The sequence below is a fragment of the Streptomyces sp. NPDC018019 genome (assembly GCF_044327805.1).
In the GTDB taxonomy this organism is placed as follows: domain Bacteria; phylum Actinomycetota; class Actinomycetes; order Streptomycetales; family Streptomycetaceae; genus Streptomyces.
On record NZ_JBIRGD010000003.1, the window covers coordinates 166880 to 222392 of the forward strand.

At 71.9% G+C, this 55513-nt stretch carries 54 protein-coding genes and 3 tRNA genes (2 of these 57 cut by a window edge); 35 read left to right on the forward strand and 22 right to left on the reverse strand.

Annotated elements, in window-relative coordinates:
* On the reverse strand, positions 1-837 hold the 5' portion of the coding sequence (locus ACH4FX_RS06620; RefSeq protein WP_398476398.1) for a monooxygenase. Its footprint begins 705 nt before the window's first position; the window shows 837 of its 1542 coding nt (coding positions 1-837); it begins with the start codon at positions 835-837; its stop codon lies off the left edge, out of view.
* A gap of 75 nt (positions 838-912) precedes the next feature.
* On the opposite strand from ACH4FX_RS06620, the gene ACH4FX_RS06625 reads away from it, so the two are divergent.
* The 5 genes from ACH4FX_RS06625 to ACH4FX_RS06645 all read left to right on the forward strand — a co-directional run bounded on the left by ACH4FX_RS06625 (position 913) and on the right by ACH4FX_RS06645 (position 6484).
* Positions 913-1599 (forward strand): TetR/AcrR family transcriptional regulator, encoded by a 687-nt coding sequence (locus ACH4FX_RS06625; RefSeq protein ID WP_398475819.1) that lies wholly within the window; start codon positions 913-915, stop codon positions 1597-1599.
* Positions 1600-1707: 108 nt separating this feature from the next.
* Positions 1708-2091, forward strand: a complete 384-nt coding sequence (locus tag ACH4FX_RS06630; RefSeq protein ID WP_398475820.1) for a VOC family protein — start codon at positions 1708-1710, stop codon at positions 2089-2091.
* Positions 2092-2357: 266 nt separating this feature from the next.
* Positions 2358-2828, forward strand: coding sequence for a MarR family winged helix-turn-helix transcriptional regulator (locus ACH4FX_RS06635; protein WP_398475822.1), 471 nt, complete (start codon positions 2358-2360; stop codon positions 2826-2828).
* 11 nt (positions 2829-2839) lie between these two features.
* Positions 2840-5413, forward strand: a complete 2574-nt coding sequence (locus tag ACH4FX_RS06640) for an MFS transporter (RefSeq protein ID WP_398475824.1) — start codon at positions 2840-2842, stop codon at positions 5411-5413.
* Between the two features lie 210 nt (positions 5414-5623).
* Positions 5624-6484: a YceI family protein gene (locus ACH4FX_RS06645; RefSeq protein ID WP_398475826.1), complete on the forward strand. Its 861-nt coding sequence runs from the start codon at positions 5624-5626 to the stop codon at positions 6482-6484.
* 96 nt (positions 6485-6580) lie between these two features.
* Here ACH4FX_RS06645 and ACH4FX_RS06650 read toward each other — a convergent pair whose 3' ends face one another.
* The 7 genes from ACH4FX_RS06650 to ACH4FX_RS06680 all read right to left on the reverse strand — a co-directional run bounded on the left by ACH4FX_RS06650 (position 6581) and on the right by ACH4FX_RS06680 (position 15863).
* On the reverse strand, positions 6581-6817 hold the full coding sequence (locus tag ACH4FX_RS06650; RefSeq protein WP_361152799.1) for a chaplin: 237 nt from the start codon (positions 6815-6817) through the stop codon (positions 6581-6583).
* 174 nt (positions 6818-6991) lie between these two features.
* Positions 6992-7801, reverse strand: coding sequence for a TetR/AcrR family transcriptional regulator (locus tag ACH4FX_RS06655; protein ID WP_398475828.1), 810 nt, complete (start codon positions 7799-7801; stop codon positions 6992-6994).
* 43 nt (positions 7802-7844) lie between these two features.
* On the reverse strand, positions 7845-9497 hold the full coding sequence (locus ACH4FX_RS06660) for an MFS transporter (protein WP_398475830.1): 1653 nt from the start codon (positions 9495-9497) through the stop codon (positions 7845-7847).
* Between the two features lie 128 nt (positions 9498-9625).
* A complete protein-coding gene (locus ACH4FX_RS06665) occupies positions 9626-11740 on the reverse strand; it encodes an ArnT family glycosyltransferase (RefSeq protein ID WP_398475832.1) in 2115 nt (704 codons plus the stop codon).
* Complete coding sequence (locus tag ACH4FX_RS06670) at positions 11737-13083, reverse strand: glycosyltransferase (protein ID WP_398475834.1); 1347 nt, start codon at positions 13081-13083, stop codon at positions 11737-11739. The genes ACH4FX_RS06665 and ACH4FX_RS06670 overlap by 4 nt, the downstream gene beginning before the upstream one ends.
* Before the next feature lie 26 nt (positions 13084-13109).
* Positions 13110-14897: an ATP-binding protein gene (locus ACH4FX_RS06675; protein ID WP_398476400.1), complete on the reverse strand. Its 1788-nt coding sequence runs from the start codon at positions 14895-14897 to the stop codon at positions 13110-13112.
* A 216-nt stretch (positions 14898-15113) separates the two neighbouring features.
* A complete protein-coding gene (locus tag ACH4FX_RS06680; protein ID WP_398475836.1) occupies positions 15114-15863 on the reverse strand; it encodes a response regulator transcription factor in 750 nt (249 codons plus the stop codon).
* 299 nt (positions 15864-16162) lie between these two features.
* Between ACH4FX_RS06680 and ACH4FX_RS06685 the strand changes: the two genes are divergently transcribed.
* A complete protein-coding gene (locus ACH4FX_RS06685) occupies positions 16163-16750 on the forward strand; it encodes an NADPH-dependent FMN reductase (protein WP_398475838.1) in 588 nt (195 codons plus the stop codon).
* Between the two features lie 436 nt (positions 16751-17186).
* Positions 17187-18926, forward strand: a complete 1740-nt coding sequence (locus tag ACH4FX_RS06690) for a mycolysin (protein WP_398475840.1) — start codon at positions 17187-17189, stop codon at positions 18924-18926.
* A gap of 106 nt (positions 18927-19032) precedes the next feature.
* On the opposite strand, the gene ACH4FX_RS06695 is transcribed toward ACH4FX_RS06690, so the two are convergent.
* Positions 19033-19962: a DUF2797 domain-containing protein gene (locus tag ACH4FX_RS06695; protein ID WP_398475842.1), complete on the reverse strand. Its 930-nt coding sequence runs from the start codon at positions 19960-19962 to the stop codon at positions 19033-19035.
* Positions 19959-21083: a GlxA family transcriptional regulator gene (locus tag ACH4FX_RS06700; protein WP_398475844.1), complete on the reverse strand. Its 1125-nt coding sequence runs from the start codon at positions 21081-21083 to the stop codon at positions 19959-19961. The genes ACH4FX_RS06695 and ACH4FX_RS06700 overlap by 4 nt, the downstream gene beginning before the upstream one ends.
* Positions 21084-21170: 87 nt before the next feature.
* Here ACH4FX_RS06700 and ACH4FX_RS06705 point away from each other — a divergent pair, with 87 nt between their 5' ends.
* A complete protein-coding gene (locus tag ACH4FX_RS06705) occupies positions 21171-21950 on the forward strand; it encodes an NAD(P)H-dependent oxidoreductase (RefSeq protein ID WP_398475846.1) in 780 nt (259 codons plus the stop codon).
* Positions 21951-22001: 51 nt separating this feature from the next.
* On the opposite strand, the gene ACH4FX_RS06710 is transcribed toward ACH4FX_RS06705, so the two are convergent.
* From ACH4FX_RS06710 to ACH4FX_RS06725, 4 genes are all read right to left on the reverse strand, one after another.
* Positions 22002-22075, reverse strand: a tRNA-Met gene (locus tag ACH4FX_RS06710).
* 125 nt (positions 22076-22200) lie between these two features.
* A tRNA-Arg gene (locus ACH4FX_RS06715) sits at positions 22201-22273 on the reverse strand.
* A 132-nt stretch (positions 22274-22405) separates the two neighbouring features.
* Positions 22406-23032, reverse strand: a complete 627-nt coding sequence (locus ACH4FX_RS06720) for an HD domain-containing protein (protein WP_398476402.1) — start codon at positions 23030-23032, stop codon at positions 22406-22408.
* Between the two features lie 371 nt (positions 23033-23403).
* Positions 23404-23494, reverse strand: a tRNA-Ser gene (locus ACH4FX_RS06725).
* Positions 23495-23789: 295 nt separating this feature from the next.
* Between ACH4FX_RS06725 and ACH4FX_RS06730 the strand changes: the two genes are divergently transcribed.
* Together ACH4FX_RS06730 and ACH4FX_RS06735 are read left to right on the forward strand one after the other, a co-directional pair.
* Positions 23790-24266 carry an SSI family serine proteinase inhibitor gene (locus ACH4FX_RS06730; protein WP_398476404.1) on the forward strand — a complete coding sequence of 159 codons (477 nt, stop codon included), beginning with the start codon at positions 23790-23792 and terminating at the stop codon, positions 24264-24266.
* 193 nt (positions 24267-24459) lie between these two features.
* Positions 24460-28809 carry a PAS domain-containing protein gene (locus ACH4FX_RS06735; RefSeq protein WP_398475848.1) on the forward strand — a complete coding sequence of 1450 codons (4350 nt, stop codon included), beginning with the start codon at positions 24460-24462 and terminating at the stop codon, positions 28807-28809.
* A gap of 63 nt (positions 28810-28872) precedes the next feature.
* Here ACH4FX_RS06735 and ACH4FX_RS06740 read toward each other — a convergent pair whose 3' ends face one another.
* Positions 28873-30525: a long-chain fatty acid--CoA ligase gene (locus tag ACH4FX_RS06740; protein ID WP_398475850.1), complete on the reverse strand. Its 1653-nt coding sequence runs from the start codon at positions 30523-30525 to the stop codon at positions 28873-28875.
* 80 nt (positions 30526-30605) lie between these two features.
* On the reverse strand, positions 30606-31679 hold the full coding sequence (locus ACH4FX_RS06745; RefSeq protein ID WP_398475852.1) for a recombinase zinc beta ribbon domain-containing protein: 1074 nt from the start codon (positions 31677-31679) through the stop codon (positions 30606-30608).
* 519 nt (positions 31680-32198) lie between these two features.
* Between ACH4FX_RS06745 and ACH4FX_RS06750 the strand changes: the two genes are divergently transcribed.
* From ACH4FX_RS06750 to ACH4FX_RS06770, 5 genes are all read left to right on the forward strand, one after another.
* Complete coding sequence (locus tag ACH4FX_RS06750; RefSeq protein WP_398475853.1) at positions 32199-32813, forward strand: hypothetical protein; 615 nt, start codon at positions 32199-32201, stop codon at positions 32811-32813.
* A 1131-nt stretch (positions 32814-33944) separates the two neighbouring features.
* Positions 33945-34433 carry a hypothetical protein gene (locus ACH4FX_RS06755; RefSeq protein WP_398475855.1) on the forward strand — a complete coding sequence of 163 codons (489 nt, stop codon included), beginning with the start codon at positions 33945-33947 and terminating at the stop codon, positions 34431-34433.
* Between the two features lie 61 nt (positions 34434-34494).
* Entirely contained in the window at positions 34495-35361 is an 867-nt protein-coding gene (locus ACH4FX_RS06760; RefSeq protein WP_398475857.1) for a helix-turn-helix domain-containing protein, read from the forward strand.
* Positions 35358-35552, forward strand: coding sequence for a DUF397 domain-containing protein (locus tag ACH4FX_RS06765; protein ID WP_398475858.1), 195 nt, complete (start codon positions 35358-35360; stop codon positions 35550-35552). Before ACH4FX_RS06760 ends, ACH4FX_RS06765 begins: the two co-directional genes overlap by 4 nt.
* A gap of 278 nt (positions 35553-35830) precedes the next feature.
* The gene (locus ACH4FX_RS06770) at positions 35831-36670 is read left to right on the forward strand and encodes an MOSC domain-containing protein (protein ID WP_398475860.1); all 840 of its coding nucleotides are present in this window, start codon (positions 35831-35833) and stop codon (positions 36668-36670) included.
* Between the two features lie 91 nt (positions 36671-36761).
* Here ACH4FX_RS06770 and ACH4FX_RS06775 read toward each other — a convergent pair whose 3' ends face one another.
* The 5 genes from ACH4FX_RS06775 to ACH4FX_RS06795 form a co-directional block, all read right to left on the reverse strand.
* Positions 36762-37295 carry a SigE family RNA polymerase sigma factor gene (locus ACH4FX_RS06775; RefSeq protein ID WP_398475862.1) on the reverse strand — a complete coding sequence of 178 codons (534 nt, stop codon included), beginning with the start codon at positions 37293-37295 and terminating at the stop codon, positions 36762-36764.
* 239 nt (positions 37296-37534) lie between these two features.
* Positions 37535-38410, reverse strand: a complete 876-nt coding sequence (locus tag ACH4FX_RS06780) for a DUF1906 domain-containing protein (protein WP_398475864.1) — start codon at positions 38408-38410, stop codon at positions 37535-37537.
* A gap of 120 nt (positions 38411-38530) precedes the next feature.
* Entirely contained in the window at positions 38531-39697 is a 1167-nt protein-coding gene (locus tag ACH4FX_RS06785; protein WP_398475866.1) for a lipid-transfer protein, read from the reverse strand.
* Complete coding sequence (locus ACH4FX_RS06790; protein ID WP_398475868.1) at positions 39694-40155, reverse strand: MaoC/PaaZ C-terminal domain-containing protein; 462 nt, start codon at positions 40153-40155, stop codon at positions 39694-39696. The genes ACH4FX_RS06785 and ACH4FX_RS06790 overlap by 4 nt, the downstream gene beginning before the upstream one ends.
* Positions 40156-40196: 41 nt before the next feature.
* On the reverse strand, positions 40197-41210 hold the full coding sequence (locus ACH4FX_RS06795) for a bifunctional MaoC family dehydratase N-terminal/OB-fold nucleic acid binding domain-containing protein (protein WP_398475870.1): 1014 nt from the start codon (positions 41208-41210) through the stop codon (positions 40197-40199).
* A gap of 198 nt (positions 41211-41408) precedes the next feature.
* On the opposite strand from ACH4FX_RS06795, the gene ACH4FX_RS06800 reads away from it, so the two are divergent.
* The 3 genes from ACH4FX_RS06800 (at position 41409) to ACH4FX_RS06810 (ending at position 44208) form a co-directional block, all read left to right on the forward strand.
* On the forward strand, positions 41409-42296 hold the full coding sequence (locus ACH4FX_RS06800; protein ID WP_398476406.1) for a bifunctional DNA primase/polymerase: 888 nt from the start codon (positions 41409-41411) through the stop codon (positions 42294-42296).
* 113 nt (positions 42297-42409) lie between these two features.
* Positions 42410-43042 (forward strand): GNAT family N-acetyltransferase, encoded by a 633-nt coding sequence (locus tag ACH4FX_RS06805; RefSeq protein ID WP_398475872.1) that lies wholly within the window; start codon positions 42410-42412, stop codon positions 43040-43042.
* A 398-nt stretch (positions 43043-43440) separates the two neighbouring features.
* Positions 43441-44208, forward strand: coding sequence for an NUDIX domain-containing protein (locus ACH4FX_RS06810; protein WP_398475874.1), 768 nt, complete (start codon positions 43441-43443; stop codon positions 44206-44208).
* A gap of 4 nt (positions 44209-44212) precedes the next feature.
* Here ACH4FX_RS06810 and ACH4FX_RS06815 read toward each other — a convergent pair whose 3' ends face one another.
* Positions 44213-45343, reverse strand: a complete 1131-nt coding sequence (locus ACH4FX_RS06815; RefSeq protein ID WP_398475876.1) for an XRE family transcriptional regulator — start codon at positions 45341-45343, stop codon at positions 44213-44215.
* Positions 45344-45988: 645 nt separating this feature from the next.
* Between ACH4FX_RS06815 and ACH4FX_RS06820 the strand changes: the two genes are divergently transcribed.
* From ACH4FX_RS06820 to ACH4FX_RS06900, 17 genes are all read left to right on the forward strand, one after another.
* The gene (locus ACH4FX_RS06820; protein ID WP_398475878.1) at positions 45989-46459 is read left to right on the forward strand and encodes a pRL2-23; all 471 of its coding nucleotides are present in this window, start codon (positions 45989-45991) and stop codon (positions 46457-46459) included.
* Between the two features lie 87 nt (positions 46460-46546).
* Complete coding sequence (locus ACH4FX_RS06825; protein ID WP_398475880.1) at positions 46547-46747, forward strand: hypothetical protein; 201 nt, start codon at positions 46547-46549, stop codon at positions 46745-46747.
* Between the two features lie 101 nt (positions 46748-46848).
* Complete coding sequence (locus ACH4FX_RS06830) at positions 46849-47106, forward strand: DUF6284 family protein (RefSeq protein ID WP_398475882.1); 258 nt, start codon at positions 46849-46851, stop codon at positions 47104-47106.
* The gene (locus ACH4FX_RS06835) at positions 47103-47261 is read left to right on the forward strand and encodes a hypothetical protein (protein ID WP_398475884.1); all 159 of its coding nucleotides are present in this window, start codon (positions 47103-47105) and stop codon (positions 47259-47261) included. Before ACH4FX_RS06830 ends, ACH4FX_RS06835 begins: the two co-directional genes overlap by 4 nt.
* Positions 47258-47962 (forward strand): GGDEF domain-containing protein, encoded by a 705-nt coding sequence (locus tag ACH4FX_RS06840; RefSeq protein WP_398475886.1) that lies wholly within the window; start codon positions 47258-47260, stop codon positions 47960-47962. The genes ACH4FX_RS06835 and ACH4FX_RS06840 overlap by 4 nt, the downstream gene beginning before the upstream one ends.
* Complete coding sequence (locus ACH4FX_RS06845; RefSeq protein WP_398475888.1) at positions 47959-48459, forward strand: hypothetical protein; 501 nt, start codon at positions 47959-47961, stop codon at positions 48457-48459. Before ACH4FX_RS06840 ends, ACH4FX_RS06845 begins: the two co-directional genes overlap by 4 nt.
* Positions 48456-50189 (forward strand): hypothetical protein, encoded by a 1734-nt coding sequence (locus tag ACH4FX_RS06850; RefSeq protein WP_398475889.1) that lies wholly within the window; start codon positions 48456-48458, stop codon positions 50187-50189. Before ACH4FX_RS06845 ends, ACH4FX_RS06850 begins: the two co-directional genes overlap by 4 nt.
* On the forward strand, positions 50186-50392 hold the full coding sequence (locus ACH4FX_RS06855) for a hypothetical protein (protein WP_398475891.1): 207 nt from the start codon (positions 50186-50188) through the stop codon (positions 50390-50392). The genes ACH4FX_RS06850 and ACH4FX_RS06855 overlap by 4 nt, the downstream gene beginning before the upstream one ends.
* Before the next feature lie 56 nt (positions 50393-50448).
* Positions 50449-50781 carry a hypothetical protein gene (locus ACH4FX_RS06860; RefSeq protein ID WP_398475893.1) on the forward strand — a complete coding sequence of 111 codons (333 nt, stop codon included), beginning with the start codon at positions 50449-50451 and terminating at the stop codon, positions 50779-50781.
* A gap of 89 nt (positions 50782-50870) precedes the next feature.
* On the forward strand, positions 50871-51248 hold the full coding sequence (locus tag ACH4FX_RS06865) for a DUF6251 family protein (protein ID WP_398475895.1): 378 nt from the start codon (positions 50871-50873) through the stop codon (positions 51246-51248).
* Positions 51249-51255: 7 nt separating this feature from the next.
* Positions 51256-51432: a pRL2-8 gene (locus tag ACH4FX_RS06870; RefSeq protein WP_398475896.1), complete on the forward strand. Its 177-nt coding sequence runs from the start codon at positions 51256-51258 to the stop codon at positions 51430-51432.
* An 89-nt stretch (positions 51433-51521) separates the two neighbouring features.
* Complete coding sequence (locus tag ACH4FX_RS06875) at positions 51522-51698, forward strand: hypothetical protein (RefSeq protein WP_398475898.1); 177 nt, start codon at positions 51522-51524, stop codon at positions 51696-51698.
* Between the two features lie 112 nt (positions 51699-51810).
* The gene (locus ACH4FX_RS06880) at positions 51811-52011 is read left to right on the forward strand and encodes a hypothetical protein (RefSeq protein WP_398475900.1); all 201 of its coding nucleotides are present in this window, start codon (positions 51811-51813) and stop codon (positions 52009-52011) included.
* Positions 52012-52062: 51 nt separating this feature from the next.
* Positions 52063-52395 (forward strand): hypothetical protein, encoded by a 333-nt coding sequence (locus ACH4FX_RS06885; RefSeq protein ID WP_398475902.1) that lies wholly within the window; start codon positions 52063-52065, stop codon positions 52393-52395.
* Between the two features lie 15 nt (positions 52396-52410).
* Positions 52411-52590 (forward strand): DUF6257 family protein, encoded by a 180-nt coding sequence (locus ACH4FX_RS06890; RefSeq protein WP_398475904.1) that lies wholly within the window; start codon positions 52411-52413, stop codon positions 52588-52590.
* 87 nt (positions 52591-52677) lie between these two features.
* Complete coding sequence (locus ACH4FX_RS06895; RefSeq protein WP_398475906.1) at positions 52678-54918, forward strand: FtsK/SpoIIIE domain-containing protein; 2241 nt, start codon at positions 52678-52680, stop codon at positions 54916-54918.
* Between the two features lie 202 nt (positions 54919-55120).
* Positions 55121-55513: the 5' portion of a hypothetical protein gene (locus ACH4FX_RS06900; protein ID WP_398475908.1), read on the forward strand. 330 nt of this gene lie beyond the right edge of the window; only the first 393 of its 723 coding nucleotides appear in the window; it begins with the start codon at positions 55121-55123; its stop codon lies off the right edge, out of view.

The window sequence follows — 55513 nt, forward strand, 5'->3', positions numbered from 1 at the left end:
GGCGTCGCCCGCGAGCAGGACACGGCCGGCGCGGTAGCTCTCGGCGAGCCGGGTGGCGTTGCCGAAGCGGGAGAGCCAACGGGGCTCCGCGACGCCGCAGTCGGTGCCGCAGAGGCGGACCAGGGACGCGCGGATCTCCTCCAGGGTGACGGGCTCGGCGGCCGGCACCCGCATCCGCTCCGGGTCGATGTAGACCAGCCGCTTCAGTCCGTCCTCCAGCGGCGCGACCAGTACGCCCCCCGCGCGGGCGGCGTCGAGGACCGCCGGGTCGTCGTCGATCACCGTGAAGTCGCCGAGCACACCGGTGAGCGTCTCGTCCGTACCCGGGAAGCCGATCCCGGCGTTCTGCCGTACGACGCTGCGTCCGCCGTCGCAGCCGACGACGTAGCCGGTGCGTACGGTCTCGACACCGCCGTCCCGGCCGCGCACCGTCACGTCGACTCCGTCGGCGTCCTGGCGCAGCCCGGTGACCTCGTACCCACGCTCGATCACGACGTCCAGCTCCCCGGCCCGCTCCGCCAGCAGCGCCTCCGTACGCGCCTGGGCGAGGAACAGCGAGTAGCCGTGCCGGGAGTCCAGCGCGGAGAAGTCCAGCTGGGTGGGGAGCATGGCGAAGTGCCAGCCGGGCACGGGCCGGCCGAGCGGCAGGAAGCGGTCGAGCAGCCCGCGCTGGTCCATCAGCTCGACGCTGCGCGGGTGCAGGCTGAGCGCCCGGGAGTCCCGCTGGGGTGCGGTACGGCGCTCCAGCACCCGGGCCCGTACGCCGGCCAGCGCCAGTTCGCAGGCGAGCATCAGCCCGGTCGGGCCCGCGCCCACCACGATCACATCGACGTTCATGGAGTGGTCCATGGAGTGGTCCTCCCAAATTAGTGAACAGCGTTCACGTGAACGCCGTTCACTATAGTGAGGTCCATGAGTTCCCCGTCAAGCCCGACCCGCGGCCGGCCCGCCCGGCTCGACCGCGCCCGCACCCTGAACACCGCGCTCGACCTGCTGGACCAGTCGGGCCTGGACGCGCTGACCATGCGGCGGCTCGCCGACGCGATGGGCGTGCAGGCCGGCGCTCTGTACCGCTATTTCGCGACGAAGCAGGACCTGCTCACCGCCATGGCGGAGCGGATGCTGGAAGGCGTCGCCGAGGCAGCCGCCGCATCGGACGGCGCGGCGGGCGGCGACTGGAGCGAGCGGCTGGCCGCCCTCGCCCGCGCCGAACGCACCGCCCTGCTCGCCCACCGCGACGGCGCGCGCGTCTTCGCCGGTACGCACGCGACCGGGGCGAGCGTGCTCGGCTTCGCCGACGCGTTCGTGGGCGTGCTGCGCGACGCGGGCTTCGGTGACGACGCCGCGGCCCGCGCGCTCTACACGGTGGTCAACTTCACGGTGGGCCACACCCTGGAGGAGCAGGCGGCCCTACAGGCGGAGGGCGGCCCCGAGAGCGTGGGACTCCTGCGCGACGCCGTGACGGCGGGGACGTACCCGCACCTCGGCGCCACCCTGCCCGCCCTCACCAGCACGGACTACACCCGTCTCTTCGAGTTCGGGCTCGATCTGATCATCGAGGGGCTGCGGGCGCGGCACGCGCCACCGGCGGCGGAATGACCCGGACCGTACCGTTCCGACCGCCGGAATGCGCAGGGCCCGCCACGGCCGTTCGCCAGTGGGGCGCGAGGGGGGACGGGGGCGGGCCGGCGCGCCTATGCTCACGCCATGGCATGCCGCATCAGCGAACTCGTCATCGACGCGGAAGACCCTGACCGGCTGGCCGCGTTCTGGTGCGATGTCCTCGGCTACGTCGAGCTGGAGCGGGAAGCGGACGGCAGCATCGCGATCGGCCCGCCCGGCGCCGGATTCGGCGGAGCACAGCCGGCCCTCGTCTTCAACGCGGGCCGCGAGCCCCGGCGCGGCAAGCTGCCGCTGCACATCGACGTCAGCGCCACCGACCGCGACCGGGACGCCGAGCTGGCCCGGCTGCTCGCACTGGGCGCCGTACCCGCCGACGTGGGCCAGTCCGGCGATGAGAGCTGGCGTGTCCTGGCCGATCCCGAGGGCAACGAGTTCTGTCTGCTGGACGGGCAGCTGAAGCCCGTCTGATCCGGCGTCCGCCGCCAGAGCGCCGTCGGGCCCGGTCCGCGCGTACGTCGGCGCCCGTTACGCGCGTACGTCACCCCAGAGTTCCCCGGGGCCCCGCCCCACCCCCGCCCACCAGGGCCTTTACGCCTTCTCCCCCACCCCTTGACCGTTGATCTTGCCAACCTTTTGGGTTCCTTTACTTTCCGTACCGCAGAATCGTTTGCCTTCAGCAACCAAGTGGTTCTACGGTTGCTCTAGGCAACAAAAGAAGAAGTGCGGAGGTGCCCATGGCCGCTCAGAGTCAGTACGAGGAGCTGGCCCGGCAGCTCAGTGCCATCGGTGCCGTCAAGCGGGAGATGGGGCGGATCCTGCCGCCCGACTGTCCGCCCGCCTCGGCCGGGGTGCTCACGCTGCTCGACCGGTACGGCGAGATGCGGATGAGCAAGCTGGCGGAGCTGCTCGCGATCGACATGTCGGTCACCAGCCGGCACGTGGCCCACGTCGCCGAACGCGGCTGGATCGAGCGGGAGCCCGATCCCCAGGACAAGCGGTCGCGGCTGGTGCGGCTGACACCGAGCGGCCGGCTGCTCCTCGCGGAGCTCTCCGAGCGCTACACCGCATCACTCGCCCGGTACCTGGACGACTGGTCCGACAGCGACGTCGGCCGTCTGAACGAGTTGCTCGCCCGGCTCCGCACGAGCTTCGGCGACTGCCGGACCCGGGCGCACCACGAAACGACCCGCACACCCGCGGAATGAAAAGGAACCACATGGCTACGACCACACCATCCGGTGTGCGGGGCGGCCACGCCAAGCACGGGGGCCACCCGGCTCCCGACGGGGCGCCCATGTCGCACCGTCAGATCATGGAGGCGATATCCGGGCTGCTGCTCGGCATGTTCGTCGCCATCCTGTCCTCGACGATCGTCTCGAACGCGCTGCCCGAGATCATCCATGACCTCAAGGGCGGCCAGAGCGCCTACACCTGGGTCGTGACCGCGTCGCTGCTGGCGATGACCGCGGCCACCCCGCTGTGGGGCAAGCTCTCCGACCTGTTCAGCAAGAAGCTGCTGGTGCAGGTCGCCCTGGTGATCTACGTGGCGGGCTCGGTGGTGGCCGGTCTGTCGCAGAACGCGGGCATGCTGATCGCCTGCCGCGTCGTCCAGGGCATCGGCGTGGGCGGGCTGTCCGCGCTGGCCCAGATCGTCATGGCCGCGATGATCTCGCCGCGGGAGCGCGGCCGGTACAGCGGCTACATCGGCGCCACCTTCGCGGTCGCCACCGTCGGCGGCCCGCTGCTGGGCGGCGTCATCACCGACACCAGCTGGATGGGCTGGCGCTGGTGCTTCTACGTGGGTGTGCCGTTCGCGGTGATCGCCCTGATCGTCCTCCAGAAGACCCTGAAGCTGCCCGTGGTCAAGCGGGACGTCAAGGTCGACTGGGCGGGTGCCTTCTTCATCAGCGCGGCGGTCTCGCTGCTGCTGGTGTGGGTGACGCTGGCCGGTGACAAGTACGACTGGATCTCCTGGCAGACCCTCGCCATGGTCGGCGGCTCGATCGTGCTCGGCGCGATCTTCGTGTTCGTCGAGTCGAGGGCGAGCGAGCCGATCGTCCCGCTGCGGCTGTTCCGCAACAAGACGATCACCCTCGCCTCGCTGGCCTCGCTGTTCGTCGGTATCGCGATGTTCTCCGGCACCGTCTTCTTCAGCCAGTACTTCCAGCTGGCGCGCGGCAAGTCGCCGACGATGTCCGGGATCATGACGATCCCGATGATCGGCGGTCTGTTCATCTCCTCGACCGTCTCCGGCCAGGTCATCACCAAGACCGGCAAGTGGAAGGCGTGGCTGGTCTCCGGTGGCGTGCTGGTGACCGCGGGCCTGGGCCTGCTGGGCACCATCCGCTACGACACCGAGTACTGGCACATCGCGATCTTCATGGCGCTGATGGGCCTCGGCATCGGCATGATGATGCAGAACCTGGTGCTGTGCACGCAGAACCAGGTCGCCCCGCAGGACCTCGGCTCCGCCTCGTCGGTCGTGACCTTCTTCCGCTCCCTCGGTGGTGCGGTGGGCGTCTCGGCGCTCGGCGCGGTGCTCGCCAACCGGGTCACGCACTACGTCAAGGACGGCGTGCAGGAGCTCGGCCCGCAGGCCGCGGCGAAGTTCGCCCAGGGCGGCGCCGGCTCCGGTGGTGGCATCCCGGACCTGGACGCCCTCCCGGCCCCGTTCCGGACGATCATGGAAAGCGCCTACGGGCACGGCGTCGGCGACGTCTTCCTGTACGCGGCTCCGTGCGCGCTGCTCGCCTTCCTGCTGACGCTGTTCATCAAGGAGGTCGCGCTGAAGACCCAGGGCGGCATGGCGCAGGCGGCCACCCCCGAGGCCGCGCCGGCCGGTGCGGCCAACCAGGCCGCCGCCGCGGCGCCGCAGCCGGAGCCCGCCCTGGTGGGCGCGGGTGCCCCGGCGGGCCGGGACGACGACGGCCGCTCGCCCGCCTGGGCGCAGCAGCCGGCGGCGTCGGCCACCACGCAGCCGCTGGCGGCGTACGCCTCGGCGGGCGGCGGTGACGAGATCCCGGCCGGTCCGGCGATCCACGGCTCAGTCCGCAACGCGGAGGGCCACCCGGTCGCGAACTCCGCGGTCACGCTGATCTCGCTCAGCGGGCGCCAGCTGGGCCGCTCGGTGGCCCAGGCCAACGGCTCGTACGTGCTGAACGCCCCCGGCGCCGGTTCGTACGTGCTGATCGCGGCGGCCGACGGCCACCAGCCGCAGGCGTCCACGGTCGTCGTCGGCGACGAGGGCCTCGGCTACGACATCCTGCTCAGCGGCACCAGCGGCCTGGGCGGCCAGGTCCGCAGCGCGGTCACCGGCGAGCCGGTGGCGGACGCGATGGTCGTGGTCACCGACGTGCGCGGCGAGGTGCTGGCCACCGGCAAGACCGGCGAGGAGGGCTTCTTCTCCTTCGACGAGCTGGCCCCCGGCACCTACACCATCGCCGTCAACGCGGCCGACTACCGCCCGACGGCGCTGCCGGCCGAGGTCGGCGGCCAGGGCACGACCCGTATGGAGATCGAGCTGCTGTCGGGCGCCCGGGTGCAGGGCGTCGTGCGGGCGGGTGCCGAGCGGCGTCCGCTGCCGGACGCGCGGGTCACCCTCGTGGACGCGGCGGGCAACGTCGTGGCCACCTCCACCACCGGTGAGGACGGCGCGTACGCCTTCACCGACCTGGACGCGGGCGACTACACGGTCATCGCGAGCGGCTACCCGCCGGTCGCCAACGGCCTGACGGTCGACGCGCGCGGGGTCGACGGCTACGACGTCGAGCTCGCCCACCCCGGCGAGTGATCCCGGGCCCGGGGGCCTGCCGTACGGCGGCGGCCCCCGGGGACCCCGGTACGAACCGGGGGACAAGACCCCGGTCCGCGGTGGCCTTCTGAGCGGAAAGGCCCGCGGACCGGACCCCAGGGCTCCGGCGGCGGTACGCGCACAGGCAGGGGACGGCCTGCGTGCCGCCGCCCGGAGCCCGACATGTGAGAGGCGAGAACGGGAGTGGGAATGAGTTCGACGGGTGCGGCAGCGGCGGGACCGGCCAAGGGCGCGGGCGTCCGTGCGCAGGTCCGTACACGGGACGGCTGGGCGGTGCAGCACGCGGTGCTGACCGTCACCGACATGACCGGCACCCAGGTGCTGCGTGCGCAGGCCGACGAGGACGGCGCCGTACGGGACGCGCAGCCGCTGGCCCCCGGCCCGTACACGGTGATCGTGACGGCGGTCGGCTACGCGCCGGTGGCCTCCAGCGCGATCGTGACGGCGAGCGGCCGGATGGACGTCGGCACCGTGGTGCTGGCGCGGCAGGGCGGGGCCGAGCTGCCGCCGCCCGGCACCTGGACCATCGACCCGATGCACTCGACGGTCGCGGCGACGGCCCAGCACCTGGGCATCACCAGCGTGCACGGCCGCTTCCTGGACTTCGCCGGGCGCATCGAGATCGCCGAGGACCTGGAGAAGTCGTCGGTCGAGGCGGTCATCAAGACGGCGTCGGTCGACACCGGCAACGGGATGCGCGACGGGCACCTGCGCACCGGGGACTTCCTGGACGTCGAGCAGTACCCGGAGATGACCTACCGCAGCACCGGCCTGGAGCCGGCCGGTCCCGACCGCTGGACCGTGCACGGCGACCTGTCGCTGCGCGGCGTGGTCCGTCCGGTGGACCTGAACCTGAGCTACCTCGGCACGGGCCCCGACCCGTGGGGCGGCGTGCGGGCGGCCTTCAACGCCACCGCGGAGCTGCGCCGCGAGGACTTCAAGATGAACTACAACCAGGTCGTCGCCGCCGGTATCGCGGCGATCGGCACGACCCTGAGGGTCGAGCTGGACATCCAGGCCGTCCAGGGCGAGACCCTGCCCACGGCCTGACGATCCGCGGCCCCACCCCCGACCCCGGGGCCGCATGCGACGGTGCCCCGCCCTTTGCACTGCAAGGGGCGGGGCACCGTCGTGCAGGGGCTTCCGTCAGTTGGTCTTGCACTTGTTGCCCGTGGCGGGGTTCAGCAGACCGATGACATCGATGGTGTTGCCACAGAGGTTCAGGCCGAGGTCGATCGGTACCTGGATGGCGTTGCCCGACAGGATGCCGGGCGAGTTGGCGACCTTGGCACCCGCCCCGGCGTCGGCGACGGCGGTACCGACGCTGCCGAGGACGGCGGCGACGGTCAGGACACCCGCGCTGATGGTGGTACGAACGCGCATATGGAGCTCCTTACGCTGCGCTGAGAAATGATCAGGAAAGAGGTACACGCGCCGGGGGCCCGAAAAACGGACGGTACGACCGATGCCCACGTTCGGCGGGGCGGCTTCACGCGTCCGGACGCGCTGGGGCCGCATGTTCCCGGCCGGGGTGATAGGGGCCGGTCCCGGGCCTCGTCAGGACCTGTCGTCCTGGTGCGGCAGCCCCTCCGCTTCCCTTTTCTGTACGCGCTCCCGCATCGCCTCGATGCCCGCGATCTGGAGGTCGAGGGCGAAGGCGAAGTCGTCGTCCAGCATCTGTTCGGCGGACAGTCCCTCGCGGGCGTACGTCGCGTTGACGGTCAGCTCCATCGTCTCGGCGAACTCCGGCCGGTCCTGCACGGTGCCCACGACCTTCTGGAAGTACTCGTCCAGGCTGCTGCCCTGGGCCTGGCAGCGGGCGCGGTGCAGGCCCTGGATGGTGGCGAAGCCGTAGACGAACTGGAAGACCGCCGCCAGCGCCCCCGACGTCGACTCCTTCGGCAGGCCGCTGCGCGCCATCACCCGCAGCGTCGCGTTGGAGAAGGCCATCGAGCGCGGCCCGAAGTTGAGGTACTGCCCCAGCAGCCTCGGCATCCAGGGGTGGGCGAGCAGCATCGCGCGGTACTCGGTGGCGAGGTGGCGCAGCTGGTCGCGCCAGTCGGCCCGTTCGTCGGACTCGTCGGGCAGCTCCATCTCGCCCGCCACCGCGTCCATGGCCAGTTCCAGCAGGTCGTCCTTGGTGTCCACGTACCAGTAGACGGACATGGCGGTGACGCCCAGCTCGGCGGCGAGGCGGCGCATGGAGAACTTCGCCAGGCCGTCGGCGTCCAGCAGCCGGACCGTGGCCGCGACGATCTTGTCGAGGTCCAGTCCGGCCGGCTGGTCCGCCTTCCGTCTCACCGGAGGGCGCTCGGCCAGCCATACGCTGCTCGGCCGTTTTCCGGCGCGGCCCGATGTCGCGGCCATCTCGCGCCCTCCCTTTCCGTCACGCAGTGGTACGCGGTCGATGCTATTCCGGCCGGGCGGCGGCCGGACCAGGGCCGGCCGGGCCGTCGGCCGGGGTGGTGGCCCCGGGGACGCGCGCCGGGTCGGCAGCCTTGTGAAGGCGTGCCGGGTCCGGGCCGTCCCCGGGAACATCCGCCGGCTGTGCGCCGTCGCCCGGTACCGGACGGGCGCGCTCCGCGCGGCGCAGCAGGAACGCCGCGAGCAGCCCGCCGAGGAAGACGGCCGCCGCGCCCACCAGTTGGCTGGTGCCGATACCGGCGGCGAACGCGTCGTGCACGGCCGTCCGGTCCGCGTCGGTACGGGTCATGGCCAGCGCGGCGGGCAGCGAGCCGGCGCCCACCGCGACCGCCGGGAGCAGCGCGGCGAAGCGGGAGTTGAGCACCGCGCCGAGGACCGCGACGCCCAGGCCCTGGCCGAACTCCATCAGCGTGCCGTTCACGCCCGCGCCGACCCCGGCCTTCTCCACCGGGATCGCGGACATGATCGCGTTGGCCATGGTGGGCATCGCGAACGCCACGCCGACGCCCATCAGCAGCAGGCCCAGCAGCATGCCGCCGTAGCTGTCGCTGCCCAGCGTGGCGATGGCGGCCAGACCGCCGGCCAGCAGGCTCATACCCGTCACGATCATGCCGGGGGTGCCCAGCTTGGGCAGCAGCCGGACACCGAGGCCGGTGAAGTTCAGCGCGACGACCATCAGCGCCAGCGGCGCCATCCGCAGACCGGCCTCCAACGGGCCGTAGCCGAGGACCAGTTGCAGGTGCTGGGTGAGCAGGAACATCGACCCGCCCAGGCCGAAGGCCACCAGGATGCCGCCGGAGACGGCGCCGATGAACCGGCTGTTGCGGAAGAAGTGCATGTCCAGCATCGGGTGCGGGACGTGCAGCTCCCACAGCGTGAAGACGGCCAGGCCCACGATGCCGACGGCGGCGGAGACCAGCACCCGGCCGGAGAGCCAGCCACTGCCCGGCCCGGAGATGATCGCGAAGACCACGCCCACCATGCCGATCATGGAGAGCACGGCACCGACCAGGTCGGGGCGGTCGCCACTGGGGTTCTTCGACTCGGGGACGAGCCGCAGTACGGCGACCAGCCCGATCAGGGCAACCGGGATGTTGATCAGGAACAGCGCGCCCCACCAGTAGTGGGCCAGCAGTGTGCCGCCGATCAGCGGCCCGGCGGCGAAGCCGAGCGAGTTGACCGAGCTCCAGATGCCGATGGCCTTGGGCCGCTCGGCGTCGTCGAATATCTGCATGACGACGGCGAGCGTGGTCGTCATCAGCAGGGCTCCGCCGACGCCCATGCCGGCGCGGGCCGCGATCAGCTGGCCGGGCGACTGGGCGAGGGAGGCGGCCAGCGAGGCGACGCCGAACAGCACCAGGCCGAGCGCGAGCATCTTCTTGCGGCCGTAGCGGTCGGCGGCGTTGCCGGCGGTGAGCAGCAGGCCGGACTGGACCAGCGAGTACGCGTTGAGCATCCACTGCACGTCGGCGGTGGTGGCGCCCATCTCCTCGGTGAGCGAGGGGACGGCGACGTTCAGGACGGTGTTGTCGAGCAGGACAGTCAGCTGCGCGAGGCAGATGACGGCGAGGATGAGCCAGCGGGCGGGATTGCGGGCCGGGGACAAGGGTGGTGTGGCGCCGGGGGCCACGGAGGACATACAGGCTCCCTGTACGGAGTGAAAGCGAGCGGAACACCGGGACACATACACCGTACAGGGAGCGTTATACGCCGTACAGTCAATTATTGGGTGGTGGGGAACGGCCCGGGGACCGCCGATGGACTACGTCATGAGACGGGATGGGTCAGGTCGTAGAGCGTCGTATTGCCGACGGTGACCTTCTTGAAGTTCTTCTCGACCCAGCTCGTGATGTCGGACGAGCTGGAGGTGCTGCGGCCGTTCGCGCCGAAGAAACCGCCGCCCATTCCACCGCCGACGAAATAGTGGATCTTTCCCTGGCGTACGTACTCCTTGAACTGGTCCAGCGTCGGTGACGGGTCGCTGCCGTTGAAACCGCCGACGGGCATGACCGGCAGCCCGGTGGCGAGCTGGTAACCGGCGGCGTTCTGGGAACCGATGGCGGCGGCTGCCCAGGTGTAGTCGGCCGCGTTGCGCTGGAGGGCGGCCTTGGCCTTGGCGCTGACCCGCCGGCCATCGAGGAGACCGCCGAGGCTGTTGTGGCGCGAGCCGCCGCGGTCGCCGGTGCCGGGGGAGCCCGGGGGCCCGCCTCGGCCCTGCGCCTGGCTCTGACCGCCTCCCTGGCCCTGGCCCGGCGGTGGCCCGCCGTTGCTGCCCTTGCCGTCCTTGCCGTTCCCCTTCCCGCCCGGCCCGGGACCGCCGATGACGATCATGCCGCCGTGCCGGCCCCCGGCGCCCTCGACCTTCGGCCCCGCCGTGACGATCGACCCGGTGTGCGGGATCCCGACCGTGTTCGCCGCGTACGCGACCGGGCCGCCCAGCCCGGCGGCGACCCCAAGACCGGCCGCCACCACGGCCAGCCGCCGGCCCATCCGTACGGACAACAGCAGCCCCAGCGCCGCCACGGCGCCGACCGCGACCACGGTCCAGCGCAGCCACGGCAGCCACTGCGGCGAGCGGGCCAGCAGGACGTACGCCCAGGCCGCCGTCACCGCGACGGTGCCCGCCAGCACCAGGACGGCGGCCGTACGGGACCGCCGCTGCCACAGCAGCGTCGTGCCCATCGCGACCAGCGCCGCGATGTACGGCGCCAGCGCCACGTTGTAGTACTGGTGGAAGATCCCGGACATGAAGCTGAACGTCGCGAACGTCATCAGCAGCGCCCCGCCCCACACCAGGAACGCGGCGCGCGCGGCATCGGTCCGGCGGACCCGCCGCAGCACCACCAGCCCCGCGGCCAGCAGCAGGAATGCCGCGGGCAGCAGCCAGGAGATCTGGCCGCCCATGTCGGAGGTGAAGAGCCGGGTGATGCCGGTGTCTCCCCAGCCACCACCACCGCTGCCGGCCTGGCCGCCGCCCACGCTGCCGGTCTCGTTGCCGTTGATGCGGCCGAGGCCGTTGTAGCCGAAGGTCAGCTCCAGAAAGCTGTTGTGCTGCGAGCCACCGATGTACGGGCGCGAGGCGGCCGGCCACAGTTCCACGAGCGCGACCCACCAGCCGCCGGACAGCACCATCGCCAGCCCGGCCAGCAGCAGCTGGCCGATCCGGTGGCGCAGCGTGGTGGGCGCGCAGACCGTGTACACGACCGCCAGCGGCGGCAGGATCAGCCACGCCTGGAGCGTCTTGGTCAGGAAGGCGAGGCCGAAGCAGACGCCCGCCAGCAGCAGCCACTTGGTACGGGCGTCCTCCAGGCCGCGCAGCACGCAGTGGACAGCGCAGACCATCAGCAGGCACAGCAGCGCGTCGGGGTTGTTGAAGCGGAACATCAGGGCGGCGACCGGCGTCAGCGCCAGCAGCGCGCCCGCGAAGAGCCCGGCGCCCACGCCGAAGCGGCGTCGTACGGCCGCGTACAGCACCCCGACCGTGGCGACGCCCATCAGCGCCTCCGGCACCAGGATCGCCCACGAGCTGAGACCGAAGAGCCGTACGGACAGGGCCATCGGCCACAGGGCGGCCGGCGGCTTGTCGACGGTGATGGAGTTGGCGGCGTCCGACGAACCGAAGAAGAACGCCTTCCAGCTCGCCGAACCGGCCTGGGCCGCCGCCGAGTAGAACTGGTTCGCGTAACCGGAGGCGCCCAAATCCCAGAGGTAGAGCACGGCGGTGGCCAGAAGCAGCGCGAGGAGGGCGGGGCGGGCCCAGCGGGGGGTGGCGGGGGGCGGGGTGGGTTCCGGGGGTGGGGCCTGGGCCGCGTCCGGGTCCGCGTCCGGGTCCGCGTCCGGGTCCTCCGCCGGTGCGGTGAGGCGGGGATGGTGCGTGGTCATCGCGCGCTCCTGTCGAGGCGGGCCGGTTCGGCCGTGTGCTGATCCGGGGCGGTGCCCCGGCTGTGACCGCCTGTTCGGGCGCCCCCGCCCTCCCGCTCCCGGTCCGTGAAGACCCACGCCCGGAAGAGCAGGAACCGCAGCAGCGTCGCCGCGAGGTTCGCGGCCACCAGGACGGCCATCTCGGTGCCGTGCGCGGGATCGCCTGCCGCGGCGTCCAGTGCGGCCAGCGAGCCGCTGGTCAGGGCCAGGCCGATGCCGAAGACGACGAGCCCCTGGGCCTGGTGGCGTACGACGCGGTCACGTCCCCGTACGCCGAAGGTCAGCCGCCGGTTCGCCGCCGTATTGCCGATCGCGGACAGCAGCAGCGCGGCGGCATTGGCCGCCTGCGGCCCGACGCCGAGCCGGAAGAGCGAGTAGAGACCGAGGTAGAGCAGCGTGCTGAGGGCGCCGACCACACAGAAGCCCATGACCTGGCGGGCCAGGCCGCGCGGTACGCCGGTCAGTTCGCGGTCGCGCGGGTCGTCGCCGAAGGGGCGCGCGAGCCGGTCGAGCGGCAGCGCGCCGGTCGCCAGCGCGCGCCCCACGCGCCAGACGCCCTTGAGGTCCTCGGTGGCCGTCCGCACGATGTGCACGGTGCTGTGCGGATCGTCCACCCAGTCCACCGGCACCTCGTGGATGCGCAGCCCGGCGCGCTCCGCGAGGACCAGCATCTCGGTGTCGAAGAACCAGCCGCTGTCCTCGACCATGGGCAGCAGCCGCTCGGCGACATCGCCCCGTACCGCCTTGAAACCGCACTGCGCGTCGGAGAAGCGGGCGGCCAGCGAGCCGCGCAGGATGAGGTTGTACGAGCGGGAGATGAACTCCCGCTTGGGTCCGCGCACCACCCGCGAACTGCGCGCCAGGCGCGAACCGATCGCCAGGTCGGAGTGGCCCGAGATCAGCGGTGCGACCAGCGGCAGCAGCGCGTTCAGATCGGTGGACAGATCGACGTCCATGTAGGCGAGCACCGGGGCGTCGGAGAGGGACCACACGGTGCGCAGCGCCCGGCCGCGGCCCTTCTCCTCCAGGCGCACGGCCGTCACCTCGTCGATCGCCTCGTCCAGCGACGCGGAGATCTCGGGTGTGCGGTCCGTGCTCGCGTTGTCCGCGACGGTGATCCGGAAGCCGTACGGAAAGGTGCGGGAGAGGTGGTCGTGGAGCCGCCGAACGCAGGGCTCCAGGTCGGACTCCTCGTTGTAGACGGGGATCACGACATCGAGCACCGTGTCGATCTGGCCGAGGCGCAGATGCTCACGGGGCGGCAGGGAGCCCAGTGGGGTCTGGGCCGGCTGTGTCGTCGTCATGACACCGACACTCGCCAAGCGCGCTGTCACCCCAGTGTGGTGCTGCTGTGACCCGGCTGTGAATGGGTGTGCCCCAGGGGCGCTTGGTGAAATCGGGGGGCGCGTGGGGCGTCGTGCGCCGGTCCGTCGGCGGGCAGCCGGACGCTGAAGACCGTACGTCCGGGCACGCTCTCCACGCCGGTCGTGCCGCCGTGCGCCGCGACCACGGCCTGCACGATGGCCAGGCCGAGGCCCGTACTGCCGCCGGCCCGGACGCCGTGGCCCCGGCCCGTGGTCGCGTCCGACCCCTCGTCCGCATTTCCTCCCGTCCTTCCGCCCAGCCGGGAACGGGACGCGTCGCCGCGGGCGAAGCGCTCGAAGACGTGCGGGAGCAGCGCGGGCGGCACGCCGGGGCCGTCGTCCCGCACCTCCAGCCGGACAGCGTCGCCCGCCCCGGACACCGGCGCCTCGCGCCGCAGGCGGGCGACGACCGTGGTGCCCTCGGGCGTGTGCGTACGGGCGTTGGCCAGCAGGTTGACCAGGACCTGGTGCAGCCGGTCCGCGTCGGCCCGTACGCACACCGGGTCGTCCGGCAGTTCCAGGCGCCACTTGTGACACGGCCCGGCGGCGCGGGCGTCGCTGACGGCGTCCACGACGAGGGGTGCGAGGTCGATGCTGTCGTACGACAGCGGGCGGCCGGCGTCCAGGCGGGCGAGCAGCAGCAGGTCCTCCACCAGGCCGGTCATCCGCTGCGCCTCGGACTCGATACGGCCCAGGGCGTGCCGGGTGGCGGGGCCGGGCTCCTCGCGGCCGCGCCGGGTCAGTTCGGCGTAGCCGCGTATCGAGGCCAGCGGCGTGCGCAGCTCATGGCTGGCGTCCGCGACGAATCTGCGGACCCGCGTCTCGCTCTCCTGCCGGGCGGCGAGCGCGGAACCAACGTGGCCCAGCATCCGGTTGAGCGCCGCGCCGACCTGGCCGACCTCCGTACGAGGGTCGGCCTCGGCGGCCGGGACGCGCTCGTGCAGCGCCACTTCCCCGTGGTGCAGCGGCAGTTCGGACACCCGGGTGGCGGTGGCGGCGACCCGGCGCAGCGGCCACAGCGCCATGCGGACCATCGCGGCGCCCGCGAGCCCGGCCGCCACGAGGCCGGCGGCCGTCACACAGACCTCCACGACGACCAGCCGGCCGACGACGTCCTGCACCTCGCCGGACGGCAGGCCGACCAGCGCGGAACCGTCCGGCGCGGACGCGACGCGGTAGGCGCCGAGGCCGGGCAGGGTGACGGTGTGCGGGCGCCCGTCCCGGCGCACGCCGGCCAGCGCGCGCACCTGCTCGTCGGTCAGGGCGACCAGGTTCTGCGCGGGCATCACGGCGCGTGCGTCGATGCTGCGGGCGGCGGCGGTGATGTCGCCCTCGGAGGAGACGCGCGCTCCGACCGTGCCGATCGGACGGCCGGGCCCGGCGATGAACCCGAGGTCCCGGTGATCGAAGATCTTCCCCTGCTGCTCGCCCGCATGCTGCGCCGACTCCAGCAGTTTCCCGTCCAGTTGGCCCTGGAGGTAGGAGTGCAGGGCGATGGTGGTGACCGTACCGATCACCGCACAGACGACCGCGATCAGCGCCACGGCCGAGACGACCAGCCGCGTACGCAAAGTCCACCACCGAGGCCGCAGCCGCAGCCGCCGGGGGCGGCGGTGACGGGGGGTGGTGGGGGGTGTGGGGGGTGTGGGGACCGCAGGGGCTGTGGGGATGCCCGGTGCCGTGCCGGTGGCGGGAGCCACGGGGACGACGGGCACCGTGTCGGTGGCGGGCGCCGTGGGCTCACCGGGCGCCATGTCGATGGCGGGCGCGCCGGGCTCGGCGGAGGTGGTGGGATCGGCGACCGCGGCAGGGTCGCCGGACGCGGCGGGACCGGTGGACGCGACGGGACCGGTGGACGCGACTGGAGCGATGGACGCGACGGAACCGGCGACCGCAACAGGACCAACCGGCGCGGCAGAACCTGCGTCCACGGCAGGCCCGGCCCGCGCCCCCGCCGCTTCGGCCATCCGCTACCCGCCCGGCTTGATCAGGTAGCCCACGCCGCGACGCGTGTGGATCATCGGGCTCCGGCCCGCGTCGATCTTCCGCCGCAGGTACGAGATGTACAGCTCGACGACGTTGGCCTGGCCGCCGAAGTCGTAGCTCCACACCCGGTCCAGGATCTGCGACTTGCTCAGCACCCGCCGCGGATTGCGCATCAGGTAACGCAGCAGCTCGAACTCGGTGGCCGTCAGGTGGATCTCCTGGCCGCCGCGCCACACCTCGTGGCTCTCCTCGTCGAGCAGCAGGTCACCCACCGAGAGCAGCGACTCGCCGCGCCCCGCCGCCGCACCCGCCCGGCGCAGCAGGCCACGCAGCCGGGCGACCACCTCCTCCAGGCTGAAGGGCTTGGTGACATAGTCGTCGGCCCCCGCCGTCAGCCCGGTGATCCGGTCCTCGACCGCGTCCTTCGCGGTCAGGAACAGCACCGGCACCTCCGGGAGTTCGTGACGCAGCCGCCCCAGGACGGTCAGCCCGTCCATGTCCGGCAGCATCACGTCCAGCAGCACCGCGTCCGGACGCCATTCCCGCGCGGCCCGCAGCGCGGCCGTACCGTCGCCCTCGGCACGGATGTCCCAGCCCTCGTAACGCAGTGCCAAGGAGAGCAGTTCGGCGAGCGACGCCTCGTCGTCGACGACCAGCACCCGCACCGGGCTCCCGTCGGGACGCCGCAGCTCGGCGGTCTTCTTGGCAGTGGTGGTGGACGCTGTCACGGTCATGTCGGCAAGGCTGACCACCCCCTCTGAGAGCCGTCTTGCGCGTATCTGTGAATATCCTGAGAAACACCCGTCACCGCAGCACGTCTTCAGCGGGACCGGTCTGGGCCGCCCCCCGCGCGGTCCAGCCGGTCACCACTGGAAACAGCATGGCACCCACCACTGACAATCGCCCTGACCTGCGGCTTTACCCCTCCTGCGCGGTCCGATGAGGCACCGCGCACCCCTCCGGCTCGATCCCGGGAGGCACCGCGCCCCCGCGCGCTTCCCTTGACGCCGACGTCAATCCGTACCGTCGCGGCATGAAGATCCTCGCCTTCAACGGCAGCCTGCGCGCCCGTTCCGCCAACGGCGCCGTCCTGCACTCCGCCCTCGCCCTCACCGACGCCGCGGTCACCGTCGCCGAGCTCGACGCGCTCCCCCACTTCAACCCCGGCCTGGACGGCGTGGGCGCCATCCCGCCCGCCCCGGTGGCCGCCCTGCGCCGCGCGGCGGCGGAAGCGGACGCCGTACTGGTCGTCAGCCCCGAGTACGCCCACGGTGTCCCCGGCGCCCTGAAGAACGCGCTCGACTGGCTGGTCAGCAGCGCCGAGTTCCTCGGCAAGCCGACCGCGGTCCTGACCGCCTCGCCCTCCCCCACCGGCGCCGCCCACGCGCACGAGCAGCTGCGCGAGACCCTGCGCATGATGTCCGCCGACGTGATCCCGGACGCCTGCCGCAACCTCGCGGCCATCGGCCCGAAGACCGACCCGGCCACCGGGACCGTGACCGACCCCGCCACCCTCCAGGAGCTGCGAACGGCCATGACATCCCTGACCACCGCGACCGCACCGGCTCCGGCTTCAACGCCGACGCCGGCTCCGACGCCAACTCCGGCTCCGGCGCCCTAGACCCTTCCGCAGACGATCGTCCGCCGACCGGCCGGCCCGGGGGTGGCCGCCTCGACGCCCGGCCGCGAAGGCGACGGGCTCACCGACGGAGCCACCGCCAGCCAATTACTCAGCGTAGCCGCACCGCTCGCCTTACGCCAAGCCCCCAGCGCACACACCGGCAAGCACCCAGCGCCCGACCTCAGTGCAACGCCGCTGGTCACCTCCGCAGTTGACCTTCAGCCATATTTCGCGCCGCACTCAATGTCATGTGCAGGCCATGGTGTTAGGGTTTCGGCCGCTGTCACCCAGGGTGTTGCTCTGGTCCACGCTCGGCCTGGTGGCTGAACACCGCAACACCCCGGAGTACAGCGCCGTACTCCCCACAGCGGTGTTCGCGGGCGCCGGACCCGGTCGGCCGGGTCCGGACCGTGCGTGCCGCAGAAAGGCCTGCTCCATGTCCCGAATACGGGTCCTGAGACCTGTCCCGCTGGCCGCACTGGCGGGCGTGACCGCTTGTCTGGCAGTCGTCGTCGTGCCGTCCGCGTTCGCCGGCAAACCGAGCCCGACCGGCACGGCCGCCCCGACCGGTACGTGCACGATCCGTCCTGCGGACAAGAACTCCGAGACACCACTGAGCTGCCTCGGCGTCACCGCTTCCCTCGACCGCCTGCCCGCCGTCGGCGAGCAGGCCACGCTCACCGTGGACGTCAAGGCGCAGGCCAACGTCAAGAACGCCGGTTTGTCCCTCCAACTGCCCCCCGCGCTCAAGGTGGTCGGCAAGGAGCCGGGCCTCACCGCGCCCACGACGGACACCTTCGGCCAGCGCACCAGCCGGAAGCTCGCCCTCACCCCCGGCACCCGCAGCGTCAAACTCAAGGTCAAGGCCGTCGCCGCCGGACCCGCGCAGATCCAGGCGGACATCAGCGACATCGACCACCCCGATCCGCACCGCGCCGGGCACGACTCGGTGGAACTCACCGTGGGCACGGCCAAGGACTCCTCCGACGAGGGCATCTCGGTCACCAAGGGCCACGCACCCCGGGTCCACGCCCCCGGCCCCGACGCGCGCACGCCGCGCAAGGCCACCCCCAAGGCCCCTGCTCCGGCCCCGGTCCGTGCCTCGGCCGCCTCGGCCGCGGCCTCCCCGCGCGCCGCCGCCCCGGCCGCGCCCGGCGCCCGGGCCTGCGTCAGCGGCACCTTCCGCAACCGCTTCCAGTCCGCCGAGGGCGGCAGCTGGAACGGCAAGGCCAACCGGGACGAACCGGTCAGCAACGCCAACATCACCCTGTGGGGCAAGCCGACCCCCAACAGCGGTACGCAGCGGCTCGCCACCGGAATGACCGGCAACGGCGACGGCAGGTTCAGCCTCTGCTACACCCCGACCGCCTCGGTCACCCCCGTTGCCTGGGTGGAGTTCCAGACGCAGGCCGGCCGGATGTGGTCGGTGGTCGACTACAACGGCAACACGTACGCCACCACCACGTACGCCCTGAACAACATCTCGGGCACCACCAACCTGGGCAACGTCTACGCCAACGACGGGCAGAGCCGCGCCTGGCACACCTTCGACACGCTCAACAAGCTCTGGTGGAACCGCGGCTCCGCCACGAACTGCTGGGCGACCAGCGAGCAGGACGGCCGCTGCACCCCGATCACCGTCCAGTGGTACCCCGGCTCCACCGACGGCACGTACTGGATGTCCGGCGAGGACAAGGTCCACCTCGCGGACAACGACCCCGACTCCGAGCACACCACCATCCACGAGGCCGGGCACGCCCTCATGGGCAAGCTCTACCGGGGCTGGTGGCCGCAGGTGAGCAACTGCTCGCCCCACTACGTCAACCGGGCCTCCTCCGTCAGCTGCGGCTGGACCGAGGGTTTCGCCGACGCGGTGTCGTTCCACACCTTCAACGACACCACGTACTACTGGGGCAACGGCAGCTCCATGAACCTCGCCAACGACCGCTCCACCTACGGCATCGACCCGGGTGACGCCTGCGAGGCCCGCGTCGCCACCGCGCTGGTCGACCTCTGGTCCCAGATCGACGGCGACTGGACGCGGAGCAACACCATGATGTCCCGGAACCCTCAGTCCAGCTTCCGCGAGTACTTCCTCGCCGACCGGCCCGCCTACGGCCTGGACAACGGCCAGAGGGCCCGCGGCATCCTCTACAACCACACCATCCAGTACTGAGCGGTGCTGCCGGTCAGCACCGCCCGCTGAAGCCGCTCGAAGCCACGGACCGGGCCGCCCACCGGCCCGGTCCGTGCATCCGGCCCGCCCCTCACGTCCGCCTCCGTCAGAACAAACTCCCCTGCTCCTCCTCAGTCCCGCCCTCACCCCTCTTCGGCGCCCGCACCACCGCCGTGGTCACCTCACCCGTCGCATGCCGCAACACCCACCCCGCCAGGCACCGCGTGTCCATCACGAACACCTCCGCCTCCCCCGCCCCGGACGCCACCACCCCCCGTACATACAGATCCGCCCCGACCCCCGCCACCACGTCCCCCACGATCTCGTCCCCGGCCACCGGAGCCGCCGCCTCACCGGCTCCCGCCGGAATGCGCGCCAGCCCGAACACCTCCGCATGGTCCGTCCACGCGAACTCGGCCGGCTCCAGCGCCTCCGGCCACCCGGCCAGCCCGCGCGCCGCCGCGTGCAGCGCGGCCAGGGCCGCCACGCGTTCCGGCACCGGCGGCAGCACGGCACGCGCCGCCCGCTTCGCCGCCTTCCCGAACCGGTCCCGTACGTCCAGGGCGCTCCCCAGCAGTGCCTCCGCCCGCCGCGCGGCCATCAGCGGCCCGTGCCCCAGCCACGCGTACGTAACGGCCCCCTGCTCCACCAGGCGCGCCGCCCCGCGTTCGGCCGCCGTGATCCCCACCTTCAGCAGCCCGGGTCCGAAGTACGCCAGGTACACGCCGTACGTACGCGGATCGTCGGCCATCGTGTCCGCCGCCACCGACCGCGAACGGTCCAGTCGCGCGCAGTCGGCGCACTGGTCCCGCGCGCCGCCGCTGTCGATCACCGCCGCGTACGGGCAGGGGGTCCACCGTGGGCCGCGCCGGACGCCGAGGCACCGCCGCTCGCCCGTCACCGCGAATGCGAGCGCCTTGCCCGCGGGCAGCGCGCTGCGCCGCCGCGCGCCGCGTCCGGGGCTGTACCACCCGAGCCCGGGCTCGGTCCCGGACCAACTCGGCCCCGTACACCACCAGGCACCCGGATCACTCACGTCCCGGCACCCGCTTCCACTGTGCCCGCATCTGTTTGCTCCCCACCGGAAGCCGCTCGCACCGCGTCGGCTTCCGCCGTGGCGGCCCCCGGCAGCCCGGGAGCATGACGCTCACCGGAGCCCCTGAAGGTGCTGCGGTACGCGCTAGGCGACACCCCCACCGCGGCCTGGAGGTGCTGCCGGAGCGAGGCCGCCGTACCGAAACCGGCATCGGCCGCCACCCGGTCCACCGTCAGCTCCGTCTCCTCCAGCAACTGCCGCGCCCGTTCGACACGTTGCCGTGTCAGCCACTGCAACGGCGACACACCGACCTCCTCCCGGAACCGCCGGGTGAAGGTCCGTACGCTCATCGACTCGCACGCCGCCAGCTTCCGCAGCGTCACCGGCCGGTCCAGGTGCTCCAGGGCCCAGGCCCGGGCCGCGGCCGTCGAGGAGTACTGCGGCTCGGGCACCGGCCGCCGGATGAACTGGGCCTGGCCGCCCTCCCGGTGCGGCTGCACGACCGTACGCCGTGCCACCTCATTGGCCACCGCCGCGCCGTGATCGCACCTGATCATGTGCAGACACAGATCGATCCCGGAGGCGACACCCGCGGCCGTCAGCACCCCCTTCTCGTCCGTATACAGCACATCCGCGTCCAGCTGGACCTCCGGGAACAGCCGCCGGAACTGCTCCGCCGACCGCCAGTGCGTGGTCGCCCGCCGCCCTTCCAGCAGCCCGGCCGCCGCCAGCACGAACGACCCCGTGCAGATCGACGCGACACGGGCGCCGGGCCGGATGGCCGCCATGACCCGCGCCATCTCCGTACTCAGGCAGCCGTCGTCCGCCCCGTAATCCTGCTCCGAAGCCGGCACCACAACCGTGTCGGCCTCCGCCAGCGCCTCGGGCCCGTGGCGCACGACGACCGTGAAATCCGCGTCGGTACGCAGCTCCCCCGGCTCCGGCGCACACGTCACCACCTCGTACAGCCGCCGCCCGTCGGCCGCCTCGGCGTACCCGAAGAGCCGGTGGACGATCCCCAGCTCCATCGGCAGCAGCCCGTCCCGTACCAGCACGGCGACCCGGTGCCGCCCGTCCTCCGCGAAGACACCCATGGCCCGATCCTGACACATGCTGACCATCCGGCCACTCGTCCGCCCCCGGCCCCCCGATCAAAGATCGGAACACGAACCCGTCACCCACCCACACCCCACCCCGGAAGGTTCTCCATGAAGGTCCTGTGGATCGCGGCCCACCCCGAGCAGCGCTCCCTGAACGGAGCCCTCAAGGACGAGGGGCTGCGCGCCCTGCGCGCCCACGGCCACGAAGTACAGCTCTCCGACCTCTACGCCATGAAGTGGAACCCGGTCGTCGACGCCGACGACTTCGACCACTCCCCCGAGGAGCGCCTGTACGTCGGCAATGCCGCCGAACGCGCCTACGCCGACGGCAGCTTGAGCCCCGACATCCGCGCCGAGCAGGAGAAGGTCACCTGGGCCGACACCCTGGTCGTGCAGTTCCCCCTCTGGTGGTACGGCATGCCCGCCATCCTCAAGGGCTGGTTCGACCGCGTCTTCGTCAAGGGCTTCGCGTACGGCATCGAAGACCCCGGCACCGGGCGCACGCTCCGCTACGGCGACGGCCCGCTGACCGGCAAGCGCGCCATGGCCGTGGTCACCGCGGGTGCCCGCCCCGGCACCCTCGGCCCGCGCGGCATCAACGGCGACCTCAACGACCTGCTCTTCCCCCTCCACCACGGCACCTTCTGGTACACGGGCATGAGCGCGATCCCACCGCTCCTCGTCCCCTCGGCGAACCGGGTGACCCCCACCGCCTTCGAGGCCGCCGCCGAGCAGCTGCGCACCCGCCTCCTGGAGCTGCCCACGACCCCGCCGCTGCCGTTCCGCCGCCAGAACTCCCCCGACTACGACCCGGAGACCCTCACCCTCCGCCCCGACCTCGCCCCGCACACCACGGGCCCGGCCATCCACTACACGGACGCCCCGTAACCAAAAAAGACCGGTCCGGCACGATTCCTCGTGCCGGACCGGTCTTCGCAGTAGCGGGGACAGGATTTGAACCTGCGACCTCTGGGTTATGAGCCCAGCGAGCTACCGAGCTGCTCCACCCCGCGTCGGTTCCCCAGACTCTACGCCACACGTCCCCCCAAGGGAAATCGTTAATCCATCCCCCGCCCACACCCCCACCAACCACGACAAAGCCCCCGCCCGGATGACCCGGCGGGGGCTTTGCTTGCTGTGCGCTCGGCAGGATTCGAACCTGCAACCTTCTGATCCGTAGTCAGATGCTCTATCCGTTAAGCTACGAGCGCTTGGCTTTCCGGCGGTTTTTCTTGCCGGTCGGCGTTGCGGGAACAACATTACATGAACCACGCCGGGACGCGAAATCCACTTCCCGCACCCCCTCTGACCTGTGCAAACGCTGTCGCGGTGGCGGGTGGGGGCTACTCGGGCCAGGCGGAGTCCTCGATGATCCGTACGAAGTCCGGACGGATGTAGTCCGGATCGAAGCGGGCCAGGACGTCGGCCTTGACGTTGCCGAAGGTGGTTTCCGGGCGGTGGGTGATGCCCTGGTGGAAGGCGCGGAGGATGCGGCGCTTGAAGGCGGGGCGGGGGTGGGCCGTGAGGATCTCGTCGCGGGTCTGCGGCGGGAGGCTGTCGTAGCCGATGCCGAGGACGTCGAGTTCGACGCCGGCCGTGACGAGGGCGATCTCCGGGGCCATGCGGTGGGGGATCTCCGGTGTGGTGTGCAGCGCGATGGCTTCCCAGGCGAGGCGGGCGCGGTCGGCCGGGACGCCGTGGGCGGTCAGGAAGCGGCGGGCCTCGTCGGCGCCGTCCAGTTCGAAGCGCTGCCGGGAGGTGCGGAAGCGTGCGGTCAGGCCGAGGTCGTGGAAGAGGGCACCGATGTAGAGCAGTTCCGCGTCGAAGGACAGGCCCCGCTCGCGGCCGTGCCGGGCGCCGAAGAGGTAGACCCGGCGGGAGTGGTGGTAGATCAGCTCGTCGGTGGTGTCCCGGATCAGCTCGGTGGCCTCCCGGGCCAGCTTGCTGTCGGGGAGGGGGATGCCGGCGATGTGGGTGTGGGTGGTGTGCGCGGTGTGGGTGGCGCGGCGGGTGGCGGTGGGGTCCGAAGGCCGGGGGTGATCCCGGTGCTGGGGCTGATACCGGCGCGGGGGCTGGTTCCGGTCCGGGGGCTGGTTCCGGTCCGGGGGCTGATCCCTGTGCGGGGGCTGCTCCCGGTCCGGGCCCGGGTTCTGGTCTCGGTTGTTCGTCATGGCATCAGGGTGGTGGGGATGCCGGTGCGCGCGCTCGGCCTGTTCCGGTCAGGTGCGGCGCGGGGGTGACGGCGGGCACGGGGCGGCGGCCGGCGATCCGTACGGGGAAAGGCCCTCCGCCCGGAAAACCTTCAGGCCCCGGTCGCGGTGACCGGGGCCTGAACGAAAAGCGGAGGCGGAGGGATTTGAACCCTCGATGGGCTTTAAGACCCAAACCGCATTAGCAGTGCGGCGCCATAGACCGGACTAGGCGACGCCTCCACACACCTCTTCGCGCGCAAGCGCGATGTGGCGTGACCAGATGATGGCACAGCTCGGCATGCTGTCACCAATCGACCCCTACGGTACTCGGCACACAGGCCACCCGGCAAAGGCCTTGTGAGGCGGTCGGGCCGCTGTGCCCGGGCGCCGTCGGGGATCGAACGGGGTTCAAACACCGGGGCCGCCGCGCAACGTCGGGCCCGGCGGCGCGTTAGACGCTGCGGGGACGGGACGGTTCCGGCGGGAACGCCCCGTGCCGCCCCCGGCCCTGTCCCCGTACCCCCTGGAGTCCGCGATGCCGCTCCGCCGGCTGTCCCGCTTCGCCACGGCTGCCACCACCGTCGCAGCCGCCCTCGCCCTGACGGCCCCGGCCGACGCTGCCGCCCCCGCCGACGTCGCCGTCGGGTCCGGCGCAGCGCCCCTGCCGCTGCTGTCCCGCTCCTCCGACCACCTCACGATCACCGTCAGCGGCACCGGCAAGGCGGCCAAGGACGGCCGGTACGAGCTGTACTGCCACCCGGCCCGCGGCACCCACCGCGACGCGCGCGGCGCCTGCGACAAGCTCGACCGGCTGACCCGGTGGGGCAAGGACGCGTTCGCGGCCGTGCCGAAGGACAGCAAGTGCACGATGCAGTACGGCGGGCCCGCCACCGCGCGGGTCACCGGCACCTGGGCGGGACGCCCTGTGAACGCCCAGTTCAAGCGCACCGACGGGTGTGAGATCGGCCGCTGGGACCGGTTCGTACCGGTGCTGCCCGCGGTCGCTTCGTGACGCAGAAGCGGATCAGTTCAGGACGCGGGGCACATGTCGGGCGTGCGACGAGTCGCACAATCCCGTGGCACTACCTCCTCGTCATCCGTCTCCGCGTCCTCATCCGCTGCCCGTAGACTCCTTTCCAGTGACCCGCCACAGACGTGACGGCGGGCTCGGCAAGGTGCGGTAACTGCAGGGAGGAAGCGTCGTCGTGAGCAGCAGGCCATCCCGAGGCGCTGCTCGCCTCGCAGCCATACTCGACGCATTGCCCGACGCGTTGCTGCTGGTCAACTGCAACGGCACGGTCGTCAACGCGAACGCCATCGCCCTGGAGACCTTCGAGGCCCCGGGCACCGCCCTGGTGGGCCGCGGTCTGCTCGACCTGCTGCCGTCCTTCGACTCCAAGCGCATCCCCGGTTCGATGCGGCGCCGGGACGAGGAGGACCAGGGGCCGCGTACGAAGCCCACCCGGATGGTGGCCCGGCGCACCGACGGCACCGAACTGCTGGTCGAGGTGACCAGCGCGAACCTGGAGGACGGCCGTACCCCGTACGAGTCCGCCTTCGAGGCCGCCTACGCCGACCACCGCAACGGCTACACCGGTGACGAGCTGCTGATGCTCGTCGTACGGGACCTGACCGGCACGCTGGACACCGAGACCGAGCTGGCCCGCCAGCAGCGGCAGACCGAGATGATCCTGCGCGCGGCGGCCGAGGGCGTGGTCGGCGTCGACTCCGAGGGCCGGGTCGTCCTCGTCAACCCGTCCGCCGCGCAGATCCTCGGCTACCGGGCGAGCGAACTGGGCGGCAAGGAACTGCACCCGCTCATCCACCACTCCCGGGCCGACGGCACGCCGCTGCCCTGGGAGGAGACGCCGCTCGCCGACTCCCTGCGCTCCGGGCGCAAGCACCGGGTCCGCGGGCAGGCGCTGTGGGCCAAGGACGGCCGGTCGGTGCCGGTGGACCTGACGACCGCGCCGGTGCGCGACGGCGATCAGCTGGTCGGCGCGGTGATGACGTTCACCGACCGGCGGCCCTACGACGCGCTGGCGGCGCGCCACACGCAGCTGCTGGCCGTGCTGGACCAGTCGCTGCGCGGCCCGCTGGAGGAGCTGAAGGCGGAGCTGGGCACGCTGGCGTCCGACCCGGCCGGCCAGCTGTGGCCGGAGGCGAACCAGATCCTGCACCACCTCGCCGCCGGGTACGCGCGGATGACGACGCTGGTGGACAACGTGCTGAGCTACCAGCGGCTGGACGCGGGCGGCGAGCGGCTCGACCGGGCCAAGGTGTCGCTGGACGGGGTCGTGGCGGCCGGTGTCGAGGGTGCGATCGAGCTGATCGGGCCGGGCCGCGCCCAGTTCGCGGTGCACGCGCCGCCGATCGAGGCCGAGGTGGACGCGGCCCGGCTCGCGCAGGCGCTGTCCCACCTGATCGCGGACGTCGCGGGCGTGGACGCCACGGGCAAGACCGGGGGCGCCGGGGCCGAGGCCGCTTCCGGGGACTCGACGATCGTGGTGGCCGCCGCGCAGCGCGGCGAGGTCGTACGGATCGAGGTGCGCGGCCCGTACGGCGGCGGCAACCCGGTCCACGCGCCGATCGTGCGCGGCATCGTGCGGCAGCACGGCGGAGTGCTCCAGACCCACCAGGTGCCGGGCGCGGGCGGCAGTGCGTACGTGCTCGAAGTGCCGGTGTCGGCCGGGGGCGCGCCGGTGTCCGGCGCGGCGAGCACCGACCGGCCGCGCGAGGCGACGGGCAACGAGACGACCGTGATGCCGGTGCCCGCGGAGCGCGCGCGGGGGACGCAGCAGGCGGCCCAGGGGACACAGCGGGCGTCGGGAGTGCAGGGAGCGCAGGGAATACCGGGAGCGTCCGGGCCAGGCGCGCAGGCGGGCGCGGCGGCACCGGGTGGAACGGGTGATTCCGGCGCCGCGGGGGCCGGTGGTCCTGGTGGGGCTGCCGGTGCCGGTGGGGCTGCCGCGGGGCTGCGTCCGGTGAGTGGTCCCGGGGGCGGTTCCGCTGCGCAGGGCGCCGGTGCGGACCGTGCGGACAACCAGGGCGAGGACACGCCGACCGGGCGCCGGCGCGCGCGGCGCGGCGATGTGCCGGAGCAGCCGCAGCCGGATGACGGCGCGGCGGCCGGGAACGGCAACGGCCAGGTGCCCCGGGCGCGCAGCGAAGCGGACGCGGCCGGGCCGCGGGGCCCGGTGCCCGGCGGGGACAGCACGGGGGCTTCCGGCGGGCGCGGTACGAGCGGCGACGGCCGTACGGGCGCGCAGCCGGGCGGGCCCGGGATGCAGCAGAACATGGCCGGGGCAGGGATGCCGCAGGGCATGGCCGGGGCCGAGGTCGTACCGCCGGGTGGCCGGCGTGGGCCCCAGGACGCCCCGGAGGGCGCCGCGCGAACCGCCCTCCCGGCGATCGCCGGCGGTCCGCAGGGGCCGGGCCAGGCACCCCAGGGCGGCCAGACCCAGCCGACCGGGCGCCGGGCGCGCCGCGCGCTGGCCGACACGGCCGAGCGGCCGATCCCGAACCAGTCGCAGCCCCCGGCCCGTCACCAGAACGCGGCGTTCGCGCTGCCGCCCGCCGCCGCCGACCAGCTTCCGCAGTCCCCCCTGCCCTCGCTGCCGGTCCTGCCCGGCCAGTCCGCCGGGCCGCAGGACACCGGCGGTACGGGTCCGGGCGCGACTACGGGTACGGACGCGGGCCCGGGCACGGGTCGCCGCCGCGCCCGTACGGGTACGCCGGGGGCCGTCGACGAGCCGGCGCCCGAATCCGGCGCGCCCGAGGGCGGTTGGGGCCCCGAACCGACCGGGCGGCGCCGTGCGCGGCGGGCCGCCGCCGAGGAGCGGGCGGCTGCCGCGATGGCCGATTCGGAGTCGACGGGCACGTTCGTCGCCGGTCCCGAGGGCCTGGTGGCGCACCCGCCGCAGGACGGGCCGGTGGCCGGTCCCGGCGGCGCTCCGGCGACCGGGGAGGCCCCGCCCGCACCGACCGGGCGGCGGCGCGGACGCCCCAGCCCGGTGGAGGCCGAGCAGGAAGGCCCGGGACAGGGACTCGGTCAGGGCCAGGGGTCGGAGCAGGGGCAGAGCCAGGCCCAGGGCCGGCAGGTTCCGGCGCAGCCCGGTCAGCCGGTGGCCGCTGGCCGGCCGGCCCAGGCCGGTCAGCCGGTCCAGCCTGGGCAGCCGGTACAGCCGCAGCCCCAGACCGGACGGCCCGCCGCCCCCGGCGTGCCGGGGAACGGTGCCGGTGGTGCCAGTGCTGCTGGTGGTGCCGCCGAGGCACCCGGCGCGCCCGGCGCGGCCCAGCAGCCCCTGCCGGACCCGGCCGCGCCCCGGCAGCCGATGCCCGCGCCCGCTGCCCCGGAGGCGGCCGAGGGCGAGGACGCGGCGGGCGGTCCCGCCGCGGGCCACTCCCACGGACGGGCGTTCAGCGTACGTACGCTCGGGCAGGGCGTGCCGTTCTCGCAGCAGCTCGCCGACCAGCAGCGTCCGGCCGCGCCCGGCGCCCCCGCGGCCGGCTCCGGACGCCGCCGCAAGCTGGCCCAGCCGCCGCAGGAGGCGGAGCGCACGGCCGCGGCCGACGCTGCCGAGGCCCGGCCGCACCCGCAGCCCGGCGCGCACGCCCCGGGCCAGGCCCAGCCGCACGCGGGCCCGCAGGCCCAGCCTCAGCAGCACCAGCCACACCAGCAGCATCAGCAGCACCTGCTGAACTCCTCCGAAGGCCGTGCCTTCGCCGTCTCCGCGCCCGACGAGGGCAGCGAGGGCCCCGAGCCGCTGGACGGCCCGAACGGTGCCGTCGAGGTGACCGAGCCGCAACCGCAGCCGATGGACGACGAGTTGCCGCCGGAACCGCTGGACAACCCGCGCCGGCTGCTGGTCTGGCCCGCGCCGGACGTCTCCACCCAGCAGGCGCTGTGCGACCGCGGCTACCGCCCGGTCATCGTCAACTCCCGCGAGGAGGTGGACGCGCAGATCGCCGCGTACCCGGCGGCGCTCTTCGTCGACCCGCTGACCGGGCCGATCACCCGTACCGCGCTCCAGTCGCTGCGTACGGCGGCGGTGGCGGCCGAGGTGCCGGTGCTGGTGACGGCCGGTCTCGGCCAGGCGACGCGGGAGGCCGCGTACGGTGCCGACCCGGCCGTACTCCTGAAGGCGCTCGCGCCGCGCGACAGCGAGCAGCACCCGCCGCGGGTCCTGCTGACCGAGGAGAACGACGCCGTCGCCGGAGCGCTGACCACCTCGCTGGAGCGGCGCGGCATGCAGGTCGCGCGGGCGGCGACGGACGCGGACGCGGTGTCCCTCGCGGCCCAGATGCGGCCGAACCTGGTGGTGATGGACCTGATGCAGGTACGCCGCCGCCGGGCCGGGATCGTCGACTGGCTGCGCTCGAACGGCCTGCTGAACCGCACCCCGCTGGTCGTCTACACCTCGGCGGACCTGGACCCGGCCCAGCTGCCGCGCCTCGCGGCGGGCGAGACCGTCCTCTTCCTGGCCGAACGCTCGACGAGCGCGGAGGTCCAGGCCCGGATCGTCGACCTGCTCGCCAAGATCGGTACGAACTGAGGGCAGGCACCACCGAGGGGCCGTCCGCATGGACGGCCCCCTCCGTTCCCGCGCCGCGGCGGCTCACCCCACCCGGGTGACCGTCAGCTCCCCGTCCGCGTACTGCTTGCGCAGCACCTTCTTGTCGAACTTGCCGACGCTCGTCTTCGGTACGGACGCCACCGCCGTCCACCGTTCCGGCAGCTGCCAGCGCGCCACCCGCTCGCCGAGGAAGGCCCGCAGCTCCTCGAAGGCCGCGCTGGCGCCCTCCCGCAGCACCACGGCGGCCAGCGGGCGCTCGCCCCACTTGTCGTCCGGTACGGCCACCACGGCGGCCTCCGCGACCTCCGGGTGGGCCATCAGGTGGTTCTCCAGCTCGACGGACGAGATCCACTCGCCACCGGACTTGATGACGTCCTTGGCCCGGTCGGTCAGCGTCAGATAGCCGTCCGGTGTGATCGTGCCGACGTCACCGGTGCGCAGCCAGCCGTCGGGGCTGAACTTGTCCTCGGGGCGCAGGTCGGCGCCGTCCGCGCCGCCGTAGTACGCGCCCGCGATCCACGGCCCGCGCACCTCCAGCTCGCCCGCCGACTCCCCGTCCCACGGCAGGTGAGCCCCGTCCGGGCCGACGAGCCGGGCTTCCACCGAGGCGGGGAAGCGGCCCTGCATCCCGCGGTACGCCCATTCCTGCTCGCCGCTCACACCGGCCGGCGGGTGCGAGACCGTGCCGAGCGGCGAGGTCTCGGTCATGCCCCAGGCGTGCACCACGCGCAGCCCGTGCCGCTCCTCGAAGGCGCGCATCAGGGCCGGGGGACACGCGGAGCCGCCGATGACGACGTTGCGCAGCGAGGTGACGTCCCGCTTCGTGGCGTCCAGCTCGCCGAGCAGGCCCTGCCAGATGGTGGGTACGGCGGCGGCGATGGTCGGCCGTACGGTCTCGATCATCTCGGCCAGCGGCGCCGGCTGGAGGAAGCGGTCCGGCATCAGCAGCGAGGCGCCCGCCATGAAGGAGGCGTGCGGCAGGCCCCAGGCGTTCACGTGGAACATCGGCACCACGGGCAGCGCGATGTCCTTGCCGCCCAGCGCGAACGCCTCGGCGTTGTTGACCTGCATGGAGTGCAGGTAGAGGGAACGGTGGCTGTAGGCCACGCCCTTCGGGTCGCCGGTCGTGCCGGAGGTGTAGCAGAGTGCGGCGGCCTGCCGCTCGTCGATCTCGGGCCACTCGTAGCGCTGCGGGCGGCCGTCGATCAGCTCCTCGTACTCGTGGACGGGGGGCCGCACGCCGTCCAGTACGGAACGGTCGCCGGGCCCCGCCACGACGACGTGCTCGACCGTGGGCAGGTGCGGCAGCAGCGGCGCCAGCAGCGGCAGCAGCGAGCCGTTGACGAGGACGACCCGGTCCGCCGCGTGGTTGACGATCCACACCAGCTGCTCGACCGGGAGCCGCAGGTTGAGGGTGTGGAGTACGGCGCCCATGGAGGGAATGGCGAGATATGCCTCCAAATGCTCCGAATTGTTCCACATCAACGTCGCCACCCGCTCGTCACCGTGGACGCCGAGCTCGTCGCGGAGCGCGTGGGCCAGCTGAGCGGCGCGGGCGCCGATCTCCGCGTAACTGCGGCGGTGCGGGTCGCCTTCACCGGTCCAGGTGATCACCTCGGCTCTTCCGTGGATCGTCGCGCCGTGCGTCAACATCCTCGAAACGAGCAGGGGTACGTCTTGCATCGTGCTCTGCACCGGGAGCCTCCCCATAGGGTGCGCCTGTTACGCGCGGGTAAGTTCCTGGCGATTGTGCTGGTGTTCCTCGCGGTATGTCACTACCCGGCCAACGCCAATTCGGCCGTTGTCGCGGTGGTCGCCAGCTCCGAGGCACCTTCGGCAGGCGGAACGGCGGGGGGTGTCCACGGGTCCGGTTCCCACACAGGGCGGATCTCGATCAGTCCATCTTCGCCAGGTTCACCGTTGCGTATGAGCATTACCCGGCGGACGAGTTGCCGAATGATCGCGTTGCGCTCGGTTGTGAGGAGGCTGCCCCACTCCTCTATGAGACCTACGGCCAGCGGCCGGAAGGTTTCGATCCTGGGCAGTTCCTCGGCCTCGGCGACCTTGTCCAGCTCGCGTTTGATCGTGTCTCGTTGCGCTACGAGCGTGCCCCTGGCCTCCTCGTATCTTCCTTCCGGGTACTTATCAGGGTCGAGGGCGTTGTCCACCGCAAGCCGCTTGAGCGCCTCGACGGACTTGGCGTGTTGGGCCTGCAACTCTGTTCGGTGCTTCACCACCCGTCGGCGCTCGGCTGCAAGGTCGCGTTGTTGTTGCTCGGCTGCTGGGGCCTGGTCGATGCCGGCGGCCTTCGTGCGCAGCCGGCGCAGGAACGCCGCTTCTACCTTCTCCCGTTGTATCCAGACACCGTCACAGGCGGTGCCCCCTGACGGAATCCGGCTGCTGCACCGGTAGGCGTGCCCGGGGGTGATCACCTTCTTCTTTTTCCGGGTCGACTGCTGGGGGTTCAGGCTCGTTCCGCCTCGGCACGTCTGATGGCGGACGAGCCCGGAAAGCATGTAATCGGCCTTGCGCGATCGTGGTGCAGTTTCCTTGATCTGGCGGCGCCGCTCTTGGTACTGCTGCCACAGGTCAAGGGCGATCACTTCCTCGTGCGCACCTCCGATGAGGAAGTGGTTGGGGCAGCCTCCGTTCGTCAGTCGGTTGCCGCAGGTGCATTTGAGGTCGTGGATGCGGAGCAGGCCGGCGGGGAAGCCGCTGTCCATGTAGCGTTCGAGCGTTTCGGATCTGCAGAGGGTGTTGCGGGTGGTTCGGTACCCCTGGTTGTTGAGCCATGCGCAGAGCTGGGGAGAGCCGTCTCCGGCTACATGGCGGCGGTACAACTCAGACACGGCAGGGCCGAGTTCGAGGTCGGTCTCCTACCACTCTTTTTGAGTGGCCCAGCTCCCGTTGGGGAGCAGTATTCGGCGAGGGTGCCAGATGTACCCGAAGCGGGCGCGGCCGGTGGCTGGCAGTTTGGCGTCGCGGCGGAGTTGATGTGTCTCCTTCCACGGCTCGCCTGCTCGGTCGCTTTCGTAGGCGGCGAACTCGACTTTGACGTCGCGCCCGGTCTGGTCGAGGTCGACGATCCATCGGACCCGCCGCGTGCCGCTCACTGAGCACCCCGAGACCGCGGCCCTCGCCGATTCTTTCGGCACGGAAGGCGGCACCATACGGAAGGCGACACCATAGAGACCGGTGTCGACCTGCTTACCGCCGTGTAGGTGCCGAACATCGGCCCCAACCGCCGGCACCGCAGCGCCCCGTGGGGCCGTAGTGATCTTCAGGGCGTGCATGACCTGCTCGACGCTCTCGACGAGACATGGACATCGTGACTGCGGGACATCCGGCTGGCCCGCGCCCGGCTGATCGTGCCCGACGGCTATCTGCGTGACCGCGGCCCCGGCCGCGGCGCGTCGTTCGACGCCGACCAGGAGGCATGGCAGACCCTCAACATCCCGCCGACGGAGCAGGGCGCCGGCATCACGTTGTCGCAGTTCGCCATCCGGGTCGAAGAGCACCGCGCGACCGCTGAGACCATCGTGCGGCAGGCCACGACCGCGGCCGGCTACTCCCCCGCCTCCGTCGGGCTCGACGGGGACGGGGCCGCTGTCACCGCCACCGAGATTGCCGCCCGCGACCACCGGTCGATGGTGACCCGCGACAAGAAAGCCAGGTATTGGCGCCGGGCAATCGCCGACATTCTGCACGTAATGCTCGCCGTCGACGCCGTCCAGTTCGGCAGCCGTGTCACACCGGAGCGGCCGACCGTGGATATCGGCGACGGTGTCGCCGAGGACCCCGGCAGCACCGCGCAAATACTTGCCCTGCTCACGCAGGCCCAGGCGCTGAGCACCGAGACGAAGGTGCGCATCCTGCGCCCGGACTGGGACGACCAGGCCGTTGCCGAGGAAGTAGCCTGCATCCATGCAGAGACCGGGCAGGCCGCCCCCGACCCTGTCGGCGACTTCCCACTTGCGGCGTAACAAGCTCCGTAGAGCAGCATGAGGGCGTAATTCATATCTTCAACAGCTTCTTTGGAGCGGTTTACGATTCCATGCGCCATGGCGTTCGAGGTCACGGACCTTACTTGCGGGAAGTCAGCACATAGGTGGGCCGCCTATCTGAACCTCAGCGAACCATGGAGGTACACATGTCCGTTCTCCATCGGGTACTCCGCAGCCTGCTCGTCCTCGCCTCGGCAACCGTCCTCGTCCTGGCCAATTCAGTGACCGCGCAGGCAGCAGACATCACCCGCGACATCCGGACTTGAAAGCAAAAACCTGGCTCGGCCACCGGGCGGAATCCAGCGAGGGGACAGTTACCTTCAAGCGGAAGTCCATCGAACTCAGCGCCAAAATCAAGGTAACTTGCGGAGGCGACCCCAAGGCATACCTTGAGCACTACACTCGCAACAGCGGCGATTCCAGCCGGCGGAGGAAGACGACCCCCGTCTACTGCGGAGACGGCGACAATGCCTCAAACATCGACTGGACCGTGGGAACGAACGACTTCAGTCCGACCCACGGCAAAAGCGCACGCATCCGACTGTGCTTGACGACGAATACTGGGTGGTCCTGTAGTGACTGGACCGAAGTATTCGAGCACCCAAACCGGACGCCTCGGTAAGAGGCGACCCGGGTTCAGCGACGTACGAGGCTGAACCCGGCGCCAGTGCCTCATCTGATCGGAGGTGCACATGCCCGTGTCCCCCGATCAGGTCGAGTACCTCGCCGCAGTGACCGCGGACCTGTACGCGGATGTCGAACGACGCCTGCTCGAACTGTGTGCGCGGCAGCTCGCCGCGGGACTGGACGCGCCGGGGTGGGCCGTCGCCATCCACAAGGCCGATACCGCAGGCGCCGGATTCAACAGCGAGATCGCGGCCGTCTTCGACACCGCCGAGGACGGCCGCATCTTCGTCAAAGCCCTGCACAACGATCACCCCCGCGTGTGGCCCCAAGAGCGCGAAGCCACCGTCAACCCCCACGTCGTCCCCGTCGCGCCCCGCCTGCTCTGGCACATCACCGCCGGCGGCTGGAATCTCCTTGCGTTCGAGTACATCACCGGCCGCGCCGCCGACTACGCCCCCGACTCCCCCCGACCTCCTCATCGTCGTGGACGCTCTTACCGCGCTCGGCCGCATTCCCTGCCCGGACCTGCCCGTCGAGCACGCCGAGCAGTGTTGGACCCGCTACCTCGACGACCCCGACGACGCCTCCCTGTTCGTCGGCGACACGCTGCTGCACACCGACTGGAACCCCAGCAACGTGATCACCGGCGGCGACACCGCGCACGTCGTCGACGGGGCATGGCGCACCCGCGGCGCCGCATGGATCGAACCCGCCTGCTGGGCCGTGTGGCTCACTGCGGCCGACCACACAACCCACGGCGCCGAGCAGTGGGCCGCCAAGGCCCCCACATGGGCCCAACGCGGTGATACGCGCTGCGCGCTGCCGTGTCCCTGGCCACTCCCCAGGAGCGCACGCCCGAAGGCGCATGCGAGCGGCTGCACTTCGGCGTTTCGGCGTGCGGCGCGATGCTGCCACAGACGACAGGGCACATGCATGAGACGGCACAAGGATGAGACACCTTCCTGCCGTTGACGGGCGGACCCGTGAGACTGTGGCCCGGCACACTGGGTAACGCCGACCGGGAGAGGGGCGGATGCCACCACGAAGCAGCCCGACCGCGCGACAGCAACGGTTGGGCGCCGAACTGCGGAAGCTGCGTGAGGCGTCGGGGATTCCCGCGCGCGAGGCCGGAGCCCTGCTTGGCGGGAATCAAGCCCAGATCAGCCACCTCGAATCGGGACGGTGGGGTATCAGCGCGGAGCGCGTACGGCGCTTGGCGGTTTTCTACTCAGCCAGCGATTCCGCCCTGATCGACGCACTGTGCGATATTGCCGAGGACAGGCACAAAGGCTGGTGGGATGAGTACCGCGGCATCCTCCCGCGAGGGTTCCTGGACATCGCGGAGATGGAGCACTACGCCAGCTTCATCATGTCGCTGCAAGCGCTGACCGTTCCCGGGACCTTGCAGACCCCCGACTACGCGCGAGCCATTTTCGGCGGCGCATTGCCGCCTCTCCCAGAGAGGGAGCTGGAAGCACGAGTCGAGCACCGGATGAAGCGGCGTTCCATCCTGGAACGAGGTACACCGACGCCGTTCGAGGCCGTGATCCATGAGGCTGCTCTGCGCATGAGGTACGGCGGCCGGGCCGTTGCGCGCGCTCAACTGGATTACCTGCTGGAAGCCGCCGAGATGCCGAGCGTAACCGTTCGCGTGATTCCGTTTTCGACGGAGAAGTACAACGGCTGGGGGCAGTCGGTTCTCTACGCCGACGGACCGGTTCCCCAGCTCGACACCGTCCAGCTCGACAGTGCCTACGGCCCCGCTTTTCTGGACGCCGGAGCCCAGCTCGCCAGCTACCGCGCGGTGTTCGAAGCCACTCGACACGTCTCCCTGAGCCCCCTGCAAAGCCAGAGATCACATTCGCAGCATCGCGAAGGAAATGTGAGAGCGACAGCATGACCGACCCGACCATATGGCAGAAGTCTTCTTACTCGGAGCCGGAAGGGAACTGCGTTGAGCTGAGAAGGCGCGGCAGCCATATCGAGATCCGCGAGAGCGATAATCCGGACGCGATAATATCGATGACCCGCGAGAAACTCGAAGCGCTCATCGCGGGCGTCAAGGACGACGGATTCGACCACTTGCGCTAATTCGGCAAACGCATTCGATTTCCCCATCGGCCCAGAACCTCCAGGCGTGGGCCCGTGGCCTACGCCGTCGCAACCATGTGTCGTCACATGGTTGCGACGGCGCTTCACTCAGCGCTACCCCCGCGACTGCGGTCTGACCGTACCCCCGAGTGGGCGCGGGCTTTCGTCCCCGTACCCCGCCACCGCCCCGGCAGCACTGTCCCCCTATCACGCGGTATGTGACCCCCGCACCAAGAAATCAGGAGTCTCGGACACTACGGTCGTGGCAGCCTGGGGGTATGGGGACGATGGTGGGAACGGTGACCACGCTGTGGCGTTATCCGGTCAAATCGCTGCTGGGCGAGGAGGTTCCGGACGCCGCAGCGGACGCCCGCGGGCTGGCGGGGGACCGCGCGCTGGCGCTGGTGCACCGGACATCCGGCCAGGTCGCCAGCGCGAAGAACCCCCGGCTGTGGCGCGACTTGCTGAAGTTGCGGGCAGAGATCATCGACGGAGCCGTACGGATCACGCTCCCCTCCGGCCGGACCGTACGGTCCACGGACGCGCACGTCGACAAGACGCTCTCCGCCCACCTCGGGCAGCCCGTCAGCCTGACCGGCACCCCGCCCGAGGGCGCCACTCTGGAGCGCTCCCGCCCCGAAGAAGTGCTGGCGGCCGGAGCGGCGGCCGAGGTCGGGCACGAGACCCTGGAGATCGCCTCACAGGCCCCGCCCGGCACCTTCTTCGACTACGCGCCACTACACCTGATCACCCGTGCCACGCTCGACCGGATCACCGAACTGGGACCGCGCGCCACCACCGTCGAGGCCGAGCGCTACCGGCCCAACATCGTCATCCGTACCGAGGCGGCCGGGTTCATCGAGAACGACTGGCCCGGCCACGAGCTGCGCATCGGCGACGAACTCACCCTCCGGATCGTGGCCCGCACGCCGCGCTGCGCCGTACCGACGCTGGAGCACGGCAGGCTGCCGCGCGACCCGGACGCGCTGCGGGTGCCCGCGCGGCACAACCGGGTGGTGCCGCTGGAGGGCATGGGGCCGCAGCCCTGCGCGGGGGTGTACGCCCAGGTCGTCCGGCCGGGTCGGATCCGGCAGGGGGACGCGGTGCGGGTGATGTGAGGGGCTGAGAAGTCCCGTACGTGGGCTGCGGAGCCGTACGTGGGCTGCGGAGCCGTACGTGGGCGCGGAGCCGTATGCGTGCTGCGCGCCGTCAGGCCGCGACGGCCAGCTCCGGGTCCTCGCGCAGCTTGGCCAGGGCCCGGGAGACCGCGCTCTTGACCGTACCGACGGAGACCCCGAGCACCTCCGCGGTCTGCGCCTCGCTCAGGTCCTCGTAATACCGCAGCACGACCATGGCCCGCTGCCGCGCCGGCAGCCGCAGCACCGCCCGCCACATCGCGTCCCGCAGCACCTGGGACTCGGCCGGGTCGGGGGCCGGGACCGGGTCGGGCTCCGGTATCTCCTCGCAGGCGAACTCGTCGACCTTGCGCTTGCGCCACTGCGAGGTGCGGGTGTTCAGCAGGGCGCGGCGCACATAGCCGTCCAGCGCGCGGTGGTCCTCGATCCGCTCCCACGCCACGAACGTCTTGGTCAGCGCGGTCTGCAGCAGGTCCTCGGCATCGCTCGGGTTGGCGGTGAGCGAGCGGGCGGTCCGCAGCAGCACCGGCCCGCGGGCCCGTACGTACGACGAGAACGACGGGAACACAGCGGCGCTGGAAGCGCTGGTGCACACTGGCGTGGTCATGGTTCAACGCTAGAAGCGTGGGGCGCCGCACCGGATCGCCCCCAGGTGCCGAAGCCCCCTCCCTCTCAAGTTGTACAGGTGGTGCTGGCCCCACCTCCTAAAGGCGGACAGCCGCTCGTCCCTCGTCAGGGTGTCCGTCTCTCTTAGGTCGGGGCCCCGGCCCCCGTGTGCCGGGGCCCCGCCGGTGACCGGCCGGCCGGACGGGGTGCGCTCCCCGGCCGGTTCGCCCGCCTCCCGGGCTACTGGATCGCTGTCTCTCCCGGCTGCTTGATCACGGCGACCGGTGCGTCCACCTGGTTGCGGTCGATGACCAGCCTCCGCCCGCCGTGCGTCTCGGCGACATTGCCCGCGTACTGGTGGATCCGCAGGTGCGGGCGCCACGCCTGGGGGGACAGCTCGGGCTCGCCGTACAGGTTCGGCTTGCTGTGCCAGCGCGCGAACCACATCACCGACGGCAGGCCCGCGGTGCCCGCCCGCCGCGCCCGCTCCATGTGCCGTACGCCGGAGTCGGCGCTGCTGTAGAAGCCCGGCAGGTAGCCCAGGCGGCGGGTCTCGCGGTTCCACGCCCTGATGTAGCCGAGCGTCCTCTCGGTACAGGACGCGTTCCGCAGGCTGTACGCCTCCATGTCCAGGTACAGGGCGCTGCCCGGTGCGATGCCCAGCGCGCTCGCGCGTTGCACCGCGTCCCGGCCCTCGCTCGCGCCGGTCCGCGCCGGGTCGCCGGCGATGGTGACCTTGCGCTTGTGCTTGTTGACGACGCAGGGGGACTGCGAGCCGACGTAGAGCGGCAGCAGCCGCCAGCCCGAGCGGTGGGCGGCACTCACCCAGTCGGCGGTCAGGTTGGGCTGGCGGGGACAGGCCCGGCCGCGCCCGCCGAAGTAGATGCCGACGCCGCGGTACTTGGCGTTCTTCCAGGCTTGCAGGGTGCTCAGCGACGGTGTCTTGCAGGTGTCGAACGCCCAGCCCTGGAATACGTTCGGGCCGCGCGGCCCGGCCCGGTCGGGCTCCGCTCCGGCGGCCGGGGCCAGGAGGGTGGCCAGCAGCCCGAGCAGGGCCGTGAGCAGGACGGTGGGGAGGAGCGCACTCCGTCGGATGATCTTTTTGGTCGATCCCATACCCGGAGTCAAAGTGCGGGTACGGGGCGCCGCGCGCCGGACACGCCAGCAGCCACACGCATTCAACCGTCTGGGTGCTTTTGCGGGGCCGCGTTCGAAGGGGCGCCGTGCGGGCGGCGCTCAGCCGTCCGCTCCGAGCACCAGCCCGGAGGTCGGTACGCCCGTACCGGCGGTGACCAGGACGTGGGCGGCGCCCGGCACCTGGTTCACGGAGGTGCCGCGGAGCTGCCGTACCGCCTCCGCGATGCCGTTCATGCCGTGCAGGTACGCCTCGCCCAGCTGCCCGCCGTGGGTGTTGAGCGGCAGCCGGTCCGCGGCGACGAAGTCCGCCGCCTCGCCCGGCGCGCAGAACCCGAACTCCTCCAGCTGCATCAGCACGAACGGGGTGAAGTGGTCGTAGAGGATGCCCACGTCGATGTCGGCCGGGCGCAGCCCGCTCGTCCGCCACAGCTGCCGCGCCACCACCGCCGACTCCGGCAGCCCGGTCAGACCGTCCCGGTAGTAGCTGGTCATCTGCTCCTGGGCCCGGCCCGCGCCCTGCGCCGCGGCCCGGATCACGGCGGGCGGGTGCGGCAGGTCCCGGGCCCGTTCGGCCGAGGTGACGACGATGGCCTGGCCGCCGTCCGTCTCCTGGCAGCAGTCGAGCAGCCGCAGCGGCTCCACGATCCAGCGGGACGCGGCGTGGTCGGCGAGGGTGATCGGCTTCCCGTGGAAGTACGCGGCGGGGTTGCGCGCGGCGTGCCGCCGGCCGACGACGGCGACCTGCCCGAACGCGTCCGGCGTGCGCCCGTACGCGTACAGGTAGCGCTGGGCCGCCATGGCCACCCAGGAGGCGGGGGTCAGCAGCCCGGCGGGCAGGTTCCAGCCGAGCGCCGCGCCCTCGGCGGACGGTTCGCGCCGCTGTACGCCGGCCCCGAAGCGGCGGCCCGACCGCTCGTTGAACGCCCGGTAGCAGACCACGACTTCGGCGGTCCCGGCCGCGACCGCCAGGGCCGCCTGCTGGACCGTGGCGCAGGCCGCGCCGCCCCCGTAGTGGACGCGGGAGAAGAAGGACAGCTCGCCGATCCCGGCCGCCTGGGCGACGGTGATCTCGGGGCTGGTGTCCATCGTGAAGGTGACCATGCCGTCCACGTCACCCGGGGCGAGCCCGGCGTCGTCCAGGGCGGCCCGTACGGCTTCCACGGCCAGCTTCAGTTCGCTGCGGCCGGAGTCCTTGGAGAACTCGGTCGCGCCGATGCCGGCGATGGCGGCCCGGCCGCCCAGCGTGTCCGCGCGGCGCAGGCTCATGGGGTGGGCTCCCGGTCCGGTGGGCGGGCGGCGGGGAGGGTGACCGTCACCGTGCCGGTGACGTGGCGGCCGAGCCGGTTGGTGCCGGTGATCCGTATTTCGGCCGTGTGACCGGCGGTGCCCCCGGCGGTGTCCTCGGCGGTGTCGCCGGCCGTGTCGCCGGTCAGGGAGACGACGGTCCCGCTCAGCACCAGCTCGTCGCCCGGGTAGTTGGGCGCTCCGAGCCGGATGGCGACCTTGCGGAGCACCGCTTCCGGGCCGAGGCGGTCGGTGACGTAGCGGCCCACCAGGCCGTTCGTGGTCAGGATGTTCATGAAGATGTCCGGCGAGCCCTTGGCCCTGGCCGCCTCGGCGTCGTGGTGCACGTCCTGGAAGTCGCGGGAGGCGATGGCCCCGGCCACGATGAGGGTGCGGGTGACGGGGACGGTCAGCGGGGGCAGTTCGTCACCGATTCTCATGCCTGCCTCCCGTTGCAGAGGGCTTGCGTCCCTGCCCCCGTTCATGCCCGCCCTCCGTTGAAGACGGGCAGCACCAGGTCTTCGTCCACGGCGCGGAACTCCAGCCGTACGGGCATGCCGATGCGCACCTTCTCGGGCGGCACCCCGACCACTCCGGCCACCATCCGTACTCCCTCGGCCAGTTCGATCAGTCCGACGGCGTAGGGCGGGTCGAAGGCCGGGAAGGGCGGGTGGTGCATGACGACGTACGAGAAGACCGTGCCGGTACCGGTGGCCTCGACGGTGTCCCAACCGTCACTTCCGCAGTGGTTGCAGCCCGGCAGCCAGGGGAAGCGCAGCGTCGCGCAGTCCGTGCAGCGTTGGATGAGCAGCTTGCGCTCGGCCACGCCCGCCCAGAAACCGGCGTTGTCACGGTTGATCACGGGGCGGGGGCGGGCCGGCTTGTCCGCGCGCCCGGCGGGCCAACCCGATTGGCCGGCGGACGCGCCCGATTGCCCGGCGAGTTCGCCAGGTTGCCCAGCGGGATCGCCCGGCCGCCCGGCGGGCGCGTACTTGAGGATGCGGAAGCGGTGCGTACCGGCCGGCTCGCCACCCGCCCGTACGTCCATCCGCGTCGTGACGAAGTACCCCGTACCCAGCTTCGTCGTCTTGCGCGGCGACACCGACTCGATCACGGCGTCGAAGGTGATCCGGTCGCCGGGGCGCAGCGGACGCAGGTACTCCTGCTCGCAGTCGGTCGCGACGACCGCGGTGCAGCCGGCCTCGTCCAGCAGGGCGAAGAGCGCGTCGTACGCCGCCGAGCGGCCCGGGTGCCCGGAGAGGCCGCCCATCGTCCACACCTGGAGCATGGTGGGCGGGGCGACGGCGCCGGGGCCTTCGTAGGCGGGGCGGGTGTCGCCCATGGCCTCGCACCAGTGGCGGATCATGGGCCCGTTGACGGGGTCCTTGCCCACACCGGCCGTCACGGCGGGCTGCCCTTCGAACGCCTTCAGACGCCCGTACAGGTCGTCGGGCCCCGCGTCCCGTGATCGGTGCCGGACCGCGCCTTCCGTCACGCCCACCGCCCTCCCCCCTCCGCTGCATCGTGCCTGCTTCGACAGGCTCCTGACTGTCCGTCAGAACCCTGTCGGCGTCAAGAGCACCGCCTCCCGGGCAGCACGGAAACGAACGGCCCGGAGCCCACCGCACGCCCCCTTTCCCGATTCGAACGCGCATACGAAAATGGACCCATGGCATCTCCTCACCCGACCGCCATGGACCCCACCACCGGAAACCGCCCCACCTACCCCGCCGGCCACCACGCCACGGCCCTCACCCACGCCCTGGTGGCGGCCGGCCGCGGCTACTCCGTCATCCCGCTGACCCGCGCCAAACTCCCCGCCGTACGGTCCCCGCACCACGCCGGCCACGGGCCCGACCCCTGCCGCGGCGCCTGCGGCCGGCCCGGACACGGCATCCACGACGCGACCGCGGACCCCCTCGCCGTACGCCGCCTCTTCGCCGCCGCGCCCTGGGCCACCGCGTACGGCATCGCCTGCGGCGTCCCCCCGCACCACCTCATCGGCATCGACCTGGACACCAAGCACGGCGCCGACGGGCTCACCGCCCTCCACCTCCTGGCCGAGGAACACCACTTCGTCCTGCCGCCCACCGTCACGGTCCGCACCCCGAGCGGCGGCCACCACCTCTACTTCTCCGGCCCGCCGGCCCCGCCCGTACCGAACTCGGCGGGCCGCCTGGCCCCGGGCATCGACATCCGCGGCACCGGCGGCTACCTGGTCGGCCCCGGTTCCCGCACATCCCGCGGCACATACCGACTGGCCCCGGGCACCCCGCGGACTCCGGCGCCGGCCCCGGCCGCCTTACTGCGCCTCCTCACCCGGCCACCGAACGCCCCCGTTCACCACGCCGACCCGCACCCGTCCCGCCACACCCCGCCCAACCCCGCGCCCGCCCTCCTCCGCTTCGTCCGCACCGCCCCCGACGGCCAGCGCAACGCCCGTCTCTTCTGGGCCGCCTGCCGCGCCTACGAGTCGGGGCTGGGCCAGGAGATGGCCACCGCCCTCACCACCGCGGCCCTCCACACGGGCCTCACCGAACGCGAAGCCCGCGCCACCATCGCCTCGGCCGCCCGCCGTTGAAGCGACGGGCCATAACAGTCCACCCCGAAAATCCCGTGCACGCCGCCTCCCCACAAAGTAATCTCCCCTCCCGCACTTCACCACTTACTCCACCAGCACCGCGGGAGGGCACCATGCTTTCGGACCTCGTCAGGACCTGGGTGGCCGGCTGGGCCGTCTCACGCCGTACGCCCCGGCCGGCCGAACTGCCGTGGGGCCTGTACATCGAGGTGGGCCTGCCGGAACAGGTGGGCCGCCACGTACTCCCCGACCCCGACGGTCCCTCGATCCGCGCGGCGGCCGCCTCCGTGACCGTCCCGCACACCTGGATCAAGGCCCCGGCGGACCCGGACGCCGTCGCCCCCTGGCTCCCGCGGGGCTGGGTGGTGGACCGGGAGGAAACCGGCCATCTGATGGCCACCGACCTCCACCCCACGACCCCGGCCCCGCTCGACGGCTACACCACCACCGTCGAAACCCGCGACGGCGTCACCTACGTACGCATCACCGACGCCGCGGGCGAACCCGCCGCCCAGGGCCAGATGGCCCTCCTCGGCCAGGCCACGGTCGTCGACCGCGTCACCACCGACCCGGCCCACCGCCGCCGCGGCCTCGGCCGGCACGTCATGCAGACCCTCGCCGGACACGCCCAGGCACGCGGCGCCACCCTCGCCGTCCTCGGTGCCACCGACGCCGGCCGCGCCCTCTACGAAACCCTCGGCTGGAAGACCCACGCCCCTCTCGCAGCGTGCGTCTACCGCCCCTGACCCGCACGCACCCTCCCGAAAACGCAGCCGGCCCCCGACCAGAAACCCTGGTCGGGGGCCGTCGTCTCTGCCGAGAGCTGCGGAGGCTGTGGGATTTGAACCCACGGTGACGTTGCCGCCACGACAGTTTTCAAGAGCGTTCCGCCTCACACGAGTACCGCCGTATTGACCTGCGGGTACTTGAGGAGGCGCCCTCGCTCGCGCCCTCCCTGGCCCGCAGGTGGCCCACAGGCGGGCCAACGAGAGCTGAGCCGGGCCCTGGAATGAGCTAGTACGCGGGACTGGGGTCGGCGGCTCCCGTCACGGAGCGATGATCGCGATAGCGACCGACCGGAGGGCATGTGAAGAACGGCCGTTACGCTGGTACGCACCACCTCAAGAGGGAGGGTGCGCCCCGGATGGGACCGAAGACGACCAAGGTCTACGAGACGATTCACGAGTGGCTTGCGGCTGGCAAGCTTGCTCCCGGTGACAAGCTGCCGTCCGAGCGTGCTCTTGTGGAGCAGCTTGGCATTGGCCGTACTGCGCTCCGGCAGGTGCTGGCCCGGTTGGTGTCTGAGGGCGCCCTCGAAGTGCGCGGCCGGAGCTCGTACCGCGTGCCCGGTGGAGTGAGCGTAGAGACGCCGGAAGGGCTGGAGCCCTGGCGCATTCACGGAGAACGGACCGTCTATGACAACCGGTGGGTGAAACTCGATCTCTGGGACGTTGAGCCGCCCGGCGTAAAGCGCTTCGAGCACCATGTCGTGAGGCTGCACCACGTGGCCATTGTTGCTGTGCTGGACGACCAGGACCGCGTGCTCATGATGTGGCGGTACCGCTTCGTACCTAAGCGGTTCGGATGGGAGCTCCCTGGTGGGATCGTGGACGAGGGGGAGAGCCCGGCCGATACGGCGATTCGGGAAGTCGAAGAGGAAACGGGCTGGCGCCCGAAGTCTGTGGAGCACGTCGTCACCTACCAACCCATGGTGGGTATGGTCGACTCACCACACGACATCTTCGTTGCGCATGGGGCCGAGCATGTCGGCTCGCCCACGGACCTCGAAGAGGCTGGCCACATCGAATGGGTGCCACTGGCGGATATCCCCGCGTTGATGGCTCGCGGTGACCTCATGGGCTCCGGCACGCTCGTGGCCCTGCTCCACATTTTGGCGAACCGTCGAAAGTAAAGTCCTACAGCCTCGAACTGAGGAGATCGACGCGTCGGCGTTGCCGCACGGACCCTGTGCGGCTCGCCAGTAGACGCGCCTGCCGCAGGTGCGTCTGCGCGTCGTCGTACTCGGCGCGGGACAGGTGCGCTTGCACTAGATCGCAGTGCACTCCTGCTTTTGCGCGCACGAACGTCGGGTCTGCGGTGTCGAGGGCTTGGTACAGGCTGCCGACCGCCTCGTCGTCGCCCAGCATGGCCAGGACGTTCCCGCGCCACCGCGTGAGGTGGGCACCGTTCAAGAAGATGCTCAGCATGTCCGGGTCACGGTCGTCCTCCCCGGCCGGGATCGTTGCGTCTGCCGCATCAAGCGCGCGGCGGGCACTGTCGGGCATGTCGGCGCGAGCACAGAGCTCGGCTTCTGCGGCGTGCAGCCACGCCCGCATCCGCGGTGAACCGGCTCCTCCGAGGATGTTCTGTGCATCGCGAACGAGGGAGACGCCGAGTGCTGACCGCCCGGCCTCACTCAGCACGTACGCCTGTTCTGCCATTGCGTGGGCGAGGTACATCGGAGCGTCGGCGTCTCGCGCGGCCCTTTTGGCGAGCTCGTAGTTTCTCCATGCGCGTTCGACGGCCCCTGAGTCGAGCGCCTGCCATGCTGCGAGCGTGGACGCGCCGGCCAGTGCGAGGGCTACGGGTTGGCGAGTGCTCGGCAACACCGCGAAATTCAGGGCGTCTTCGAGGGAGCGCACATGTTCCGCCATCTGGTCGACAAGGCGACTGGCTCCCTTCTCGCGATCCATCGTTCGGAATAGCTCAGTCTGGTCATAGAACGCCTTGACCATGGACGGGCTGACGCTGGTCGCAGAGTCGATGCGGAGCAAAAGTTCGTCGTACCCGTCGGCCACGGCCGGCGCTGCCGGGGCCGGTACATCTCTCAACTCCGCGTCCGTAGTTCCGAGAAGTGGCCGGAGGACGGCCGCATAGCGATCGGAGATGGCGCGCTTGCCGTTCTCCCACTCGGAGACGTAGACCCGCAGACTCGCCGTCGATGCGACATCAAGGACGTGCTCTCGGGCGTACAGCTCGATCTCGCGGATTAGGCGTTCCTGAGACCAACCTCGGGCAGATCGCGCGCTTCGAAGTCCTGTGCTCACTGCTCACCGTCCGGCGTGGGCAAGTTGTTGACCTTCACAGGATGCCGCATAACTCCGCAGGTCAACAGGGGTTAACAGTGCCGGGGTTAAGCCCTGTTGGCTACCGGATCGCCCCTCTGCGCCGGTCTTCTGGAAGTGCGCCACCAAGGGCGGCCACCAATCGATCTGACGGATGCCCTTGACTCTGGTGCGCACCAGATGCGACTCTCCTGGTGCGCACCAGATGGCGGGGTCGCCCCCGCTGGCGGTGCGTAAGCGCACGACCAGGAGCCCCGCGGTGGACGGGGGGAGGCGCCCGGGGCCTTGTCATCCGGAGGGCTTAGACCGAAAGGTCACGTCTCCGTACGCCTACAACGGAGGACGGCAGCGCTACCTGATACGGGCGCTGCGCTCCCAAGGAGACACCCCGCAACTGACCACCCGACCTGGGAGGTTCCGATGCGACGAAGGTTTTGGGCGCCGCCCGTGCTGGACCGGCACGGCGCTGGCTATGCCCGCCGCGTCACCACCGCGCACCCCAACTTTCCGCGCGGTTGAGCACCAGTGCTTACGGTCCCTTCCGTCCGGCCGCCACACAGGCGACGCCGGGCGGCGGGGCGCCGCGATCACTCGTACTCCGCTTATCCCGACTTTGAGAGGGACCTGATGGACACCATGCTCACCAGCGTCATTGCCGTACTGGGCACCCTGGCCGGCGCCGCCGTCTCCGGTCTGCTTCAGCACCGGGCGGCGCGCACCGTCCGCGCCGATGCACGGGCCGAGCAGCAGCGCCGCGATCAGATGAATGCGGTCACCGCGCTGGCCGTGGCGCTGTCCGACCACCGCCGTGCGATGTGGGAAGTCCGCGACGCCGACCTGACCGGGCAGAGCCCGCAGCGCATACAAGAACTGCGTGACGAGTCACACCGCACCCGCAGCGCCATCACCGACCCGGCGGTGCGGCTGCGACTGCTGATCACGGACGAGACCGTACGGGCTGCCGCAACGGCGGCCACCACCGCCACCTACGTCATGCGCGAGGCGGCCGACCTGGACGAACTCCAGGCCCTGCGGCGCGGCGCGCTGGAGGCTCACGACGCGTTCGTGGCCGCCGCTGGTGTCTTCCTCGGTGCCTGACCCTTCCGCCACCGTGCTCCGCACCCGGCTCGGGTGCGGGGTGCGGTGGCCGGACGGTCCGGCCAGCAGCGCGACAGGAGATGCCACATGGCCCAGCACGTACACAACGAGATCAGCGGCGAGACCAGCGGCACGGTCATCCAGGCCGGGCACATCGGTTCGCTGTCCACCGGCGGTAACGATGCCGAGCACACCGGGAGCGGTGCGAGCCACCGCGACACCGCAGTGCAGACCGGTGAGGACAGCATCCAGATCAACGGCGTCAACAACAGCGGCTTCAGCCTCTGATCCGCGCGGCTGTCCGGCCGCGCCCTTCTTGAACGGCCGCGGCCCCGGAGGCGCATCCCCGGGGCCGCTCGGGCCGTCCCGTCTGAGAGGACTCACGACCCATGACCACTGTACGAATGCTGGCCGCCGTCGGGGACCCGGAGCAGGGGCCGACGGCGGCGGATCTGGCCGCGATCGATGCCGAGATGCCCGTCATCCTCGCGGGGGTCGATCTGCTGGACGCAGAAATCTCGGTCCTGGACCGGGCCCCGACCGTGCTGGACGAGCAGCGCATCCGCCGGGCGCGGCGCCGGCTGCTGGCCGCCCGCCGGGACCTGGCCAACCGCACTACCGCGGAGCGCCCGGAGGTGGGGGCATGAGCACCCTGCACAAGTCCCTGGCGCAGTGGCGGCACCGCCTCTACCGCCGCCTGCACCCACGCGCCTACCGCGCCGGACAGCTCGCCGAACAGCGGCACGTCCTGGACGGGCCGCTCGACTACACCCGCACCGGCGTGATCGGGGGCGTGTCATGACGGTCTCGGCACTGGAGAGGTTCCGGGAGCGCGCGCAGCACGACCCGGACGTGGCCTGGCTGCTGGCCTTCGCCCGCAGCGCGGTACAGGCCAGCCGCTATCAGGCGCAGCTGATCCGCCACCTGTCCGCAGAGCTGGAACAGGCCCGCCACGATCCGCTGACGGGTCTGCTGACGCGCCCCGCCTTCGAGCAGCGCGCCCCGCATGCTCTGGGAGCCGGGCCGTGCGCCGTCCTGCTGATCGACCTGGACGGGCTGAAGCGGCTCAATGACCAGTTCGGCCATGACGCCGGGGACGCGGCGATCCGGGCGACCGGCGCGAGCCTAAACGACGCCCTGGAGTCGCGCCCGGCCGCAACGGCGTGCCGGTTGGGCGGGGATGAGTTCGCCGCCGTGGTGCCGCTGCCGGAGGCCGTGGCGCTGCCGTGGCTGCTGCGCGGCCTGCACGACTCCATCACCGCCCCGTTCCGCCACCGCGGCCGGGACCTGACGGTCGGCGTCTCCATCGGCGCCTGCCTGACGGCCGACCTGCCCGCCACCTCGCTGCCGCTGGCGCTGCGGCTGGCGGATGAGGCCATGTACGAGGCCAAACGCAACGGCGGCGGCTGGCTCGCCGCCGCAGGACCCGCCCCGTCCCACCGCACGGTCAACGGCCGCCGCCACGGCCGGCGCGGCACCGCCCTGGAAGGAACCGCATCATGATCCGCATTGTGACGGCGGCCCGGCTGGATGGGCTGCACGCCGACCTGAACGCCGCCGACGAACGCAACCAGCGTCTCCTGGAGACGCTGGGCGGGAACTGGGTCCGCTACCTGCGGTCGGTACTGGAGCTGAACGAGGAACGCGTCGGCGCCGAACGCGTCGCCCGCGCGGCCACCGAGGAAGCCGAAGGGCTGCGGCGAGCGTTCACCGCGGCTGTGCTGGTCATGGCGCAGCAACAGCGCCACATCGGAGAGCTGGAACAGCAGCTTGCCGAAGCCCGCACGGCACCGTCGTGGCTGTACCTGCTGCGCAGCTACGGCGAGCCTCACAGCCTGCACCCCAGCCAGGAGGCGGCCAAGGAGCACGCCGTCACCTGCGGCGCGCGGCGCACCGGATGGGGCCCCTCGAACCTGCCGCCCGCTGAGACCGCCTGGCGGGTGGAGGCCGTGGCCGTCGTGTCGGAGCAGGAGCGCGCGACGCGCAGTGATGCTGCATGACCGTGGACGTGTTCGCGTCCTGGCTGCCTGCGGTCGGCGGATCACCGTGGCTGGTGCTGCCGCTGGCCGTGACCGTGCTCGCTGCGGTCGCGCTGGTGGCGTGGCGGATGCGCCGGTCGGTGTGGCTGGCCGGCATCGGCCCACAGGCCGTCGTCGCCCTCGGTGGCGTCGCGGTCAGTGTGCACGGGCTGTGGGGCTTCGCCACCGAAACCGTGCACCTGCCGGTCCCGCTGGCCGTCGCGTTCATCGGCGTCTTCGACGCGGCAGAGATGACGCTGCTGGTCATGCTCTACCGCGCCGCCGACCCGGAGATCGGGTGGACGCGGGAGCTGCGGCTGATGCACCGCACCGCCTGGACCCTGGTCGGCTTCTCCGCCGCCATGAACGCCGTGCACGCCCCGAACTGGTGGGCCCGGCCGGTGCTGGCCGCGGTACCCGGGCTGGCCGCCTGGCTGATCGAACTCCAGCTCCGCAGCAAGCTGCACGCCCCCGGCGCGGCCGAGGACGACGACGCGCGGCCGGGCCCGGCCCGGCTGCTGGCCCTGCTGTGGCAGCACGCCTGGGCCGCCGTCTTCGCCCTGCTCGGGCTGGACGCCCGTTCGTCGTCGTCGGCCATTACCCGGGCCGCGCAGGCCCAGCGGGCCGCACAGCGCGTCTACCGGCTGCGCCTGGCCCTGGAGAACCCGGCGCCGGCGGTGACCAGCAGCCCGCGGGCACTGCGGCGGTCCGGCCGGCGTACCGAGCGCCTGCGCCGCCGGGCCCAGACCGCGCTGGATAGGGCGGACGTGGGCACCGACACCCGCCAGAGCTTGGCCCTGGCCCAGCGGATGACGACCCTGACCCGCGCGGCGGAGGTGGCCCTGCTCGACTACACCGACACCCCCAAGGTGGTGGCGACGTTCGAGGGCCTGGCCGTCACACCGGCCGCCGACCGCATCACCGCATCGGCCGCCGTGCGGGAAGCGGAGGATGCGCAGCAGCGCGCGGAAGACGCGCGGCGCCGCGCGGAAAGCGCGCGGCAGGAGGCGGAGGCCGCGCGGCAGCGCGCGGAAGACGACCTGGCCGCCGCGCGGCAGGAGCTGGACCGCGTGGAAGACGCGCGGCGCAAGCTGCTGGAGGAACAGGAAGCCATCGCCGGGCAGTCCGAGACCGCGCGGCAGCGCGCGGCAGACGCGCGGAAGGACATCGACGCCGCGCGGCAGCGCGCGGAAGCCATCATGGACGCCGCACAAAAGGAGGCCGACCGCACCCGCCACGACGCCGAGCAGGCGCTGAGCAAGGTGCGTGAGGCCGCCGAGGACCAGCGGCGCGCCCTGGAGGAGCTGACCGGCCGCACCGAGCAGACCCGCGGCCGACTCCAGCAGTACGAGGGAGCGTTGCAGCAGCTCACAACGCAAGTACAGGAAGCCACGCTGATCCGTGACCGGCTGCGCGGCGACCTGGCCGCCCTGGACCCGCAGGCGCCGGAGACGGTCCTGACCGCGGACGGGCCGGTGTACCGCTCGGAAGCCAAGGAAGCCGGCTGGCGCTACTACCTGCACACCCTGGACACCTCCCAGGGCCAGCAGGAGCCGACCGCCGCAGAGCTGGCCGAACGGTTCGGGGTGGACGTGGGCAACGCCCGCAACTGGCTGCGCGACTTCCGTACCGCGCGCGCCGCGCAGCTTGCCGCGCGCCCGCCGCGCGCCGCCGCGCACACCGAGCACGCACGGTCGGAGACGGCGGCATGAGCGCCGTCCCGATCGCCTGCGCGCAGTTGTTCCGCGCGGTGATGATGTGCGCCGCCTGGCGCTGCCAGTGCACCGGCCAGTGCGGCCAGCCGCACGCGAAGTCCCAGGGCCGGTGTCCGCCCTGCCTGGGTGCCGCCCGCAAGCGCACCTGCCGCACCTCCGATGCGGCAGACGGCGTACAGGGCGGCCTGTTCGATCTGTGACCCGGCGGCCCGTGCGCCGCCTGACCTCACACTTTCAGCTTGATGGGAGTACCACCGTGACGGACCAACCTGCCCTGACCGTGGCCTCGCAGGCCCGCGCCATCCACGCTCTGGCGATCCTGGCCGACCGGTTCGCCACCTTGCCCAGTACTAGCTTCACCGTGGGCACGGTGTGCGGACCCGACGGCATCGAAGAGGGCATCCACATCGACCTGCATACCTGCGCCGCGGACTTCGAAGCCTGGCGCGCCGCCCTGGCCATCGACCCCGGCGGCATCGAATACAGCGAACTGAGCAGGTGCCACAGCCTGCGCGCCTACACCGCGTACGAGGGCGTGCCCGTCCAGCTCACCGGCTACCTGCCCTACCCCTCTGTGGCCGCTGCCTGACGGCCGCCTGCGGCCCCGGGCTCCATGCCGGGGCCGTCGGCCGCCGGGCGGCGGGTCATCCCTCTTCCCCCTTTGATCGAGGAGCGCTCATGTCTCCGCGCCGTTACCAGTTCGACAATCACCTCCCCGCGCCCCGGGCAGGGCACGGGGAGGTCGTCCACCGGCCCGAACCCCTGCCGCCCGTCACCGATGGGGATGGGCGGCCCATCACCATCCAGCACATCCATCAGGCGCCGCCGGACCGCACGGTGCAGCGCGTCGCCCTTGGCGCCGGAGCCGGGGCCGGGGCGGTGGCCGCGGGCGTGTACTTCGGTCCGCTGCTGGCCGCCGCCGCTGTCTCTATCGCCACGATCTTCGTGTTCGGCGGGCTGCTTATCGGAGTCGGTGTGTGGGGCGTGGTCAGCGTCGTGCGCGCCGTCAACCCGCCAGGTGCGGGCGGCAAGTCTCCGGCTCGCAAGGGGCTCTGAGGCTGCTATGGCAGTGCCCCCCACCCCGCCCGGTGAATGCCGCCAGTGCTGGTATCACGCCTACGCCAGCCGTGAGGCGCACGCCCACCTCGCTCCGCGCGAGGACTGCCCGCAGTGCGTGGATCACATGCTTCATGGCCATCCCGAATCGATGGTCGTCCCCAAGGAATCCGCCTGGTGGTGAGGGTGACGGCTGCCCGCGTCGCCCCGGCACACGCCGGGGCGGCAAGGGGAGCCGGGACAGCCTCGGCCCATCACTGAGAGGAGCCCGCTGTGAGCCTGCGCGACAAGATTTTCGGCAAGCCGGAGGACGTGGCCGCCCACCGCGAGGCCAGCGACGAGCTGGAGCGCTGCGCCCGGGCAGCCGACGACGACACCGACCCCGCCTACCTGGCCGCCAACGAGCGCAAGGGCGAGACCGCCGCGCGCGTGCCGTCCTGGCGCCGCTGACCAGCCGCCCCCGATCAGCCCGTCCCGCACGGGCGGTGAGGGGGACGCCGGGCAGAGGGCCCGACGCCGACCCGGAGGAAGGAAGCCCATGCGACGAGTCGACAGGTACGGAGTGAAGCTCGACAACGGCGACACGATCACCATCTCTGGCGCGCTGAGTGAGGCGCAGGCGCGGCAGATCGTCCAGGAGGCCATCGAGAACGGCACCACCGCGCAACGCGCCGGCCGGCCGATCGAGACCAGCACCGCCAAGCGGTGCGCTGGCCGAGAGATCGACGACATTCAGGTCATCGAGCGGCGCCGACGGGCGTAAAGGCCCGGCACGACCCCGCGCTGACGGTAATCGCCCGCGAAGGAGACCACCATGCAGTTCACGAACAGCACCGAGCCCAACCCGCGTACCGCCGGCATCCCGATGCCCGTCGGCTGGCACACCACCTCGTACAACGGCGCCACCGACGTGGCGATCGACGTGGCGATCCAGGCCGTCGCCCGCTGCCACGCCTGCGGCACCACCGCCCCGTTCGGCATCGGCGAACCCCGCGGCAGCGCCGAGAAGTACGTCGATGGCCCGTGCCAGGACGCCGTACGGGCCGCCTGGGACTGGACCGACCAGCACCTCAAGGACTGCCCGCAGGCCCGTCCGGCCGCCATCGCGTCCAGCACCCGCCCTCTCGCCGGTACCGCCGGCGCCTGACCGAACGGAGACCGTATGGCGCAGGACCCGCCCCTGACCGCCGCCGAGAAGGCCCAACTGGCCTGGCTGGGTGCGCGGATGTGCAAACGCGAGCTGGCCGGGCCCGACGTGGACCAGGCCGACTTGCGGCGCAAGTTCGACCGCATCCTGGACGGCGCCCGCAAGCGCGCCGAACAGGGAGCGAAATCCCAGTAGCTGCGCCCCGGGACGGCCGTCTGGCCGGCAAGCACACCGGCCGTCCCGGGCCCAACCCGCCCGCAATGCGGGCCGGAGGACACCATCATGACTGACCTGGCGCCGGAAGCCCCGGCCGCGGCCATGGGCACGGTGCACGACCTCGAAGAGCACCGCGCCCGCACCGGCGGCACGCCGGTGAACCTCACCAAACCCGACCCCGCCCCGCCGCCCGCAGATGCCGAGACCGGGCCGCAGACGACGCCGGAAGGCGACGCCGCGCCGCCCGACGGTGCGGGCCCGTCGTCGGCCTCGGTGTGGCGGCGCACCGCCCGCCTGACCCGCACCGTGGTCACGCACGAGCGGACCCGTAAGGCAGCGCGGCTGGCGGCGCGGCACGGCTCCTACGTGGGCGGCGGCGCGGTGGTCCTGGCCCGCCGTGCGTGGGACGGGCGCACTACTGCCGTGCATCAGCGCATGATCGCCTCTGCCGCCGCGGCCGGGCAGATCGAAGCGGTGGCGGAGTGGCAGGACAAGGCCGACCGGTTCCGCCAGGCCCGACACGCCCGCCGCATGGCCCTGATTACCGGCATTCCCGCCATGGCGAAGGGCACACTGATCGGCGCCGGTGTGCTGGAGGGCGCCCTGCTCGCCCTGGGCATCGCCATGGCGCTCTCCGACGGCGGGCAGCTCAGCGACGTGATCGCCCCCACCATGGGCCTGATCGAGTTCATCCACACCCTGTGTGTCGTAGTCAGCGTCGTGTGGGGGCCGCTCTTGGCCGCCGCGCCGTGGCTGCTGCTGCTCGCTCTGTGGGCGGTGGGCCGCTCCCGCGGCACCGCACCCGCCTGGGCCCAGCCCGACGGCGACGGCGAGACGCGCGAGGTGGTGCCCGACGAGGGCGCCATCCTCGAAGCGCTGCGCAACCTCGGCCTCGGGCCCATGGGCAAGGCCGTCAAAGCGGGCTGGCAACCGCGTTGGGTCTCCCCGACCACCCGCCTGGGCAACGGCTGGCACACGCAGTTGCAACTGCCGCTCGGCGTCACGGTCGAAATGATCAACGGCAAGAAGAAGGTCCTGGCGCACAACCTGCTGCGCCTGCCCGTGGAGGTGTGGCCGACCGAACCGAGCAACCAACCCGGCGTCCTCGATCTATGGGTGGCCGACCAAGGTTCCCTGTCCGGCAAGGTGCCGCCGTGGCCGCTGCTGGAGGGCGGCAGCGCCGACTACTTCAAGGGCGTGCCGATCGGCGTCTCGCAGCGCGGGGAGCCGGTGTTCGGCAAGCTCATGGCCGCCAACTACATGGTCGGCGGGATTATGGGCTCCGGGAAATCCTCCCTGGTCATCACCCTGCTGCTGGGTGCGATGCTCGATCCGCTGGTGGAGATCGAGGCGTACGTGATGGCCTACAACGTCGACTACGACCCGCTGCTCCCGCGGCTGCGCGCCCTGGTCAAAGGCGACGAGGACGAGCAGATCGAGGCGGCCGTCGAAGCGCTGCGCGGACTGCGCGATGAGGTCACCGAGCGCGGCAAGCTCCTGGAACAGCTCGGCGGCGACGAGGTGCGCCTGACCCGCGAGATTGCCGAACGGGACCCGCGGATGCGCCCGAAGGTCGTCGTCTTCGACGAGTGCCATGAGCTGTTCATGCACAAGAAGTACGGCGCGGAGGCCGAAGAGCTGGCCATCAAGGTGATGAAGAAGGCCCGCAAGGTCGGCATCACCCTGATCTGGGTGACCGTCTCCCCGACCGCCGACAGCATCCCGAAGGACGTGACCCGCAACACCAGCCACCGGGCCGCGTTCGCGGTCGGCGACCACGTCGCCAACGACGGACTGCTGGGCACCGGCAAGCACAAGGCAGGCATCACCGCCACCACCCTCAACCCGGCCGAGAACATCGGCACCGCACTGACGGTGGGCTTCACCAAGAACGCCTTCGAGCTGGTCCGCTCGTACTACGTCCGCAAAGACGCCAAGACCGACGAGATCACCCCCGTCGTCAACCGCGCCCTGGAACTGCGCGACGGCATCGCACCGATGCCGGAGGCGGCGCCGGGCGAACAGGCGGACCACCTGCGCGACATCGCGGACGTGCTCTTCGAGTCCGGGCCGGACGGCCCGGCCCGGATGCGCAGCGACGAGGTCCGCCAGCGGCTGGCCGCCCGCAACCCCGCCGAATACCGCGCCTGGACCGCCTCCGACCTCAAGCAGGTGCTCGAACCCCACGGCGCGGCGCCGTACAAGTCCAACGGCCTGATGGTCATCAGCCGTGACCGGGTCCGCGAAGCGCTCCGGGAGCGCGACGCCGACCCCGCCACGGGCGGCCCGGAAAGTAACGCTGAGTAAAGGGATGCGGCCGGGGACACGGGGAGAGATCCCCGATCACCGCCCTGCCCCCGCTTCCCCGCATTGATCAGCACAAACTCCCGCCAGAGAGACAGGGAGGGGCCCCGCGGCGCCGTCCGGCAGGCCCGGAAAACCGCCGCCCGACGACACCGCCCCGCCTCCCTCCCTGCCCCATCTCGTCACTCTCCGAAAGGACACCGGCGTGAACGGAAACGGGCACTACCGCGAAGCTGAACGCCTGCTCGCCGTCGCCGACGCCTACGACGAGGACGGCGCGTGGGCAACCGCCACCGCGCGCCGCGCCGAGGCACAGGTGCGCGCGACGCTCGCCCTCGCCGCCGCCATCGACCGCCACAGCACCCCGGCGCCCACCGCGGGCCCGGACGCGGCGGCCGACCACCTGCGCGACATCGCGGACGTGCTCTTCGAGTCCGGGCCGGACGGCCCGGCCCGGATGCGCAGCGACGAGGTCCGCCAGCGGCTGGCCGCCCGCAACCCCGCCGAATACCGCGCCTGGACCGCCTCCGACCTCAAGCAGGTGCTCGAACCCCATGGCGCGGCGCCGCGCAAGTCGCGCGGCGTAATGGTCGTTGAC

Excerpts from the sequence above, each read along its gene's own strand:
- ACH4FX_RS06625 (WP_398475819.1), top strand. The coding sequence starts at position 913 with ATGAGTTCCCCGTCAAGCCCGACCCGCGGCCGGCCCGCCCGGCTCGAC.
- ACH4FX_RS06630 (WP_398475820.1), top strand. The coding sequence starts at position 1,708 with ATGGCATGCCGCATCAGCGAACTCGTCATCGACGCGGAAGACCCTGAC.
- ACH4FX_RS06635 (WP_398475822.1), top strand. The coding sequence starts at position 2,358 with ATGGCCGCTCAGAGTCAGTACGAGGAGCTGGCCCGGCAGCTCAGTGCC.
- ACH4FX_RS06640 (WP_398475824.1), top strand. The coding sequence starts at position 2,840 with ATGGCTACGACCACACCATCCGGTGTGCGGGGCGGCCACGCCAAGCAC.
- ACH4FX_RS06645 (WP_398475826.1), top strand. The coding sequence starts at position 5,624 with ATGAGTTCGACGGGTGCGGCAGCGGCGGGACCGGCCAAGGGCGCGGGC.
- ACH4FX_RS06650 (WP_361152799.1), bottom strand. The coding sequence starts at position 6,817 with ATGCGCGTTCGTACCACCATCAGCGCGGGTGTCCTGACCGTCGCCGCC.
- ACH4FX_RS06655 (WP_398475828.1), bottom strand. The coding sequence starts at position 7,801 with ATGGCCGCGACATCGGGCCGCGCCGGAAAACGGCCGAGCAGCGTATGG.
- ACH4FX_RS06660 (WP_398475830.1), bottom strand. The coding sequence starts at position 9,497 with ATGTCCTCCGTGGCCCCCGGCGCCACACCACCCTTGTCCCCGGCCCGC.
- ACH4FX_RS06665 (WP_398475832.1), bottom strand. The coding sequence starts at position 11,740 with ATGACCACGCACCATCCCCGCCTCACCGCACCGGCGGAGGACCCGGAC.
- ACH4FX_RS06670 (WP_398475834.1), bottom strand. The coding sequence starts at position 13,083 with ATGACGACGACACAGCCGGCCCAGACCCCACTGGGCTCCCTGCCGCCC.
- ACH4FX_RS06675 (WP_398476400.1), bottom strand. The coding sequence starts at position 14,897 with ATGGCGCCCGGTGAGCCCACGGCGCCCGCCACCGACACGGTGCCCGTC.
- ACH4FX_RS06680 (WP_398475836.1), bottom strand. The coding sequence starts at position 15,863 with ATGACCGTGACAGCGTCCACCACCACTGCCAAGAAGACCGCCGAGCTG.
- ACH4FX_RS06685 (WP_398475838.1), top strand. The coding sequence starts at position 16,163 with ATGAAGATCCTCGCCTTCAACGGCAGCCTGCGCGCCCGTTCCGCCAAC.
- ACH4FX_RS06690 (WP_398475840.1), top strand. The coding sequence starts at position 17,187 with ATGTCCCGAATACGGGTCCTGAGACCTGTCCCGCTGGCCGCACTGGCG.
- ACH4FX_RS06700 (WP_398475844.1), bottom strand. The coding sequence starts at position 21,083 with ATGGTCAGCATGTGTCAGGATCGGGCCATGGGTGTCTTCGCGGAGGAC.
- ACH4FX_RS06705 (WP_398475846.1), top strand. The coding sequence starts at position 21,171 with ATGAAGGTCCTGTGGATCGCGGCCCACCCCGAGCAGCGCTCCCTGAAC.
- ACH4FX_RS06730 (WP_398476404.1), top strand. The coding sequence starts at position 23,790 with ATGCCGCTCCGCCGGCTGTCCCGCTTCGCCACGGCTGCCACCACCGTC.
- ACH4FX_RS06760 (WP_398475857.1), top strand. The coding sequence starts at position 34,495 with ATGCCACCACGAAGCAGCCCGACCGCGCGACAGCAACGGTTGGGCGCC.
- ACH4FX_RS06765 (WP_398475858.1), top strand. The coding sequence starts at position 35,358 with ATGACCGACCCGACCATATGGCAGAAGTCTTCTTACTCGGAGCCGGAA.
- ACH4FX_RS06770 (WP_398475860.1), top strand. The coding sequence starts at position 35,831 with ATGGGGACGATGGTGGGAACGGTGACCACGCTGTGGCGTTATCCGGTC.
- ACH4FX_RS06775 (WP_398475862.1), bottom strand. The coding sequence starts at position 37,295 with ATGACCACGCCAGTGTGCACCAGCGCTTCCAGCGCCGCTGTGTTCCCG.
- ACH4FX_RS06780 (WP_398475864.1), bottom strand. The coding sequence starts at position 38,410 with ATGGGATCGACCAAAAAGATCATCCGACGGAGTGCGCTCCTCCCCACC.
- ACH4FX_RS06785 (WP_398475866.1), bottom strand. The coding sequence starts at position 39,697 with ATGAGCCTGCGCCGCGCGGACACGCTGGGCGGCCGGGCCGCCATCGCC.
- ACH4FX_RS06790 (WP_398475868.1), bottom strand. The coding sequence starts at position 40,155 with ATGAGAATCGGTGACGAACTGCCCCCGCTGACCGTCCCCGTCACCCGC.
- ACH4FX_RS06800 (WP_398476406.1), top strand. The coding sequence starts at position 41,409 with ATGGACCCCACCACCGGAAACCGCCCCACCTACCCCGCCGGCCACCAC.
- ACH4FX_RS06805 (WP_398475872.1), top strand. The coding sequence starts at position 42,410 with ATGCTTTCGGACCTCGTCAGGACCTGGGTGGCCGGCTGGGCCGTCTCA.
- ACH4FX_RS06810 (WP_398475874.1), top strand. The coding sequence starts at position 43,441 with ATGGGACCGAAGACGACCAAGGTCTACGAGACGATTCACGAGTGGCTT.
- ACH4FX_RS06820 (WP_398475878.1), top strand. The coding sequence starts at position 45,989 with ATGGACACCATGCTCACCAGCGTCATTGCCGTACTGGGCACCCTGGCC.
- ACH4FX_RS06825 (WP_398475880.1), top strand. The coding sequence starts at position 46,547 with ATGGCCCAGCACGTACACAACGAGATCAGCGGCGAGACCAGCGGCACG.
- ACH4FX_RS06830 (WP_398475882.1), top strand. The coding sequence starts at position 46,849 with ATGACCACTGTACGAATGCTGGCCGCCGTCGGGGACCCGGAGCAGGGG.
- ACH4FX_RS06835 (WP_398475884.1), top strand. The coding sequence starts at position 47,103 with ATGAGCACCCTGCACAAGTCCCTGGCGCAGTGGCGGCACCGCCTCTAC.
- ACH4FX_RS06840 (WP_398475886.1), top strand. The coding sequence starts at position 47,258 with ATGACGGTCTCGGCACTGGAGAGGTTCCGGGAGCGCGCGCAGCACGAC.
- ACH4FX_RS06845 (WP_398475888.1), top strand. The coding sequence starts at position 47,959 with ATGATCCGCATTGTGACGGCGGCCCGGCTGGATGGGCTGCACGCCGAC.
- ACH4FX_RS06850 (WP_398475889.1), top strand. The coding sequence starts at position 48,456 with ATGACCGTGGACGTGTTCGCGTCCTGGCTGCCTGCGGTCGGCGGATCA.
- ACH4FX_RS06855 (WP_398475891.1), top strand. The coding sequence starts at position 50,186 with ATGAGCGCCGTCCCGATCGCCTGCGCGCAGTTGTTCCGCGCGGTGATG.
- ACH4FX_RS06865 (WP_398475895.1), top strand. The coding sequence starts at position 50,871 with ATGTCTCCGCGCCGTTACCAGTTCGACAATCACCTCCCCGCGCCCCGG.
- ACH4FX_RS06870 (WP_398475896.1), top strand. The coding sequence starts at position 51,256 with ATGGCAGTGCCCCCCACCCCGCCCGGTGAATGCCGCCAGTGCTGGTAT.
- ACH4FX_RS06885 (WP_398475902.1), top strand. The coding sequence starts at position 52,063 with ATGCAGTTCACGAACAGCACCGAGCCCAACCCGCGTACCGCCGGCATC.
- ACH4FX_RS06890 (WP_398475904.1), top strand. The coding sequence starts at position 52,411 with ATGGCGCAGGACCCGCCCCTGACCGCCGCCGAGAAGGCCCAACTGGCC.
- ACH4FX_RS06895 (WP_398475906.1), top strand. The coding sequence starts at position 52,678 with ATGACTGACCTGGCGCCGGAAGCCCCGGCCGCGGCCATGGGCACGGTG.